The following is a 56,097-nucleotide window of genomic DNA, read 5'->3' on the forward strand; positions in this document are numbered from 1 at the left end:
TCATGCGCCACAAGGAGAAGATCCAGGATCACTCCAAGGACGCGGCCAAGCGCGCCCCCGTTCTTTGACACGACCCACTTCGAGAGATCTCCATGACCGCAACCCCTACACAGTCTTTCAAGGACGCGATGAAGGCGACAGACGACGACGCCATCACGGAAGTTGACATGGGGCAAGTGGTTCTGCGCCCCGACGGTTACTACTGGCAACCCACCGAGGGCAAGCAGGAACTCGGCCCCTTCGCCACCATGGAAGAGGCGCTGGCCGAGTTGGATGCTTCGGACTCTGAAGAGGAGCCCGGGCCTGGAGAGTCGCTGGAAGAGGCCGAAGACGAACTCGGCATAGCCGACTGGATCGACCCCGACACCGGTGAACCGGCAGAGGGGCTTTCAACTCCACGACTGAATGACGAGTAATGCACTTGACCGGTTGAACCGGCGCTCCCTTGCATGACGCCCGAAGGCTCCGCGCCCACCTGGTACACCGCCACGGTGGAGCAGGACGGATTGCAGGTGGACGCGCCGGACAACCAGCCGCTGTTGATCTCCCTGGAGCAAGGCGGTGCCAACTGGATGAGTTCGTGCCGCAATGGCACCTGCCGTACCTGCATCGGCAAGCTTGAATCGGGCACAGTCCGCTACGAGATCGAGTGGCCGGGACTGTCGACCGAAGAAATGGAAGAAGGCTATGTGCTGCCCTGCCAGGCCTACCCGTGCTCTGACATAGTCATCAATCCGGCTTGATTGGCTTGTTGGGCCGACGCGCAGTTGCGCTGCGTCGCAGGAACTGGCCTGCAACAAAGATGTCACGCTCGATGGCACGCCGCACCGCGGCGCTGTCGCGTTTCTCCAGCGCCTGCATCACATCCTCATGGGCGTCGTTCAGACAGGCGGCTGCATCCGGCGTGTCAAACAGCTGATTCGAAATAGGCCCGGCTTTGAGCCACAGGTTGTCGATCAGATGAAACAGCAGGGGCGAACCGGAGGCACGGTACAGCAGCACGTGAAAGTCTTCGTTGGCGGCAAGGTACTCATCCCGGTTCAGTTCGGCCAGGGCTTTTGCCATGCGCTCGCTCAGCGCCTGCATATGGGCAAGCTGTTCGCTTTGCAGACGCAGACTGCCGCGCTCGGCGGCCTCCCCTTCGAGCAGCATGCGCATTTGCAGCAGATCGTCAAACTCGGGCACCGACAGCACCGGCAGGGTCACGCCAGCATTGGGCACGTTGATCAGTGCGCCTTCGGCGGCCAGCCGCTGCAATGCCGCACGCACCGGCATCTGGCCCACGCCCAGATCCGCCGCCACATTGCGAATCTTGAGGCGTTCACCGGGCAAAAAGCGGCCCACCGTGATCCATTGCCGCAGCGTCTGGTACACGGTGTCCTGCTGTGTGGTGGTGGCGACTTCCGAAGGGACCGGGCTGCTTGGCGTTGGGTTCATGTATTGCGTGGGTCGTGTGCCGTCAGGTGCATTCATCCAGAAAATCGCGCATGCCCTGCAGCAGGCGCGCCACATCATCATGCCGGGTATCGGGGCAAATCAGCATCATGTTGTGAAAGGGCGTGATCAACACTTCGCGGTTCAAAAGATACAGGTGGATGGCATGCTCCAGCTCGGCATCCATGGCGTTGGCGGCCTGGGTACCGTTGACAGGAGCCACCGGGCAGAACTGGAACTCTACCCGAGCGCCGACTTGTGTGACGCACCAGGGCATGTGACGGCTTGCCAACAACTCTTGCAACCCCTGGGCCAGCACGCCGGCCAAGGCGTGCAAGGGCACATAGGTGGGAGCCGTCATTAATTCTGACAAGGTAGCCCGCATGGCCGCCATGGCCAACAGATTGGCCGTCAACGTGGTGCCAATGCCCGAATGGCCCGGTGGCGCATTGCGCTTGGCCTGCACCGCACGCTGCGCCAGTTCGGCACTGAAGCCGTAGGCGGCACACGGCATGCCGCCGCCCAGTGGCTTGCCGACCACCACCGCATCAGGCGCCAAACCATGTGCCCGTGCATAGCCGCCTGGGCCGCTGCTGATGGTGTGGGTTTCATCCATCACCAGCATGGCACCATGCTTTTTGATCAGCGCCTGCGCCTGTTCCCAGAAGCCCGGCTGCGGCAACACCATGCCAATGTTGGTCATGACCGGTTCGGCCAGCACGCAGGCCACGTCACCGGGTGCCAGCGCGGCTTCGAGTGCAGCCAGATCGTTGAACTCCACCACCCGGGTGGTCTGCGTCAGGTCGTGCACCTGGCCCAGCAGGCTGTCGCGCTGCACGGGCTGGCCGTCCACCAGATCGACAAATACGTCGCTGACCGTCCCGTGGTAACAACCATTGAAAACCAGCAGAACCTTGCGACCCGTAGCCGCGCGCATCCAGCGCAGCACAAAACGGTTGGCGTCGGTGGCGGTCATGGCGAACTGCCATTGCGGCAACCCAAAGCGTTCTGCCAGCAACTCGGCCACCACGGCACCGTCTTCATTGGGCAGCATGGTGGTCAGGCCCAATGCCGCCTGGCGCTGCAACGCTGCGGTCACTGCCGCAGGCGCGTGACCGAACATGGCACCCGTGTCGCCCAGGCAGAAGTCCGCCAGACGGTGGCCATCCACATCCTGCAGGTGCGCGCCCTGTGCGCTTGCCACCTGCAAGGCAAATGGTGTGCCCCAATCGCTCATCCAGTGCAGCGGTACACCGAACATCAGGTGCGCACCGGCACGCGTGGCCAGTGCCTGGGATTTGGGATTGCGCTGCATGTAGAGCGCACGTTCGCGCGCGACCAGTGCATGCAGCTTGTCTGTGGAAATGCCGCTGGGACGCAGGGCAGAAATCGTAGTGTTCATTGAATTACCCTCAGACCAACAGCAGCAGATGCTCACGCTCCCAGGAGCTGATGACGCGGTTGTACATGGCAAATTCCAGCTCTTTCACGGCGCAGAAGGCATCCACAAAGGCGCTTCCCAACATATCGCGCATGGGTTCGCAGGCGCGCATGGCGTTGATGGCATCTTCCAGATTGCGCGGCAACTCGTGGCTGACGTTCCAGGCGCTGTCGATGGTGGCTTCCGATGCCTGCAGCTTCTCACACATGCCCACGTAACCCGCGGCCAGCGTGGCTGCCATGGCCAGGTACGGATTCACATCCACGCCGGGCACGCGGTTTTCCACACGGCGCGCATCCGGGCCGGACTTGGGCACGCGAATGCCGCAGGTGCGGTTGTCATTGCCCCAGCGCACGTTGATGGGCGCCGACATGAAGGGCGACAAACGCCGGTACGAGTTCACATACGGCGCGAACATGGGCATCAGCTTGGGGATGTAGGCCTGCAGGCCTGCGATGTAGCTGCCAAACAGCGGGCTCTCGGTGCCATCGGGCAGACTGAAGATGTTGTTTCCTTCAGCGTCGGTAATGCTTTGGTGGATGTGCATGGCGCTGCCGGGTTCCTGCTCCATCGGCTTGGCCATGAAGGTGGCAAAGATACCGTGGCGCAGCGCCGTCTCGCGCACCGTGCGCTTGAACAGAAACACGCGGTCGGCCAGATCCATGGGCTCGCCGTGCGAAAAGTTGATCTCCATCTGGCCGGGCCCGGCCTCGTGGATCAGGGTTTCGACGCCCAGCCGGTGCTGTACGCAGAAGGTGGACAGCTCCATGAAGAAGGGATCGAAGTCATTCACCGCATCAATCGAATAGCTCTGGCGCCCCGCTTCGGGTTTGCCGGTGCGGCCCAAGGGTGGCTGCAGTGGTTCGTGCGGGTTGTTCTGGCGTGCCACCAGATAGAACTCCATTTCCGGTGCGACCACCGGCGTCCACCCCTTGGCGCGGTACAGCTCCAGCACCCGGCGCAGCACGCCGCGCGGCGATATCTGGACCGGGCTACCGTCCCATTCCTGGCAATCATGGATGACCACGGCAACCGGCTCGGCCGCCCAGGGCACCAGCCGCACCGTGGCACCGTCCGGGACGCACACCATATCGGGGTCGGTGTCTCCGACAAAGGGGCCGTTGTCAGGCTGCTGCCCGTTGACCGTGTTGAGCAGCACGCTCTTGGGCAGGCGCATCTGCCCTTCAGCCAGGAACAGATCGCGCGGAAGGATCTTTCCGCGCGCAATACCGGTCATGTCGGGAATGACGCATTCAACCTCATGGATGCGATGGGCAATCAGGAATTCTTCCAGGGTTTGTGGCATGGGAATGACAGTTTGTGGGGATCGTTCAATGATACATGCATTGACCTATTTGTGATCACAAATAAACCATTAAATCTACCTATAAGTGAAAAATAGAGTTTTTATGATCTCAATTCATTACACCCAAGCAAAAACACGGATGCACAAGTGCATGCCGCGCAATCCGTACTCGGGAACTCCCGACCAAAGTGGCACTGCAAATCTCCCAGTTGGTTATACAATGCGAATCATTCTCATTAACTGGGTGTACTTCATGAAATCAACCCTCGCCTTGGCCTTGTTGGCGTTCGCCACTGCCACCAGCTTTGCCGCCACCGACGAATTCACGTTGACGATCAAGAACCATGTGTTCGAGCCCAAGGAAATCAAGCTTCCCGCTGGCCAGAAGATCAAACTGCAAGTGATCAATGCAGATCCCACACCGGCCGAGTTTGAAAGCAAGCCCCTAGGCCGCGAGAAGGTGATTCCCGGCAAGACCACCGCCACCATCAATCTGGGGCCGCTCAAGCCGGGCCGCTACGCATTTGTCGAGGAATACCACGAGACCGAAGCGGGCGCCCAGGGCACCATCGTCGTCGAATAAATCCGGGAGCACACCATGTTTGCAGCCGCCATCATCGTCTTCCGTGAATCCATGGAAGCGTCGCTCATCATCAGCATCATGATGGCCGCGACAAGGGGCGTTCCACAACGCAGTCGCTGGGTCGCCGGTGGCGTGTTGCTGGGGCTGATTGGCGCTGCCATCGTGGCTTCCAGCATGGGCGCCATTGCCAATCTGGCGGACGGCATGGGCCAGGAGTTCTTCAACGTGGCCATCCTGATCACGGCAGTCGCCATGCTGGCCTGGCACAACATCTGGATGTCGGCACACGGCAAGGAGTTGGCCCAGCAAATCAGCAGTACGGCGCGCTCGATAACTGATGGCAGTCGCGAGCGCTCGGTGATCCTGATCGTCATCGCATTGGCCGTTTTGCGCGAAGGTTCCGAGACGGTGCTGTTTCTGTACGGCGTTGCCACCAGCGGTGACAGCGGGCTGCGTGACACCGCACTGGGTGGCGGACTGGGCCTGGCTGCAGGCGCTGCCGTCGCCAGCCTGCTTTACCTGGGCCTGCTGAGAATACCGGTGCGCTGGTTCTTTGCCGTCACCGGCGTGCTGGTGCTGTTGCTGGCCGCCAGCATGGCTTCGCAAGCGGCCCGCATGCTGATTCAGGCCGATGTGCTGCCCAGCCTGGGCGCGCCGATCTGGGACACCTCCAGCGTGCTTTCGCAGGACACGGTGGCTGGCACCATACTGCACGGTCTGGTAGGTTACGACGCGCAGCCCGCAGGCATGCAGGTGATTGCCTACGTGCTGGTACTCATCGTCATCACCAGCGGCATGCGCTGGGTATCGGCGCAAACCGCCCAGCGCAAGAGCGCTGCCTAGAGACCGAGTCCGGAGCCCGCGCCCAGCAGCGTGGCGAGTCCGAGCAGCGCAAACACAGCGGCGGCGATGGAGTGCACCAGCTTCATGGGGATCTTGTTGGCCAGCTTGTCGCCAATGAAGACCGCCGGCACGTCAGCGATCAACATGCCCAGCGTGGTGCCGGCCACCACCCACAGCGGACTGGCGTAGTGCGCGGCCAGGGCCACGGTAGCGATCTGGGTCTTGTCGCCCATCTCGGCCAGAAAGAAGGTGATCAAGGTAGCACCGAAAACGCCGAACCGATGCGCCACCTGGGTTTCCTCCTCTTCAATCTTGTCCGGGATCAGTGTCCAGATCGCCATGGCGATGAAGGAGGCGCCCAGCACCCAGCGCAAGATGCCCGGTGTGATGCTGGCGGTGATCCACGCGCCCAGCGCGCCGGCCAGACCGTGATTGACCAGCGTGGCGCACAGAATGCCGAGGATGATGGGCAGCGGCTTCTTGAAGCGCGCCGCGAGGATGAATGCCAGGAGTTGGGTCTTGTCGCCGATTTCCGCAAGGGCAACGACTCCGGTGGAGATGAGAAGGGCTTCCATAAGGGTTCCAGGGCCGGATTCGGACGAATGACCGCATCACTTCCCCGGCCACGGTGGAGGCGATACGGTCAAAGGTCTTGCCAGGCAAAGGAACTGCATACGCCATGGCCTGCGGGCCAAGTATGTTGACGTAAGCCTCTTCCGAAGAAGAGCGGCTACTCCCCAATGACCGCCTGATTGTAACCGTGGCCTTGCGCGAGGTAGGCGTCCAGCCGTCCGAGTGTTTGGCGTCCTCCTTCAATGGCACCGTATTCGGCCACCACGTGGTCGCGATCAGCGGGTGTGGGAAATACCATGCGGATGGTCAGCAAGGTGCCCTCGCCAAGTTCCTCAAAGGTCCAGGTGGAAACGAAGTTGGCGCCTTTTCCACCAACCCTCCCGCCCCCGTGCGCATACACAATGCGCTCGGGTGGCAGCACCTCCTTGAAGATGCTTTTGTTCGGATAGTCGGTGCCATCCGGTCCGTGCATGGTGTGTTTCCACACACCGCCCAGGCGCACGTCCATTTCCACGATGGTGGTGCTAAAACCGGTAGGCCCCCACCATTTGACCACCTGCTGCGGATCGGTCATGGCCGCCCAAACGCGCTCGCGCGGCGCCTTGATCGCGCGCGAGATCACGATGTGCCGGTCGACAATGCCCGTCAAGGCCGCCAGTTGCTCGTTGAGTTTTTCCACACTCTCCGAACAGCCCTGGTTCATACCCAGTTGCACCATGGCGTCGCGGATCTTTACCGAATCAAAGCGGGTGTGAATCGTCAGGCGGGTGCGATCGCCATCGTCCTCAAACTGGACGGTCTGCACCATGATGCCCGGAGCGTTGTTGTCGCCCGGTGCGCGCCCGGGGCGAATCATGTCGTGCCAGGCAGCAGGGTGGTCGGTGCAATCCATGGTCATTACCAGGCGTTGCATGGGCAGCACTTCCAGGTACTCCCCGCGGATGGGATAGCGCGTGCCGTCCGGCATCTGCATGGTGACGCTGTGGCTTCCACCCACACGCACATCCAGAGCGCACTCACAATGCGTCAATGCCCGCGGGCCCCACCATTGCACCAACAGCTTGGGGTCGGTCCAGGCCCGCCACACCAGGGCACGCGGTGCGTGCACCGTGCGCACCATCAAGAACGCATCGGCTGCAATGGGCATGTTCAGGCCTTTTCCACGCAGTTGATCATCCAGTGGATGCCAAACTTATCAGTGAGGCTGCCGAAATAAGCGCCCCAGAACATGTCCTGCAGCGGCATTTCCACCGTGCCGCTGGCGGCCAGCGCGTTGAACAGACGCTCGGCTTCGGCACGGGTGTCGGGCTCCAGGTTGATATGCACGTTGTTGCCCTGCACCACCTTGAAGCCCATGGACTGCGGTGCGTCAGTCCCCATCAACACATGCCCACCCAGCAAGTTCAGCTCGATGTGCATCACCATGTTGGCGGTGTCGGCTGGCATGGTAGGCTGACCAGGTGCGGCGGGTGCGTCGCGGAAGCGGTGCACGGGACCGTTGAATTCGCCACCAAACACCGTGCAATAGAACGCAAAGGCTTGTTTGGTATTGCCATTGAAATTGAGGTAGGTGCTGGTACGTGCCATGAAGTGCTCCTTTTAGGAAAGAAACCGCGCGGGAATGGCGGCATGAAACGGATAGAGGGGAAAGTAGGGTCTGGCCTCTGCCAGCACCCGTTGCACAGAGGGTCGCGCCATCAATCTGTCGAAGTAGGCGCGCAAGTACCCGAGTTGCTCAGGAAAAGGCTCCAGTGTGTGCGCGTAGAACAGGGCGGGGGCTGCGGCACAGTCGGCCAGACTGAAGTTTGCGCCTGCGGCCCAGAGTGAAGACGCCAGCTGCTTGTCAAGCAAGCGGTACGCGGTCTGTATGGTTGACCGGGCGCCGCCCATGTCCGCCTTGGCACCGCGAATATGGTCGATGACGATGTCTTGCATGGGCGCATGCACGTAGTTGTCGAATATGCGATCCCACAGGCGCACCTGCAACGCCGCATCGAAATCAACGGGAAGCAACGGGCTCTTGCCGGGAAAGAAGCGGTCCAGGTATTCAATGATGACGGATGACTCCGGAACATCGCGGCCGCGCGCGCTGTCCTTCAGCACGGGAAACTTGCAGAACGGCCACATTGACGCGAGTTCCGCCCGGTCCTGTTCCGCTCCGAGATCAATGATGCGCGCATCAAACGCAACGCCGTTCTCGTACAAGGCAATCAGGACCTTGTGGCAAAAGGACGCCAAAGGGTGGTAGTAAAGGGTAAGTGACATGGTGGTTTCCTGGTTCCCATTCAAGGTGTTTGCAATAACGCCAGATAGCTTTCCAGCACATCCAGATTGCCGCTCCAGCCCTGGGTCATGCTGGCGTGGCTTGCGTCGAACATCGCCTGCTCTTCTGCGGTGGCTTCGTGAGCTGCCCACTCGATGGTCAGCAGCGTGGAGTCGCCCTGCTCCTGCAAGGTGGTGACCGAATGGGTGTAAAGCGGCCAGGTGGACGTCCAGGGGTTACGGGTGACGTTGCCCTGCGGGTCCGAGAAGCATTGAATCAGAGCAATCTTCTCGGGCTCCACGATTTCACGAATCAGCCATTTACCCCATAACTCCATGCCCTCGGCAGTCTTCATGGAGTAGTGGAAGGTGCCCCCCACGCGGAAGTCCAGATCGCAGAAAGGCATGGTGCTGCCCTTGGGGCCAAACCAATGGGGAAGGTGCTGGGCCTGCGAATACACGTCCCACACCAGTTGGCGTGGCGCCTTGAGCAGGCGCTGGATCTTGAATGGGGTGCTCATGGGATGTTCTCCTTCGTGGGGGTACCGGTGGTTGGGATATCGGTCTGCAAGGTTTGCAAATAGTCCTCCAGCCGGTCCAGGCGCTCTTCCCAGTGCTGGCGGTACTGGGCAACCCAGTCGGCTGCCTCCATCAGCGGCTTGGCCTGCAGCTTGCACGGACGCCATTGAGCCTGCCGGCTCTGGCTGATGAGCCCGGCGCGCTGCAGCACCTTGAGGTGCTTGGTCACAGCCGGCGCGCTCATGGAAAAGGGCTTGGACAGATCGCTCACCGAGGCCTCTCCCTGCGACAGCCGCGCCAGGATGGCGCGCCGCGTCGGGTCCGCAAGGGCGGCGAAGGTGGTGCTCAGGGTGTCGGGTGGTTGCAAAACAAACCTCTTAATTAACCAATTGGTAAATTAAAGGCAATTTCCTGAGACAAGTCAAGAAATTTCGATGATCACCGACATCGTCTAGAGACACCCGCCACCAATCTGCGCACTGGATGGTGCAAAAATGGCAACTCACTACCTCTTGACTGCGGCCATGAACCAACATTTGCAAGACTTTGAATCCGAAACCGTGACGCAATTGCGTGAGGACCTGGCGCTGGCGCTGCGCGCAGCAGCCTTTCATGGCTTGGCCGAGGGTGTCTGCAACCACTTTAGTGTGGAATTGCCCGACGCATCCGGGCGTTTTCTGCTCAATCCACGCGGCCTGCTCTGGCAGGAGATACAGGCCGACGACATCGTGCTGATCGATGTACACGGCAACAAGCTGGCCGGGCGCCACGCAGTGGAGCCGACTGCCATGTTCATCCACGCGGCCATCCACCGCATTGCCGGCAAGGCCTGCGTGCTGCACACCCACATGCCCTATGCCACGGCCCTTACCCTCACGGCCAGGCGCGCACTGGACACCTGCCTGTCGCAAAACGCCATGCGATTTCATGGCCGTGTCGCCGCCGACGCGCACTACAACGGGCTGGCGCTGGACACATCCGAAGGAGAGCGCATTGCCAACGCCATGCAGGGCGCTGATGTGGTCTTTCTTGGCAACCATGGCGTGGTGGTCTGCGCCCAGCGCATGGACTATGCGTACGACGACCTCTATTACCTGGAGCGTGCCTGTCAGGTCCAGGTACTGGCCCAAAGTACCGGTGCGCCCGTGGTTCCCGTGGCGGCCGATATCGCCCACAAGGTCATGGAACAGACCATTGGCGAACGGCTGCAGTCTGAACTGTTCTTTGCCGCCTTGCGAAGGACTCTGTAGGCGCTTGGTACCACTGCATTTTTCCCTACGGTTAAGGCGCGAACAGCCGATAACCAGTTAGATGAAATCAGTGACGCAACCAAGAGGGCCACACAGAATGACCACGTCCACATTGCAAAGGGTCATGCCCACGGAACTCCAGGTATTGGTATGGAGTGGGCAACTTCGAAAGACCACGTTCTACGAATACTCCGCAATCCGACTGCTATCCAACGCGGTGTGCTGTGTGCGCAATGCCAAGAACCGGGATTTCAGTGCCATGGGACGGTTCTTCATGGCCAACGAGGGCATTCACTCGCTCTGTCTGGGTGTCTTGTACCTGCATGGCCTGCTACCCACCGGCCTGGTAGGGCACCGCTCCATGACCATGCAGGTGGGGTGTGAGCAGATGCACCTGCCGCACGCCTTGCGCGACCAGATTCTCTACGCCAACACCCACCGCGAACTCATCAGCTACGGTTCCACCGAGCCAGTGGAAGAAGACGAGGCCAGCCACCTGGCCGTCCTGGGAGACGCGGCCATCACGCAAGCGCGTTACGTCTTTCCCGACTGGTTCATGTAGGGCTGGCTACAGCCCTGCTTTGGTGGGGCTTTACTTGTAGAACGCCTCGACCTTGCCTTTGATCTTGATCAGCAGCGGGCGTCCTTTGCGGTCCAGGGTCTTGCCGGCCGGGACCCGCACCCATCCTTCGCTGACGCAGTACTCTTCCACGTCATGGCGCTCCTTGTCGTTGAAGCGAATGCCGATATCGTGTTCAAAAATGGCAGCGACGTGATGCGGGCTGCGCGGGTCAATGGACAGGTGGTCCGGCAGTTCAGGGCGATTGGTTGACTCAGTCATGCGAATGGGCTCTTTCAGATTCAGTGCAGTTGGCAGGCGCCCGGACCATCCGGATGTCCGCAGGAGCCACAGGGTCCGCTCAGGACGGCTGGGGCCGACTCGGTCACTGCGGTAGTTGCGAAGACAGAGAGCTTCTTTTCCAGGCTGACGGAGTGGCAAGCGGGGCACTCGGGCGTACTGCCGGAGCGCACCAAGGTTTCGAATTCCTTGCCGCAATCGCTGCAGGCGTATTCATAGATGGGCATGTGATCCTCCTACCCCCGCAACGGGGTGCATAGCGGGCGCAACTGTACCACTGCCAGCCCCGGCGTTTGGCCGCAACATCTGTCAGTCGGCATCCTCTCGTACCATGGCAATCTGAGCCGCAAGGCCCGATGCCAGCTCCAGGCGCCGCAGCAACCAGGGTGTAAGGTCTCCCTCAAACGGGTCCGGCAATATGTGCTGCGTGGGCGCGGCCGAGGCATCCCATGGCACAACCCCGGACGAAACGCCGCGCGTCAGTGCCGCCTCAATGCGCTCTGCCGTGTTGACCAGGGGCTGGGCAATACGATCCTGCTCCAGCCTTGCGCGGCGCAGCAGCAACATGGTCTTGATCGAAGTGAGCTGCGCCAGCAGCTGGTAGCTCAGCGCCAGTATGCGACCCAACGGCTCCAATTGCGGACGCACGGCGCGCGGTTCGAACAGGGCGCGCTGAGTGGCCTGCACCAGGGCGGACAGGGTTTCATAGCATTCGCGCCGGGCCAGCCGCCACTCCAGTTCCGGTGCACTCTCCTGCCTTTGTACACGGCCCAGGTTCAGTGAAATGCGCGCATAGCGGGCCTGCGCAGCCCGGGCCCGTGCGACCAAGGCGGATATGCGGTGCCGCTCCCAGGACGGCAGCACGTAGCTGAAACCCCAGGCAATCGACACACCCATCAGGGTATCCGCAATACGCTCCAACTCATCAAACACCGGACTGGCACCCACATTGATCATGTGCGCCTGCACCAGCCCCAGCACCGTGGCTGCGATGGCCGTGAACAGGTAGCGCCGCAATGCCAGCGCATGGGCGATCGCCTGCGCCACCGTGACCACCAGCAGCATGGTGACCGCGGAGACGTGCGCAGCCAGGATCAGCCCCGCCAGCACGCAACCAATCAAGGTGCCCATGACGCGGCTGTTGCGGCGCTCCAGCGTCTGCGCCAGGCTGCCGCGCAGCACCACCACGATGGTGAGCAGGATCCAGTAGTCGTGCGTGCCCCATGGCAACACCAGACCCAGCACATAGGCAAAACCGATGGCCAATGCAGCGCGTATCGCGTGGCGCATGGTGGGCGCGTCCCACTGCCACACGGTCAGAAAGGGACGCAGCGACCATGCGGTGCTGCTGACGAACATCTGCCAGGTCTGCTTGATCAGCTCCGAGTCGGGCATTGCCGCACCACGTGCCAGGGCGCTGGCGCGCATCGCTTCATCGCTGAGATTGCCAACCCGGTTGGCCAGGCCACGGGCCAGGACGGTGATGTGCGAATCTCCGACGCCAGGCGCACTCTCCCAGGACAATGCCGCAAGCAGTGGCCGCCGGTCCACGATGGGAGCCGGCGTGCGCCGGAACAGCAGGGCATCAGCCAGATCCTCCATGTCCTGGGCAATGTCCCGCAGCACATCGCTCAGCCCCTGCATGGCCTGGAAACTGCCCGTCGATGCGCGCAGCAGATCCAGATCCAGTTCACACGCGGTCAAATGGTCGCGCATCTCCAGGATGAGAAGCAGGATGCCGGCAAGCCGCTGCCTGGGCGGCGAATCCGGGGACTCCAGCACGATGTCGCGCGCGCTCTGCAACTGGTCCGTCAGCGCGGCCTGCTGGCGCAGCAGCACGCCAATCAAGGGTGCTGGGTCGCGCCGGTCGGCCTGCGCAATGCGCATGAACTGCTCGGCCTGGCTACGCATCAGTTGGGCCAAAGCCATCAGGGTATCGGCCAGCATCTGGGTGCGGTAGCGGCTGTTGAGCAGGCGATTGGCCAACGGCGAATACACCAGGTACAACGCAGCGCCCAGCCCAAAGTAGAGTGAGCTGGTCAGTGCGCCTGCACCGGAGTGGTCCGGAAAGGCCATGGAGAAAATCATGGCGAACATCAGCGATACCGCGATCGGCAATCCCCGCTTGCCCCAGGCGCCGCCCAGAAACGCCACAAACGTCGCCGGTACCAACACCAGCCCCAGCCACACCGGCGCATTGCGTAGCGCCTGCACCACGAAGAACAGAGGCAATCCCATCACAGCCGCAGGCAGCAAGTGCCAGAACTTGCCCTTGACGGGAGAGGCCTGGTCGGGCGGGATGCAGACGATGACACCTATGGAAGTTGCCGCGGCAGCCGCCGCACCCAGCAGCCAATGCACCACGCCGGTAATCAGCAGCAACCCCAGAGCCGCCGACACGCCATTGGCCACGTAGTAACTCAGCAGCCCGCGCAGCAGGGGCTTGATGTCCGTTGCTTTGCCAGTCACCGTCAAGCTCCTGCAGTCGCTGCCTGCATCTGCCGCCTGACCAGATCAATATGCTCCTTGAGCATGTAGGCGTGCTCGGAAAAGGCCAGCGGCAATACGGCATGGGTGACCTTGTGCTCGATCTGGTCCAACTGGCGCAGCAACTCTTCGCGCGACTCGGATGCATCGGGTGAGCGCACCTGGATTTCCAAGTACTTGAGCTCGCCATACCAGCGATAGATGCGCCGGCGAATACGCCAACCGTACAGCGCCGGTGCGGTACGCAATACCGGCACCAGAATGGCCAACAAGGGGATGATGGCCAGGGCCGCGCGATCTACCAACGTGGCCAGCCAGAAAGGCAGATACCGCTGCAGGAATGGCGGGCCGGACTGGTAGAAGCGGGCCGCATCCTTGCTCAGGGGAAAGTCCGTGTCCTTGACTGCAGGAAAGGCCTTGGGTGCGTTGAGCAGGTCGGCTCCGCCATGGGTCTTCTGCATGGCCTTGAGCAGCAGCGATACCAGAGCGGGATGCAGACTCTGGGTGACCACTACGGTGGTGGTGGTGGCCAGCAAATTCAGGTCGTGTGCGGGCCGATTGGAGCCCAGATCCCATGCGCCGTGCGGCAACACCAGGTGGTGCAAATAGGGGAACTGCCGGGTGTACGCCTCGGCCTGGTCCAGGTTCATGATGCGGATGCCGGGTGTTGCCACCAGCTCGCGCACCATCGCGGATTCAGGCGCTCCAATGAAGATGCCCGCATCGACCTCCCCTTGCTGCAACAGCTTTTGCGCCGCTGCCCGGCCCACGGTGACGAAGCGGCTGTTCTTGGCGTCCACGCCGTTGGCCTGCAGCAGACGCAGGGCGAACACATGGGTGCCGGAGCCCGGTGGGCCGACCGCAATGCGTTGCCCCTTGAGTGCGGACAGGCGCGTCTGTAGGTGGCGGTCACGATAGAAAATCCAGATCGGCTCATACGACACCGAGCCGAGCGACACCAGGTCCACATCGGAATCGCTGGCACGACTTTCCTCGGTATCCGACAAGCCATCCTGCAGGAAGGCAATGCGCGCCGCGTCATCCTCGTCCCGCAGCCGCTTGACGTTGTCCAGCGCACCACCGGACGACTGCACCTCCAGCTCCACACCGTCCTGCGCCAACTCCTTGGCGTAGCGGTTGGCAAAATCCAGGTACTCGCTATCTTCGGCGCCGGTAGCGATCACCACATGGCGCGACGGTGCCGGGTCGATGAAATGCAGTGCAGCCCACACCGCCACGGCGACTGCCGCTGCGACCGGCAGGGCGGAGGCCAACGCATCCCTCCAGGAAAAGCGGCGAAACCAGGCTATTGTTTTTCCCATACGACTCTCAAAGGCACCCGTGTTTGGTTGGCAGCCCCAGCAGGGGCGGGGAAGTGTGCGCAGTCTAACCTGCATCAAACAGGCCTATCGCACGCCCGCGCGCATGGCTTGGACTTCTTTGTTATCTTCCACGGTTCCCTGCGCATCACCATGAACAACAACTTCTTACAAATTGCCATGGTCCTTGGCCTGTTGTCAGCCATCGGACCTTTTGCCATCGACATGTACCTGCCTGCCCTGCCGTCCATCGGCAGCAGCCTGGGCGCTTCGGCTGGTGCCGTCCAGATGAGTCTGATGGCCTTCTTCATCGCCCTGGGACTGGGGCAGATGGTGTATGGCCCGGCATCGGACATGTTTGGGCGCAAGCGTCCCCTGTATTGGGGACTGGTCATCTTCGCCGTGGGCAGTGTGGGCTGCGCGCTGGCGCCTGACATCCAGACCCTGGTTCTGTGGCGCCTGGTGCAGGGCACAGGCGCTTGCGCTGGCATGGTGGTGCCGCGCGCAGTGGTGCGCGACCTGCACACCGGGCCGGAGGCGGCACGCCTGATGGCGCTGCTGACCCTGGTGTTCAGCGTGTCACCCATTCTGGCGCCCCTGTTTGGCAGTTTTCTGATCGAATGGAGCGGCTGGCGTGCAGTGTTCTGGGCCGTTACGGTGGCGGCGGTGCTCGCAATGGTGCTGCTGGCCATGGCGCTGCCAGAAACCCGCTCAAAGGAAAGTCGTATCGGCAGCAGTGTGGGCAGCGCCCTGCGCGGATACGGCGTGCTGCTGCGTGACGGCCATTTCATCGGACTGGTGCTGATTGGCGGCTTTGGCATCTCCAGCTTTTTCGCCTACCTGGCCAACTCGTCCTTTGTTCTCATCAACCACTACGGCCTGACACCGCGCGAGTACAGCTTTGCCTTTGCCGCCAACGCTGCGTCCTTCATCGGCATGTCGCAACTCACCGGCCGCATGGTCAAGCGCTTTGGCATGGTGCCTTTGGTGCGTGGCGGCGTAGCCTGCTACGCGGCAGTGATGACGCTGCTGATGGCGCTGCATTGGGCCGGGTTCGAAGGACTTCCTCTGATCATTGCCCTGCTCTTCATTGGCTATGGTTTTCTGGGTCTGGTGATGCCTTCGGCTGCCGTGCTGGCGCTGGACGAGCATGGAGAGATCGCCGGCACGGCCTCCGCGCTGATGGGCACACTGCAGTTCATGACCGGAGCTGCCGTCATGGCCCTGGTGGGACTGTTCGTGGATGGCACGGCCCGCCCCATGTTGGTCGGTATCGCAGGCTCCGCCCTGGTTACGTTGCTGCTGACTGCAATCACTCTGCGCGGACATCGCGCCGACAAGCCACACCAGCCGATCGCCTGAGCGGCGCGGCCTATGCGCCCGTAGCTGCCTATTCCTGAGGTTCCACCTCCGCTGGGCTTTGCGGCTGTGCGATCAACACCGGGACCGGACAGGCGTGGAGCACTTCGTTGGACACCGAGCCCATCAAGGCCCGACGCAATCCGCTCTGGCCGCGTGCGCCCATGATCACCATCTGGCAGCCAAAGCGCTCCACGATGTCCACAATGGTATGCGCAGGGTCGCCCTGGGCGACTTCGCTTTCGTAGGCAATGCCGGCGGCTTCCAGCAATGCCTGGGCAGATCGCAAGGCATGCATACCGGCATCGGCACTGACCTGCTCAATCACTTCCGGGTTGTGGGCCACGATCAGCTCGTACAGATTGGCTGGTTCCTGCACATTGGCCAGAACCACGTCTGCGCGCAACCCATCTGCCACCAGACGGATGGCAAACCGTACGGCCTCCAATGAAAACTCCGATCCATCCACGGGCAACAACAGCTTCATGGCGCGCTCCTTTGTTTTAGTCATGAACCAGTGTATGCAGTTTCAAGTTCCCGGGGTAACAGAATTCGCAACCTTCGGCACAAAATGCAAAACCGTGGCAGCATGCACGCCGTTGTGGTCTATTTCAAGAGGAGAGAGACATGGGATCTTCAATCAATTTTCAACGCCCCGACGGCAAGACGGTGCAGGGCTACCTCGCTGAACCGGCACAGGCCGCGGGCGCTCCAGGCGTGGTGGTGATCCAGGAATGGTGGGGTCTGAACGCGCAGATCCGCGGCGTGGCAGACCGGTTGGCAACTGCGGGGTACCAGGCGTTGGTGCCAGACCTGTACCGGGGCAATTCCACCGTGGAAGCAGAAGAGGCGCACCACCTGATGTCGGGACTGGATTTTGCCGACGCGGCGTCACAGGACATTCGTGGCGCAGTGCAGTTTCTCAAGGCCCGCACGTCCAAGGTGGGCGTGACCGGCTTCTGCATGGGCGGCGCTTTGACGCTGCTGGCACTTACGCAATCCCCGGAAATTGATGCCGGTGTGGTCTGGTACGGTTGCCCTCCACTGGAGTACATCGACGCCAGCAAGATCCGCGCTCCCATCCTCGGCCATTGGGCCACGCAGGACGAGTTCTTCAAGGCGGAAACGGTGAATCTGCTGGAAGACAAGTTGCGTGCGGCGGATGTCAACCTGGAGTTCCACCGCTATCTGGCGCATCATGCCTTTGCCAACGAAACTGCGGTAGGTCCCGGTCGCATTCCGGCCACGCAGTTCGATCCGGTGTGGGCTCAGCAAGCCTGGGATCGCACGCTGCGCTTCTTCGGTCGAACCTTGGGCTAACGGCCTTCGATCTGGACGCTCGGCACTTCCGTTGCCTCCACGTCCACCACATCGGCTGACGCAGGACGCCGCCCGGCGCCTGCGGACCACGCCCCTTGATGAAAGGGTCGCGCGGCCTGCTTGAACCGCGTGAAGGTCGCGCCCACCTGCGGCCTACGCCCCGTCAACAGCGCGCGCAATACGACAAATGCCAGAACGGCGATGCCGATTGCGACCAGGCACAACACCAGCACAGTCACCAGCGCGACGAAAGTGAGTTTGAGCAATTTGCGCAAGGCAAATGCCAGCGATTCCAGAACACGTTGCATGCGCCGATTTTGCACCCAGCGGCAGATGCCCTCATCTGCGTGGGGCTGCTGCCCACCAACGGCGTGTCAAACGCAAGGCTCAGGGTCTGCCAACTGGCAATGCAACGGTTAAATGGCTGTCGATGTCAGCGGGCATTTCCATGAATTGACGCCACCCTTGCAACACAGCCTTGTATTGCCCCAGCGTGCACGACCAAAGCGGCCAGCTTGCGCTTTCACCATAGACCACATGTTCAAAGGTCGCTTGGGAGCGCGTGAGAAAGTGTGAGAAATATTTCCCACCCCATTCAGCAGCATCGATCTCGCCTCTCTCCAGTTTGCCTATGTCTTGCAGCGCCGCATCGCAGAGTTGCGGCTGCTGTTCAGGAAAGTCAGAGGTGACGGCGGAGAGGAGGTATTTGCTGAATTCATAGACAACGCCTTCAGGTGCATTCATCACAGAGGCGACCTTCTCCAGTCGGGGCGACTGGTCGCTGCGGCTTGCTCCCTTGTGTGACCTGCGGTAGCGGAAATGCACATCCATTGCTTTCTCCTCCAATGAGACTTTGGCAAATTGCCAGGCGTGCAACCGGAAGACGCGGAACCCGTTCAAGCCGGGCCTCATGCCCAATCGCGGCGACCGCATCACCGAGGGTGAAAGTTCGCTTGGAAACATGCGGGGTCGATTGCTGTGCCGATCCGGCAAATTAGAAGACAACAGAAGTCTTCACACTGTAAATCCCACTTAGCAATCACCGTGCCCAAGGCCCGGACAAACACAATGCACGGGCCGCAACTTGCGGTGAATCTGGAAGCGGAGCAAGTTGATGAGTCAGGTACCGACATTGAGATCTTCCGATCGATTCGAAGCATCCTTCTCTTTATTGGCGACAGACAAATCCATGGAGTCGGACGAGGTCCGAAAGCTGTTGCAAGTCGCCACAGACTCCCTGCTTGGTCACATTGCCACCATGTGCGAAGGTGCACTCATTGTGGACAAGGACGCCCGCATAGTGTGGATGAACGAGCGCTACCCCCATCGCCTGGGCATCACCGATCTCGCTGGGACCATCGGTAAACCGGTGGAGCAAATATTGCCCAATAGCCTGATGCGCACCGTGGTGGAAACCGGTCGCCCGATCATGCTGGACATCATGGAGTTTGGATCTGAGAGCTTTGTCGTGGTGCGCCTGCCTCTGCGCGACGGCGACCACAACATCATCGGTGCGATCGGAATTATTCTGCTCGACAATGCTTTGGGACTGGCGCCTCTTGTCGGTCGCTACAACCGACTCCGGCAAGACTATTCGGATGCACAGAACAAGCTTGCACTGGCGCGCCGAGCCAAGTACACACTCGGCAGCATCGTCGGCGGTTCACCCGCCTGCATTCAGCTCAAGCTCCAGGCGCGCCGCGCCGCGCCGCGCGCTCCAACGCTGCCGTGCTGATCCAGGGTGAAACGGGCACGGGCAAAGAGTTGCTCGCCCAGGCCATACACAACGCCAGTGACCGCGCCAGCAAGCCCTTTGTTGCCGTCAATATCGCGGCCATTCCGGAGAACCTGCTGGAATCCGAATTCTTCGGCCACGCTGCCGGTGCATTCACGGGCGCTGACCGCAAGGGGCGCGAAGGCAAATTCAAGATGGCAAATGGTGGCACGCTGTTTCTGGATGAAATTGGCGACATGTCTGCCGCCGTCCAGGCCAAGTTGCTGCGCGTATTGCAGGAAGGGGAATTCGAGGCACTGGGCTCCAATCGACTGGAGACCGTCGACGTGCGCATTGTTGCAGCGACCAGTTGTGACCTGCAGGTCGAGATGGCCGCAGGTCGCTTTCGCCCCGACCTGTTTTACCGCCTCAACGTAGTCAGCCTACACGTGCCACCACTACGGGAGCGGACTTCGGACTTGCCCGCCCTGTGCGAGCATCTGTTGGACAGCCTGACGCAAAAGCTCAGGCTGCCCCCTCGGGAAATCACGCCCGACGCGCTGAATCGGCTGGCACAGCATGCCTGGCCCGGCAACGTTCGGGAGTTGAGCAACATTCTGGAACGGGTGCTTCTGATGAGCGATGCAGACACGATCACCCTGGAAGCGGTGAACGCAGTGCTCCCAGCAGCCGCCCCTAACCCTGCAGAACCAGTAGCTGCCGCAGCGTTCACGTTAACCGATACCTTGCGCAATGCCGAAAAAATTGCCATAGCGCAAGCACTGCTTGCATGTGCTGGCAATCGCACGCGTGCAGCACAGCAGCTGGGCATATCGCGGACCAGCCTGTATGAAAAGGTGACGCTGCACGGGCTTTCCTGAAAAGACATCCGGAGAAGCGGACACGCCGTCCGGTGCGCCAGACACATTGCAGGACAAAACCCTCTAAACGCAGGGTTTACCCGTGACGAATCCCCCGCATTTTGACTGGCAAGACTTTTGCAAAGTCCCAGCACTTCACACGGGTTGTGTGATTGCATAACGAGGAGATATCTATGGCATTTTTGATTGTTCTGGCAGCCCTATGCTTTCTGATGTTTGTTGCCTACCGAGGCTACAGCGTCATATTGTTTGCCCCGGTGGCTGCTCTGGGCGCCGTGCTGCTGACCGACCCCGGCATGGTCGCGCCCATGTTCACCGGTTTGTTCATGGACAAGATGGTGGGGTTTGTCAAAAGCTACTTCCCGGTATTCCTGTTGGGCGCCGTGTTTGGCAAAGTCATTGAGCTCTCGGGCTTTTCCAAGGCCATTGTTTCTTCGGTGATCCAGATGCTGGGCAGTGGACGTGCCATGCTGTCCATCGTGCTGGTCTGCGCCTTGCTCACCTATGGTGGCGTATCGCTGTTCGTGGTGGTCTTTGCCGTGTACCCCTTTGCAGCGGAAATGTTCCGTCAGAGCGATATTCCCAAGCGACTGATTCCGGGCACCATTGCGTTAGGGGCCTTCAGCTTCACCATGGACTCGCTGCCAGGCACGCCCCAGATCCAGAATGTGATCCCCACCACATTCTTCAAGACCAATATCTATGCAGCACCCTGGCTTGGAAGCATAGGCGCACTGTTCATCTTCTTCGCCGGCATGGCCTATCTGGAATGGCGCCGCCGCAGTGCGCTGGCTGCAGGTGAAGGCTATGGCACGGGACACAGCAACGAACCGGAGCCGTTCGACCATTCCGAAAAACTCGCCAACCCCTGGGTGGCCATTCTTCCGCTGGTCCTCGTCGGCGCAACCAACCGCCTGTTCACCGACCTCATTCCCAAGGTCTATGGCAAATCGGTCGAGTTCATTCCGGCCGTCATCGGCAAGGCCACGCCCGTCACGCAGGACGTCACCAAGGTGGCCGCCATCTGGGCAGTGGAGGGCGCGCTGCTGGTGGGCATTCTGTCGGTCATCGTGTTCGCATACAAACGGGTGATTGCCAAGTTTGCGGAGGGCACCAAAAGTGCCATTGCAGGTGCGTTGCTGGCCTCCATGAACACCGCTTCCGAGTACGGATTCGGTGCCATCATCGCCGCCCTGCCCGGATTTCTGGTGGTCGCCAACGCCCTGCAATCCATACCCAACCCGCTGATCAACGAAGCCATCACCGTCACCTCGCTGGCGGGCATCACAGGTTCGGCATCCGGCGGCATGGGCATTGCACTGGCGGCCATGTCCGACTTCTTCATCCAGGCGGCCAACAACACGGGCATTCCGCTGGAGGTGCTGCACCGCGTGGCCTCCATGGCCAGCGGCGGCATGGACACCTTGCCGCACAACGGCGCCGTCATCACCCTGCTGGCCGTCACCGGACTCACACACCGCGTGGCCTATCGCGACATTTTCGCCATCACCGCACTCAAGACGACGGCGGTATTCGTGGTGATTGCCGTCTACTACCTGACCGGACTTGTGTAGGTCCGCATGCAGACACAGGCAATGACCGCCACGCTGCGCGGCAGCCCCACCGGCAAGGTCGTCAGCGCGCGCCAGGCGGCCCAGTTGATACGGGATGGCGACACGGTAGCCACAGGCGGCTTTGTGGGTATCGGCTTCGCAGAAAACCTGGCAGTTGCCATTGAAACGCTGTTTCTTGAAGGGCAGCGTGCCAGCGACTCCTCTGCGGGCCATCCCCGCAACCTGACCCTGGTGTATGCAGCGGGTCAGGGCGATGGGCAGGAGCGCGGTCTCAACCACCTGGGTCACCCGGGTCTGGTGCGTCGCGTGGTGGGTGGGCATTGGGGTTTGGTGCCCAAGCTCCAACATCTGGCCTTGAACAACCTGATCGAGGCCTGGAACTTGCCCCAGGGTGTCATCTGCCATCTGTTCCGTGACATTGCTGCAGGCAAGCCGGGCACACTGACCCACGTGGGACTGGGCACTTTCGTCGACCCGCGCCATGGCGGCGGCAAGCTCAATGAAAAAACCCGGCAATGTGGAACGGAGCTGGTAAGACTCATGGAGCTCGATGGCCAGGAGTACCTGTTCTACAAGGCCTTCCCCATCCATGTCGGCCTGATACGGGGCACCACCGCTGACGCCGATGGCAATATCACCATGGAGCGCGAAGCCCTCACCCTGGAGGCGCAAGCCATTGCCATGGCGGCCCATAACAGCGGAGGCATTGTCATCGCCCAGGTTGAACGCATTGCCGAACGCCATTCGCTCAACCCGCGCCAGGTCAAAGTGCCTGGGGTATTGGTGGACTGCGTTGTCGTTGCCGAGAAGCCCGCGTACCACCAGCAGACTTTTGTGGAGCCCTACAGCGCTGTCTTTGCCTCGGAGATCCGCCAGCCTGACCATGCCCTGCCTGCGATGAAGCTCGATGCGCGCAAGATCATTGCGCGCCGCGCCGCCATGGAGATAAAAGCCAATGACGTAGTCAACCTCGGTATCGGCATGCCCGAAGGGCTGGCCGCGGTGGCAGCAGAAGAAAACATCGCAGACCTCATGACCCTCACCACCGAGCCCGGCGTGATTGGGGGCATTCCCGCTGGGGGATTGAATTTCGGCGCTGCCACCAATGCTCAGGCCATCATCGACCAACCCAGCCAGTTTGACTTCTATGACGGCGGCGGACTGGATGTCGCCTTTCTCGGCCTTGCACAGGCAGACCGAGAGGGCAACATCAATGTGTCCCGGTTCGGCAACAAGTTGGCCGGCGCTGGTGGCTTCATCAACATCAGCCAGAACGCCAGACGGGTGGTCTTTGTCGGCACATTCACCGCGGGGCAACTGGAACTGTCGATTGCGCGAGGACGGGTGCACATCCAGCAGGAAGGAAGCTCCCGCAAGTTCCTGCATGCAGTCGAACACCGTACCTTCAGCGGCGCCATCGCATGGGCACGCGGCAAACCGGTTCTGTACATCACCGAGCGCTGTGTCTTTCAGCTTGGCAGCGAAGGGCTGGAGTTGATTGAAATCGCCCCCGGCATTGACCTGCAGCGTGACATCCTGGACCACATGGACTTTGTTCCCGCCATGCAAGGCTCCCCCCGGCTCATGGAAGCGCGCATCTTCCACGACGAACCCATGGGCCTGCGCCACCAACTCCTGTAAACCGCCTGGGAAAGGCGTTTGCAACGAGGCACCGCCTGTGCCTGTATGAGCGAGATGGCGTAGGATAAAATCCTCCTCCCGAACATGTGTGATTGCCGGTGCACACGGGATGCCAGACATCCTGTCTTTGCCCCAGACACCCCCCTGAATACAGCCCTGCAAGCGTGGAATGCGCGCAGCGATTCCCTTGGGTATCGCGGGCCGGTTCGCCATGGCACAGACGTTTTTGAATGCAGATGACCCCTTCGATATGACGCGGACTTTGGCGCGTACCCACTTGCACAGCACAAGCTTTGTCCGAGTTCTTGCCGATCTGGTGGAACTGGATGCGGAGGAGTCGCGTGCCGCCTTTGCCGAGAAGCTGGCGCAGTGGATTCATATTGCCGACGCCATCAGCTTGCGTGCCGCGCACAATGCCGCCGCACCCACTACAGCAGACACAAGCAGTGTGAAGCCTTCGCAGATCGCAGCGCATGTGCGCGAGGCATTCACCCACGCACGTGCGGCATTGGAAAAGACACTGCACGCGGGCGCAGACAGCAGCGCCAAACCCGGCGCAGCACGCACCAGCCTGCCCCGTCCCAAGCGCGGCATGCCGGCTGAATTGGCCGGTGCCTACGAGCCCTACAAGCGCTACTACGTCGCCCATCAGCGCGAGATGGAACTGAAGATCAAACCTCTGCGCGCCAAGGTGCGCAGCGCATTGGCTGACCTGTCACCCACGCTGCAACAGCTGGCGGCGCTGGACGCGGCGTTCGACGGCATTCTGCAAGAGCGCGAAGCCATGCTGCTGGCCAAGGTGCCCGCCCTGCTGGAGCAGCGCTTCAAGCGATTGCGCAAGGCACACCAGGATGCGCAAGCCGCAACCGGGCTGGAGGACAATCCCGACCTTTGGACGCAAGCCGACGGATGGCTCACGCGCTTTGCGCAGGAAATGCAAAGCGTATTGCTCGCAGAGCTGGATCTGCGCCTGCAACCCACCGTGGGGCTGATGGAAGCCCTCGATAACGAAATACCCACCTTTTCATGAACAGACACTTTTTCACCGGCGCCTTTGCCCTGGGCGCCCTGGCCGTTGCCTGGGTTGCGTTTGGCTTTCTGGGCACCAACACCCTGGCGCTGACCATGACGCTGCTCATAGGCGCCATCTACGCCTACGGCGCACGGGAGCTGCGCGACTTCCGCCACGCAACTGCCAGCCTGACCACTGCACTGGCAGCCATCCCGGAAGGACTATCCGACCTGGGCAGCTGGTTGGCCGGAGTCCATTCCTCATTGCAGAACCCGGTGCGCTTACGCATCGAGGGCGAGCGTGTTGGCCTGCCGGGGCCGGCGCTCACTCCTTATCTGCTGGGCCTGTTGGTGATGCTGGGCATGCTGGGCACCTTCCTCGGCATGGTGGTCACACTCAATGGTGCCGTGTTCGCGCTGGAGGGCACCTCCGACCTGCAAGCCATCCGCAGCGCATTTGCCACGCCCATCAAGGGCCTGGGCCTGGCCTTTGGTACTTCGGTGGCCGGGGTGGCTTCCTCGGCCATGCTGGGTCTGATGTCGGCCATGAGCCGGCGCGAGCGGGCATTTGCGGCACAGCTGCTGGAGACCCGGATTGCGCAGCAGCTGCGCCCCTTCTCGCTGACCCACCAAAAACAGGAAACGCTGAAGGCACTGCAACTGCAGTCCCAGGCCTTGCCCCAGGTGGTGGACAAGCTGCAGGACTTGATGCAGCAGATGCACCATATGAGCCTGCAGCTCAACGAGCGGCTGCTCAGCAACCAGGAAAGCTTTCACAGCAACATCCAGGGCGTCTACAGCGAGTTGGCACATTCCGTGGACCAATCGCTGCGCGAGACCCTGCTGCACAGCGCGCAAGTTGCCGGGCAGAGCCTGCAACCCGTGGTACAGGCCGCCATGGCGGGCATTGCCACCGAAGCCCAGCAAATGCACGAGCGCCTGGTTGCCACCACCCGCGAGCAACTGGAAGCATTTGGTGCGTCGCATGCGCAACGATCTGGAGCCTTGCTGCAGGAGGTCAAGCATGCCTATGCCGCTTTGCAAGCCGACCAGACGCAGAACGAAGCCGAGCGGCTGCAGCAATGGAAGGGATCGCTGGACTCGCTGGCACAGACCACGCAACAGGCTGCCGCAGACGCACAAATCCGCAACGAGAGCACTCTTGCCGAAATCACCCGTTTGCTGGCCAGCTCCGAAGAACTGGTGCAAAGCCGCATCGCCTCCGAAGCCGCATGGACGCAAACGCATGGCGCACAGATGGCGCAGTTGCTGGAACTGTGGCGCACCGAGCTGGGAGCCTTGCGCGACCAGGAAGCAGAGCGCGGCAACGCCGCCGTCGAGCGACTGGACGCGCTGCAAACCGCCGTGCGCACCCATCTGACCACCTTGGGCACCGCGCTGGAAGAACCAATTGCCCGCCTCATAGCGACCGCATCCGAGGCACCTCGCGCAGCAGCAGACGTGATCGGCAAGCTGCGTCAGGAGGTATCCAACAGCGCATCCCGCGACAACGAATTGCTGGAGGAGCGCGGCCGCATTCTGGAAACACTGAACGGGCTGCTGGCATCCATCCACCATGCCTCAGCGGAGCAGCGTGGCGTCATCGATGCGCTGGTTTCCTCGTCGGCCCAGGTGCTGCAAGCGGCCAGCAACCAGTTTGCCGACCAGACGGCCGCCGAGGCCGCCAAGCTGGCAGACATATCAGCCGGCGTCACCAGCAGTGCCGTGGAAGTATCGGCGCTGGGGGAGACCTTTGGCTTTGCAGTGCGCTCCTTCAACGACGCCAACGAGAAGCTCATTGGCAGCCTGCAGCGCATCGAAGACGCGCTGGACAAGTCCATGGCCCGCAGCGACGACCAGCTGGCCTACTACGTGGCCCAGGCGCGCGAGATCATTGACCTGAGCATCATGTCGCAGAAAGAGGTGGTCGAAGAATTGCGCCAGCTCCCGGCCAAGCAGGCAGCCCTGGCGGATGAGGCCGCGTGATGGAAGAGCATGACGCAGGGCTGGAGCAGACCGCGCCGGTCTGGGCGGTCTTCGGCGATCTGATGTCCGGCCTGCTGGGAGCCTTTGTGCTCCTGCTGGTGGGCGTGCTGGTGGTGCAGCTGCAATTGACCACGCATCTGCAGGACGAAGTGAAGAAGCGCCAGCAGGAAGAGCAGCGCCGTATGTCGCTGGAAAAAGCGCTGGCCATTCCACTGGCCTCGGGGCGCATCACCTTGAACAACGGGCGCATCGGCATCAGCGGCCGTGTGCTGTTCTCGCTGAACTCGGACCAGTTGCAGCCCGAGGGACGCCAGTTGCTGGTCAGCCTGGTCACGCCGCTGAAGGCGTATCTGACCGCACGTGATGAGTTGCTGATGGTCAGCGGCTTCACCGATGACAAATCGGTGCGCAGCACCAGCCAGTTCGAAGACAACTGGGAGTTGTCGGCCCAACGCGCGCTCACGGTGACACGCACCCTGATTGATGCGGGCATGCCCTCCTCCATGGTCTTCGCAGCCGCCTTTGGCTCCGAACAACCCGTCACACCCAATGTGAACGAGGCCGCGCGCGCACAGAACCGGCGCGTGGAAATGGCCCCCGTGCCCAAGGCACCGCATGACAGCGCAGCACCCCAGCAATAGCACGCAGTCTGCCGATGCCTTGCCGGAATTGGCGTCACCCGCGCCGGACTGGTGTGCACAGATTGCGGCCTTGCGTCAGCACAGTGGTGCACAACGGGAACAGGTGCGCCTGCACTATCTGGACCTGCTGGCCACCAGGGTGCAGAAACAGCAGGAGCCGGTGAAGCGCATGCTGGAAGCCAAACTGATCCGGGCGCTGCAAGAGTTGCAGTCCCGCCTGGACCAGAACCAACCGCCGTCTGTGCACGATGGCGCACAGGCGACCGGCGCAGCATCCGCAATGTCACCGCTGCGGGCCTTGGTTCACAGTTTGTCACAATATTCTGCCGATTCCCGGGATGCATCTGATGCGCTGGCGCAGCGTGCCGATGCCACGGCACGCCCTGAATTGAAATCGGTACGCAAATTCAGAAAGACCTGGTCCCGTCTCAGTACCGACAAGCAACTGCGGCAAGCGCTGGATCAGGCCCCCAAGAATGCCGGCCCGATCAACTCCCACATGCTGGTATTGCGCTCACTGGCCTTGATGCGGGACATCTCGCCCGACTACATGAACCGCTTCATGTCGTACGCCGATGCCTTGCTGTGTCTGGAGCAAAGCGAAAAGACCACACTCCCTGCCGCCAAACCGCGACGCACGCGGCCTGCGGCGAAGTAGGTAGTTACTGGGCTTTTTCCTTGTCCATTTCGGCAATGATGCGCGGCGTCAGATCGGCGGTTTTGGACGCATAGATCGCATGCTGCAATATCAGGTCATAGTTCTCATCCTTGGCAATGCGAAGCACCACCTTGTTGATGAGATCCAGCACCTTCTGGATTCCGGCACGCTTCTGTGTTTCCAGATCGGCCTGGAAGTCGCGCTGTTCTTTCTGGATATCATGCTCCAGGTCCGCAACTTCCTTCCGGCGCGTAGCGCGTTGCGATTCGGTCAGGGTCGGACCTTCGCGCTCCAGCAGCGCTGCTTTCTGCTTGAAGGCTTCAATCCGCTTGCCGATCGCGGCACTGCGGGGTGCAAATTCGTCATTCAGTTTCTTGCTCGCGCTCTGAGCAAATTTGGAATCACGCAAGATGATGTCCGGTGAAACTGAACCAATCTTGGGAACCTGCGCCATTGCCGGTACGGCAGCGACACACGTTGAAAGCACCAGGGCTGCAAAGAAGTTTTTGATCATCATCAGGATTGTCGTTGGTTTTGAAAGAGTTGGCTGATCATCGTCTGGCTTGAAACCATTGCACTGACTATGATGGAAATCGAACGGAAGTTTGTGAAGGAATACTTATGAGCCCATCCACCACCACGCGCTACAGCGCTTTCACCCAGATGTTGCACTGGACCACTGCCATCCTGGTACTGGTCGCCTTCATCTACGGACCGGGTGGCCCGGAAAACCGCGTCTATCTGAGCAGCCGCGATGGCGAACGCATGATCCATGAGACCCTGGGCATGGCCGTGTTTGCCATTTCGCTGCTGCGCATCCTCTGGCGCATGCTGGACACCGCGCCCGCGCCGGAACCCATGGCGCGCTGGATGCACATCAGCTCCAAGGCCGTGCAGGGCATTCTGTATCTGCTGTTGCTGTTGGTGCCCGCCACCGCCGTCCTGGGTGCCTGGTTCGAGGGCCACGCCGTGGTGCTGGCTACCGGCATCCAGATTGCTCCCCCCATGGCCGAAGCACATGCACTGGGCGCCACACTGGCCGAGGTGCATGGCTGGTTGGGTGACGTGATTCTGTGGGTCGCTGGGCTGCATGCGGCCGCAGCCATCTACCACCACCTGGTGCTCAAGGACGGCGTTCTGCGGTCCATGCTGCCAGCCAGCGTGCTTGCCAATCGCAAGTAGCGCCACGCCTTTCGTTGCGGTTGCGGTTTCCATTCAGGCAGCAATCTGCACAGTGATAGTGTGGTTTGCATGGTCGTCCCGCAGCGCGGCTGTGCCGCCGTCCTGCGGCACGCCGTCCAACAGCACGACCGGCGTTGCGCCAGCCGCCACACGCACCACGTCAATCGCATACACCGTGTCGCCAAAGCAGTACTGCATGCCAAAGCCCGGCCACTGTGCGGGAATGCAGGGTGCGAAGTGCAGCGTCTGCGCCTGCAGCCGCAGGCCCAGCAGGGACTCGGTGATGAGCCGGTACATCCAGCTCGCTGACCCGGTGTACCAGGTCCAGCCACCACGCCCTATATGGGGAGCCACCGCATACACATCCGCTGCCACCACATAGGGCTCCACCTGGTAGAGCGCCGTCGCAGCCGCAGTGCTGCCATGGCGCACCGGGTTGATCAGGTCGAAGCATTCCCAGGCGCGCTCGGCGTCCTGCGCGGCGGCAAACGCCATCACGGCCCAGATGGCGGCATGCGTGTACTGGCCACCGTTTTCGCGCACGCCCGGCAGATAGCCCTTGATGTAGCCGGGGTTGAGTGGTGAGGTGTCAAAAGGCGGTGTGAGCAACTGGATCAGACCGGCCTGCCGGTTCACCAGACGCTGGTCCACCGCATTCATGGCGCTGAGGTTGCGCTGCGCGTCACCCGCACCCGCGAGCACGGCCCAGCTCTGCGTGACCGAGTCGATCTGGCATTCGGTGTTGGTGGCCGAGCCCAGCGCGGTGCCGTCATCAAAGAAGGCGCGCCGGTACCAGCTTCCATCCCAGCCGTGTTCGGCAATGTTTTCGCGCAGCACGCTGGCTGCGGCCAGACACTCGTCGGCAAATGCGTCATCTCCATACGCACGCGCCAGCGGCGCAAAACGTGTGAGCGTGTCAAACAGAAAGAAGGCCAGCCACACGCTTTCTCCGCGCCCTTGCAGGCCCACCAGATTCATGCCGTCGTTCCAGTCACCCGAACCCATCAGGGGCAGACCGTGTGTGCCAAAACGCAGGCCGTGGCGCAGCGCTCGCACGCAATGCTGGTACAGCGTGGCCCGCTCTTCCGACACCGTGGGCAGGTCGTAGTACGAGTCCTCTTCCGGGTTGAGGGCGCGCCCCTGCAAGAAGGGCATGCTCTCGTCCAGCACACCGGTGTCGCCACTGCTTTGCACGTAACGGCAGGCAGCCTGGGCCAGCCACAGGTAGTCATCCGAACAATGCGTGCGCACGCCACGCCCTTGCGGCGGATGCCACCAATGCTGCACGTCGCCTTCGACGAACTGACGCGCTGCGCTGCGCAGCAGATGCTCGCGCAGCAGCGCGGGCTCGCTGTGCACCAGTGCCATGCAGTCCTGCAGCTGATCGCGAAAGCCAAAGGCACCACCCGACTGGTAGAAGCCGGTGCGTGCCCACAGCCGGCAGGCCAGCGTCTGGTATTGCAGCCAGCCATTGGCCAGCAGGTTCAGCGCGGCATCCGGTGTGTGCACCTGCACCGCGCCCAGGGTGCGGGCCCAATAGGTGTGCACCGCCTGCAGGGCATTGTTCTGGCCGTGCGGTTCACGCAGGTTCTGCACCATGACGCGGGCATCGTCCATGCCACGGCGTCCCGCAGCACCCAGACGAAAGATGATTTCGCGCTCCTGCCCTGGCAGCAGCTCGAACGGCACCTGCACCGCAGCACAGGGGTCCATGCCGGCGCCCACGCGATTGGACAGGCTGGTGCGGCGCATGGCGGCCGGGTTTCGCAGCGTGCCGTTGCGACCCAGGAATTCACGCCGGTCCGCACTCACGCTGACACCATGCGCCCGCGTGGCACCGTCGGCATCAAAGAACGCCATGCGGTCACCGAACTCCGGGTTGTAGGGGTTGCGGGCCAGAATGGCGCCGCTGTTCGGGTCGAGTTCTGTGGTGACGTGCATGGCCGAGCGGCGCTGCAGATCCCCCAGCACCCACTCCACGTATCCGGTGGCAGAGAGCCTGCGCGTCTGTGCAGAGAGGTTGCGCACCTTCAGGCACGAGAACTTGATGGCCGCTTCCAGATCCACGAACACCGTCAACTCGGATGCAATGCCATCCTGCTCATGGGTAAAGGTGCTGTAGCCGAAGCCGTGGCGGGTGACGTAGTTGCCGGCGCCGCCACAAGGCAGTGCCGTGGGTGACCAGAAGCTGCCCGAGTCCTCATCACGGATGTAGATAGCCTCGCCGCAGCTGTCGCCAACCGGGTCGTTGCTCCAGGGCGTGTAGCGGAACTCATGCGCGTTCTCGCTCCAGGTGTAGGCACTGCCACTCTCCGATATCACGGTGCCGAAGCGCGCATTGGCAATCACGTTGACCCACGGCAGCGGGGTGAGGACCGACTTGCCGCCACTGGCAGCGTGGGTGGTGATGACGTACTCGCGTCCATCGGCAGAGAAACCTCCCAGCCCGTTGAAGAACTGCAGTGCAGGCTCCACCGGCTCGGGGCCAGCCAATCGCGGCACGACCTGACGTGAGGCATACACCAGTTGCGGCGGCATCTCGCGTGCATCGCGGGCCTGGTGGCGATTGGCCTGGTCCTTGAGGCTGCCCTGCGTGTCGGTGATGATGACGCGCGCCACGGTCTGGAACAGCGTGCGGTCTTCCGGCGACATCTGTTCGGCCGCACGCACGAAGATGCCTCCGGGTCTGTCCGTCAGATTGGCCTCTATGCCTGCGGCAATCAGCCCCAGGATCTGGTCCTGCAAGGCCTGGCGGTAACCGGCATGGTCCTCGTTCCAGATCACCAGATCCACCGCCAGCCCCTTGAGACGCCAGTAGGCATGGGCCTGCACCAGCTGGCGCACCAGCTCGATGTTGTCCAGACTGCTGATCTGCAGCAGCACCATGGGTAGATCGCCCGAGACGCCATAGCCCCATAGACCCGACTGGCCGCGGCGGTTGCGCGCCAGAACCATATTGGGTGCGCGCTGCGCCGGGTTGGCATAGATCACGGAGCTGGCCAGACGTGCGAACACCTGGGCATCGCCCTCGGAGGCGTTGATCTGCTGCAGATTGACCCAGGCATGCGTCATGGCCAACTCGAAGACACGGTCAGCCAGATGCATGTCGCGGTACTTATCCACCAGCGCCAGTGCCGCAGTGCGCTCGGCACAGACGCCTGTCACCATGTCCACGGTCACGGTCTGGCGCGGCTCCAGCGTGATGCGCTGGCGGATGGACACGATGGGGTCCAGCACTGCGCCTTGCGTGTCGGACAGCAGCACGCGCTCGGTCATGGCCAGAGGCGCGTCCAGCGAGCGGGTGCGCCCCACAAACGCCATGCGGTCGGTTTCGTACGAGATGGTTTGTGCATCCGCTCCATGCACCGCCATCAGATGGAACAGCCACAGTGAAGCCTCGGAGTCCGAGCGCGGTCTGCGATGGCACAGGATGGCCTGGCGCTCACGCACAATTTCGGTCTGCACAAACAGATTGCTGAAGGCCGGATGCAGTGCGTCGGATGCCGCCGTTGCCAGCACCACTTCGGCGTAGCTGGTGATCTCTATAGTACGGCGGCTGCGCGAGCGGTTGGTGATGCGGGTGCGGCGCAATTCGATATCGTCTTCGGGCGAAACCACCATTTCGGTGTAGCTCTCGAAGTCGTTGTCCCGCCGGCGGAACTCCACCCGTCCTTCGGAAAAGATGGCCTCGTAGCTGTCGCTGTGGCGCAATACCGGCTGATGCGCCGCTGACCAGAATTCACCGCTGTCCACATCGCGCAGGTAGCAGAAGTTGCCCCAGTTGTCGCGCGTGGCGTCTTCGTGCCAGCGGGTCACGGCAATGTCTTTCCAGCGGCTGTAGCCGGCGCCCGACTGGCTCACCATCACGTGGTAACGCCCGTTGGAGAGCAGCTGCACTTCGGGTGTGGCCAGGTCGGGATTGCGCAGCACCCGCATCGGCGACCCCTGCCCCATGGAGCTGGTCTGTATCTCGGACAGATCCGCCGCCGTCTGGGCATGGAAGATGGCGGCGTTGGGAACACGCTCCTGCAGCAACAGCATGGTGGCCTGGAACAGCGGATCACTGCAAAAGCGCTTTTGCATGGGCTGCTCCAGCAGCACGTGGGCCAGCGACAGCAAGGTCATGCCCTGGTGATGGGCCATGAAGGAGCGCACGATGGCGCCACTCTGACCGCGCGGCAGGCGTGCCGGCGTGTAGTCCATGGCCTCGTACATCCCGTAGGCACCCAGCAGTCCGGTATCGGCCAGGCGTTGCAGATTCTTGCAGGCTTGCTCGGGCATGATCATCAGCGCCAAGGCCGAGGCATAGGGTGCGACCACCAGGTCCGCGGACAGCCCACGCTTCAGCCCCAAGCCCGGCACCCCGAAGGCGTGGTACTGGTAGTTCAGGGCCGCGTCCACGGCGTTGTAGCCCGACTCGGAAATGCCCCACGGCACACCCTGCTGGTCGCCATAGGCAATCTGCCTTTGCACCACGGTGCGGCTGGTCTGGGCCAGCAGCGTGTTGGCATACACCGGCATGACCAGATTGGGCATGAGGTATTCGAACATGGACCCGCTCCAGGACAGCAGCGTGGGCGCATCGCCCGCCGAGGTGAGCAGCCGCCCCAGTGCAAACCAGTTCTCCTGCGGCACCTCACCCAGCGCGATGGCGACAAAGCTGCACAGGCGTGCCTCGCTGGCCAACAGGTCGTAGTAGCCGGTATCGCGACGCTGCTCGTCCACGTTGTAACCCACCGCGATCAGATGGCGCGCGCTGTCGTACAGAAAGCTGTAGTCCGCACGCGCCATGGTGGTGGCCTGCATGGCCAGTGCTGCAATCGTCTGCATGCGCGCCTGCGCCTGGGCATTGCCGGTGGCCGCCAGCGCGCGCAAAGTGGGCACGTTGTCGCCAGCGAACATACCCGCCAGATCCAGCTCAGGCAGCAGCAGATGCAGGTCATCAAGCGCATCACGACATTGCGCCTGCAGCGCCTGCGCCCACACCTGCATGGCAGATGCTGCGTGAACCGTGCTGTCTTCGGCCAGACGCGAAAGCACCGAGGCGGCCAGGGCATCGGTACTGGCCAGGCGCAAGGCGACATCGCGCAGGGTGAGTGCAGGCGCATCGCAGGCCGCCTCCAGTCCCAGGCGCAGGTGTTCGATGGCCTGGGTCAGGGCGACGCCAGCATGGGCATCCACCACGTCCTGCAGATTGGCCAGGGCATCCACCATGCCCTCGAACGTGCGCGCATGAACCACCGGCTGGTCCAGCAAATCCAGCAGCGCCGGGCGCAGCGTGAGCAGATGACCCGACAGATTGCCGCTGTCCACCGCAGAGACGTAGCGTGGCTGCAGGGGCAGACCGGTCAGCGTGTCGTACCAGTTGAAGAAGTGGCCGTTGTGACGCTCCAGCCGCTGCATGGATTGCAGCGCGTCGCTGCTGCGTGCAACCAGTGTCGCGCCGCTGATGTAGCCGAAATCAAAGGCGGCCACGTTTGCCAGCAGCGCCAGCCCCATGTTGGTCGGTGAGGTACGGTGGGCCAGCACGGCAACCGGATGCTCCTGGTAATTGTCAGGCGGCAGCCAACGGTCCTGCGCGGTCACAAATTCCTCGAAGAAGCGCCAGGTCTTGCGCGTGAGTTTGCGCAGGAACAGGATCTGGCCCGCACCCAGATGCACCGCGCGCTCGGACAAGGGGCGGCTGAGCCACCAGGCCAGCGCTGGGGCTAGAAACCACAGAACAAGCACCGGAACCACAGCAGCCAGGCTGCTGCCGTGCGGGGCATCCTGGAACAACCACCATGCGATACCCAGAGCCAGTACAGGCGACACCCCCATACGGCAGGTGGTACGCAGCAAGTCCGCCATGCTGCCCGGCACGGTTGCCGCAAGGCGGGGTGATCCAGGAGGCGGTGGCGCGTCCGATGCCTGCCACTCCAGCAGGCGATGGTGGGTCAGCAGCACACGCACATTGGTACGCACGATGGCCAGCAGGCTGTAACCCGCCTCATGTGGGAAGAAGGCCAAAGTCAGTGCGGCCTGCATCAGCTGTCGGAACCCATTGCCCAGCACCACGCGGGCGTGCTGCGACCAAGGCAATTCACGCGGCTTGCGCAGCAGACCGTAAGCATTGCTCACGACCGGTACAACAGCCATGAGCGCCAGCAAGGCCAGTGTCCAGGCCAGCGACCTGTGCATCTGAGTCCACCCCAGCAGCAGCAGGATCACGACCCCCAAAGCCACCAGGCTGCGCCGCAGGTTGTCCAGAATTTTCCATTGCGAAAGGAAAGACAGCTGGTTGCGCTGGCGCGTCTCGGGCGCCCGCGTCTGTCCGGCCTCGGGTGCCTTGCCCATGGCGCTGCCCGGCACATAGGGAAGCAGCCAGGAAGCGATCTGCCAGTCGCCGCGCATCCAGCGGGTGCGGCGCTTCACATCCGCGTCGTAGCGCGCGGGGTAGTCGTCATAGAGTTGCACGTCGCTGATCAGCCCGGTGCGGGCATAACACCCTTCCAGCAGGTCATGGCTCAGAATGCGATTTTCGGGAAAGCGGCCCTTGAGGGCCAGTTCGAAGGCATCCACGTCATAAATGCCCTTGCCGATGAAAGAGCCTTCGTGAAACAGGTCCTGATACACGTCGGAAACCGCCCTCGTATAAGGGTCCACACCTGCCTCGCTGCCCATGAAGCGGGCGTAGCGTGAGCGATTGCTACTCTGCAGGCTCACGGCCATGCGCGGTTGCAGGATGCCGTAGCCCGAAGTCACACAGTGCCGGGTCGCGTCAATGTGCGGACGGTTGAGCGGGTGCGCCATGGTTGCGGCAAAGCTGCGGGCCGAATCGCGCTGCAGTTGGGTGTCGGTGTCCAGCGTGATGACGTACTGCACCTGCTGCAGCGGCGCTACATTGCCCACGATCAGTGCAAAGTCGGAACCGTCACTGCCGCGCAGCAGCGCATTGAGCGCGGCGAGCTTGCCGCGCTTGCGCTCATAACCCATCCACAGTTGTTCACGTTCATTCCACAGACGTGCGCGATGGAACAAAAAGAATGTGTCCTGCCGGTCGCCGGGATAGCGGGTATTCAGATCGCGAATGCCGTCGCTGGCCAACGCCAGCAGTGCCGCATCGTCATCCTGGGTTTCGGTGCTGGCGTCACCCCAGTCCGTCAGCAATCCGTAGTGCAGATGCGCGTCCTGGTTGGACAGGAAGCGGACCTCCAGTGCCTCCACCAAGGCACGCACACCGTCCGCATTGCTGAGCATGGTGGGCACCACGACCAGCGTGCGCGCCTGCGGCGCAATACCCTTGGAATAGTCCATGCGAGACAAGGCGTGCGGAGACACCACCAGAGTGGCCAGCCAGTTCACCAGCGTGACCGCAAACTGGCTGGCTACGATCAAGGCCGCCACACCGGCAGGCACCAGCGCCCACAGTGGCATGCCTTGCAAGGCGGCCCACCACAGCAGTGCCCCGGCGATGACCAAGGAGAGTAACAAGATGCTTCCCAGATACAGTGGCAACGCCGCATTGCGCACGCCCTGGCGAACGTCCTCGGCAAATGACTTGTGTACCTGGGCTGCACGCTCCAGCACGGCCAGCCCATCGCCCACCAGGTAGTAGCCCACATGGATGTGCGGTGTTGCCACTGCGCCTGCCGCCCCCGTGGCCAGCGCATGGTGGGCCAGCTGCACGGCCTTGCGTGCCACGGCTGGCTCCGTCATATGGCTTTGCCGGGCGATTCTCTCCACCACGTGGCGGTAGCGGTCACGGGTCTGGAAGTCCATGCGGCCATAGACACCGTGCGGGTCCTCGCGCAGTTCGCGTTCCACCTGGCTTTGCGACTCGACAAACTCGCGCCAGTCCATGGCGCTGAGCAGGCGCAGGCTGGCAATGCTGTTGCTGATGCAGACCTGGTTGATGGCCTGGCTCTGGGTTTCCGACTGCACCATCTGCTCGATGGTCGTGGAAGACTCACGCAGCTGCTGTTCGATCCAGGTCAGCGGCAAAGCCAGCGCAGAGCTGTGGCCCTGCAGCCGGCGCGCCAGTTCGGCCACAAAGGAATTGACCAGGGCCGGACTTGCGCGTGCCATGTCCGAGATCACCAGGATCAAACTCTTGGGATCGTGCTCGGCTACGCTGAGCATCTGGTCGGCCCAGACGCTTGCACGGTTGCGCTCCACCATGCTGGCCGCCACGCGTGCACTGATGCGTCGCAGGTTCTCGATCAGCGCAAGCCGCAGCATGATGGGAATGGCCCACAGCTCGCCGAGCTTGAGTTGCGCCCCGGTCTGGTAGGCGGCGACAAAGCGGTTCAGCGTTTCCGGGTCCACCCGGCCATCGCCATGCGCGATGACCTCCAGCGCAATGTCATAGACACGCGCCAGCCCCTTGGAGGGGCCGCTGGAGAGCACCGGCAGCTCGCGGCTGTACCACTTGGAAAAGTGGGAGCGCGCCAGCAGGATCTGCTCTTCAATCAGATAGAAGTTGTCCAGCAGCCACTCGCCTGCCGGAGTGACGCGCCGCCCCTGGCGCACGGCTGCCACCAACAGCTCGCGGGCTGACTGCAACACCACCTCGTTGTCCTGCAGACGTAGCAGCAGCTGGTCGCCACCGCGTCCGCCGCGCACTGCGTGCAGGGCCGACAGCGTCTTGCCATAGCGCTCCATCTGCTCGGCGCCAAACAGCTCGGCACGCAAGGGGACTTCGGTATCGCTATGGGTCTGGGTGTTAGGGTGTTGTCTGAAAAGTTCGATGCGCAGCAGCGCAGCGCGCAGGAATTGAAACGGGTGCATGCGAAATTCCTCGGCGGTTCATACCAGCTTAGGTTTGATGCACTTCTGCGTCCGTGCGGCGGCGCACATAGCGCCGGGTCAAGTAGGCCGCCCCAGTGTCAGCGGCGTATACAAAGCATCTACAGCATGTCTTCAGGTCGAACCCAGGCGTCGAACTCTTGCGCAGTGACATGGCCCAGGGCCAGTGCGGCTTCGCGCAGGCTGGTGCCCTGCTGCTGCGCGTGGCGGGCGATGCGTGCCGCCTTGTCGTAGCCGATGTGCGGCGCCAGGGCCGTCACCAGCATCAGCGAGGACTGCAGATTGCGCTCCAGTTGCACGGCATTCGCGCGTATGCCCATCAGGCAGTGTTGCCGGAAGCTCTGCATGGCGTCTGACAGCAGGCGGATCGAGTCCAGCATGTTCAGGGCGATCAGCGGCTTGTAGACATTCAGCTCAAACTGGCCTTGCGCTGCGGCCATGCCGATGGCCACATCGTGCCCCATGACCTGAGCGCAGACCATGGTCAGCGCCTCGATCTGGGTCGGGTTGACCTTGCCCGGCATGATGGAGCTGCCTGCCTCGTTTTGCGGCAGCAGCAATTCACCCAGACCGGCGCGCGGCCCGCTACCCATCAGGCGGATGTCGTTGGCCATCTTGTTGAGTGCAATGGCCAGCATGCGCAGGCTGCCGTGCAGTGCCACCAGCGCTTCGTGCCCGGCCATGGCGGCAAAGAGGTTGTCCGCCTGCGTCAGGGGCAGCTGCATCTTCTCTGCCAGCAAGGCGGCCACACGTGGCCCGAACTCTGCATGGGTGTTGATGCCGGTCCCCACAGCGGTGCCGCCAATGGCCAGCTTGCCGACTGCGCCCAGCGCATGCCGCACGGCCTCCTCACACAAGGCCAGTTGCGCAGCGTAACCACCAAACTCCTGTCCCAGCGTCACCGGCGTGGCGTCCTGCATATGGGTACGACCGATCTTCACCATGTCCTTGAACTCCACCGCTTTGATCAGCAGTTCCTGGTGCAGCGCGCTCAACGCCGGAAGCAGCCGGATGTGGGCCTGCTCCAACGCTGCCATGTGCATGGCCGTGGGAAACACGTCGTTGGAAGACTGTCCCCGGTTGACGTCGTCATTGGGGTGAACGGTGATGTGAGCGGAGGCAATGCGGGCTATCACCTCGTTCACATTCATGTTGGTCTGGGTGCCCGAGCCGGTCTGCCATACCGACAGGGGAAAGGCATCGTCATGCCGGCCCTCGGCGATCTGCAACGCCGCATCCGCAATGGCCTGGGCCTTGGCCGCATCCATCCGTTGCAGTTGCAGGTTGACCTGCGCCGCGGCCCATTTGATGAGTGCCAGCGCATGCACGATTTCCAGCGGCATGCGCTGACTTCCAATGGCAAAGAAATGCAGGCTGCGCGCGGTCTGCACACCCCACAGCGCATCCACGGGAATCTCCAGAGAGCCAAAGCTGTCGGTTTCGGTGCGCGTGGTGGTCATCGGAGTCTGTGCGCTCAGGCGTCCTGTTGCCGTTCCAGCTCTTCGGCCTGGAGCGGGTCGTCAAGACCTTCCGCAAACTCGCGCTCAGGCGGCGGCGATGCAGGCGCAGGTTCACCGGTTTCCGTGGGCGACGGGTCCGTGTCGGGTGGATGGTGCATGGTCGTATTACGTGATGGAATGTGACAAGCGTCTGTTACTCAGCGCACATGAGCCGCAGACACATATGTACCGTACGCTGCCGCACAGAAGAATGCAAGCCTTTGCTGCAAGGTGACTCTCCTTGACCACCTTCTTCGGGGAATTCCATGACTACATACGAGATTGCCACCATCGTGGGGAGCTTGCGCACCGCCTCCATCAACGGCCAACTGGCCCGCGCCCTGGCCTATCTGGACGTGCCCACGCTGGGTCAGCCGGAGGTCTTTGTTCAGGCCAAGGAAGGTCTGTTCGACACAGAAGGAAACATAGCCGCGTCCAGCCGGGCGTTTCTGCAAGGCTGGATGGACCGCTATGTGGCCTGGGTGAAGAAGCAATGCGGTGGTTGAACCTGTCCTGACCCGCTCCACGCCCAGACTCTGGCTTGGCATCGGCACGGCCCTGGTACTGGCATTGGGTGTAGCGTTTGCGGTTTGCGAATCGCGCGGCTGGCCCTTTCTGATCGCACCCCTGGAGTCGCTGCTGCAGCAAAAGCTGGGACGCACCGTGCTGCTGCAACCAGCCGCCGGTTCCGCCCAGGGACCAGGGCAGCAGGTGGAGCTGCATCTGTGGGGCGGCGTGGCGTTGCAAAGCCCGCTGCTGCACATCGGTGCGCCGGCCTGGAGCCACACACCCTACCTGCTGCTGGCGCAGGATGTGCAGGTACGACTGCGCTATATCGACTTATGGCATGCCTATCTGGGGCAGCAACCCGTGGTGCAGTATCTGCAGGCACGCCACCTGGATGCCTATCTGGAGCGCACCGGCGATGGCCGCGCCTCCTGGCAACTGGCGGCCAGTGGTCAACCCCCTGCCATTCCACGCCTGGAGCATGTGCAAGCCGATACCGGGCAGCTGCACTACGACGACGCCACGCTGGACCTGAGCCTGCTTGCCGAGTTGCGTCTGACAAACGCCGAGCCCACGCTGTCGGTTGCGCAAGTGCAGCCGTCCCAGGTGCTGCATGTGACAGCGTCGGGCCTCTACCGCAAGAAGTCTTTTGCGCTGAGCCTCACTTCCACCGGCGCGCTGCCGTGGGATGCCGACGCTGCAGAAGGCACGCCGGTGGCGGTGAAGCTCGTGGCCAAGTCCGGCACCGCCAGCCTGGACTTTGGCGGTACGGCGCAGGACTTTCTGCATCTGGGCGGGCTCAATGGTCGCTTCGTCGTGGAAGGGCCATCGCTGGCTGCGGTAGGCGCGCCCTTTGGCGTCACGCTGCCCACCACCCGCGCCTTCAAGGCAGCCGGCGCGCTGACGCGCTCCGGCAAGGTGTGGGAAGTGGCATTGCGTTATGCCAATGTGGGTGACAGCAAATTGGCGGGCACTTTTTCCTTTGATACCAGCGCTGCGGTACCGCGTCTGACAGGCACGCTAGAGGGCACCTTGCTCAAGCTGCGGGACCTGGCACCAGCCCTGGGTGCCACCACTTCTGCGGTGGGTGCCGCTCCCGTATCCAAGGTGCTGCCGACGCGGCCCTTTGATTTCGCATCACTGCGCGCCATGAATGCCGATGTGCTGATCCGCCTCCAGCAGGTCGATGCACAGGTGACATGGCTGGAACCCTTGCGCCCTTTCAATGCCAACCTGCAGCTCACCGACGGCATGCTGACGCTCAAGGAAATCGATGCCCGCACCGGCCAGGGCCATTTGGTCGGCACGCTGGCACTGGATGGTCAACAAGACAGCGCGCACTGGGTGGCCGCGCTGAACTGGGACGGCGTCAAGCTGGAACGCTGGATCCATCAGACCCGCAGCGCCGCACTGCCGCCATATCTGTCGGGCGATTTGCAGGGCCATGCCACCTTGCAGGGGGATGGCCGCTCCACCGCAGAGATACTGGGCTCCATGCGCGGTGACGTGGGTGCCACCATCACCAAGGGCACGATCTCGCACCTGCTGATTGAAGAAGGTGGCCTGGATCTGGCCGAGTCGCTGGGGGTCTACGTCAAGGGCGACAACGCGCTGGTACTGGACTGTGCGCTGGCCGACCTGGTGGTCAACACCGGCGTGGTCCGGCCGCGCCTGCTGGTGCTGGACACCAGCGACTCCACGGTATGGATGGACGGCACGCTGTCGCTGGCCAAGGAGACCCTCGACTTGCGTACCGTGGTGGCTCCCAAGGACTTCAGCCCGCTGACGCTACGCTCGCCGCTGCGTATCACCGGCACATTTGCGCACCCGGAAGTGGGTGTGGAAAAGCGCCCGCTGGGCATCAAGGTGGGCACTGCCCTGTTGCTGGGATTGCTCAACCCGCTGGCGGCAATCATCCCGCTGATAGACCCGGGCAGCAATGGTGAAGCCAACAGCAACGCAGCCGCATGTCGCGCACGCGTGCAGCACAAGTTGCTGCGCGTCGCACCGACCGCACTGAGCCACCCATGAGCACACTGCTCGCCGACACCGGTGCAGCCATCCAGGCGGCTCTGCAGCAGACACTGGCGCTGGTGCGCTTTGTCGGCGAGACGGCATGGGTTGCTGCACACGGTGTGCGCCATCCGGCGCGCATCCGCTGGCGCCCGGTGGCATTCAATCTGCGGAGCTCCGGCGTGGACGCACTGCCCATCGTGGGCTTGCTGGCGTTTTTGCTGGGCGTGGTGGTGGCCTATCAGGGGGCTGCCCAGCTACAGACCTATGGCGCCAACATCTTTGTGGCGGATCTGGTGGGCCTGTCCATGTTGCGCGAGTTCGCGCCGCTGATCACCGCCATCATCGTGGCAGGGCGTTCCGGCTCGGCCTATGCGGCGCAGATCGGCACCATGGTGGTCACCGAAGAGATGGATGCGCTGCGCACCATCGGCATTGAGCCACAGGAGTTGCTGGTGCTGCCCAAGATCGTGGCGCTGGTGATTGCGCTGCCGTTGCTCACCGTGTTTGCCGATGTACTGGGTGTTGCCGGTGGCATGGTGATGGCACAAGTACGCCTGGGCGTGGGCTATGGCGAGTTCATGGAGCGCTTCGTCAAGGCCGTGCAGGTCAGCGACTACCTCATCGGCGTGTGCAAGGCGCCGGTGTTTGCCGCCACGATTGTGGTGATCGGCTGCTTCCAGGGTTTTCGCACCCAGGGTGGCGCAGACAGCGTGGGCCAGCAAACCACACGCAGCGTGGTGCAGTCCATCTTTCTGGTGATCGTGGTAGACGCACTCTTTTCCGTAGCCTTCAGCGCACTGGACCTGTGACATGAGCGTCCCCACTCCCGCCGCAGAACCGGTGATTCAACTCAAGCAGGTCAGCACCCGGTTTGGCGAACATATGGTGCACACCAACCTGGATCTGGAGGTGAAGAAGGGCGAGATCTTTGCGCTGGTTGGCGGCAGCGGCTCCGGCAAGTCCACGCTGCTGCGCGAAATGATTTTGCTGCAGCGCCCAGATACTGGTTCCATCCGGGTGCTGGGTACCGATCTGAAGGACATCAACGCTGCCCAGGCACTGGGCTTGCGCAAACGCTGGGGCGTGATGTTCCAGCATGGCGGTCTGTTTGCGTCACTCACCGTGCTGGAGAACGTGGGCCTGCCCATGCGCGAGCACACCCGCATGGACAGCCAGCAGATCGACAAACTGGCTGCAGAAAAAATTGCGCTGAGCGGGCTGCGGGCCGACGTCGGTACGCAGTACCCAGGGCAACTCAGCGGCGGCATGCTCAAGCGTGCGTCGCTGGCACGTGCTCTGGCGCTGGACCCCGAGCTGCTGTTTCTGGACGAACCCACCGCCGGACTGGACCCTGAAAGCGCAGACGGCGTGGATGAACTGATCCACAGCCTGCGCGAGAGCCATGGCCTGACGGTGGTGATGATCACCCACGACCTGGACTTGCTGTGGCACGTGACCGACCGCGTGGCCGTGCTGGCCGAAGGGCGGGTGCAGGGCTTGGGCTCCATGCAAGAGCTGTCAGAGCTGAAAGTGCCTGCGGTCGAGAAATTCTTCAGCGGACCGCGTGCGCGCGCGGCAACCGCACAACACCAACAGAACCAGGCCGACGCATGGAAACCAAAGTGAATCTCACCCTGGTGGGAGCCTTCACGCTGAGCTTGGGGCTGCTGCTGGTGGCCATCGTGCTGTGGCTGGCATCAGGCGGCATGTGGCAAAAGAAATTTGATGTCTACCTGGCCGTGGAAGAGGAGTCGGTCGCCGGGCTCAACCTGAACGCACCGGTGAAATACAACGGGGTGGAAGTGGGCAAGGTGCGTCGCATTGCACTGGACCCGCAGGACCCGCAACGCGTCAATCTGTTCCTAGCCATCGAGCGGGGTTCACCCATACGCCAGGACACGGTCGCCGTGCTCAAGGCACAGGGGCTGACCGGCATTGCCTATGTGGAACTCTCGGGCGGTGCACGTGACGCGCCACCACTGACGGCGCTACCCGGCGCCAGCTATCCGGTCATTGCCACCAAGTCCTCGTTGTCCACCCGGTTGGAAAATGTGCTGACGCGCGTGCTGGCCAAGCTGGACAGCACCTCGGGCAACATCGATGCGTTTCTCAGTCAGAAGAACCAGATCGCCTTCAGCAGCGCCATGGCCGATATGGCCCAGATCACCCACACCGTGGTTGCACGCAAACAGGTGATCGATGGCGCCATCGTGCATGCCGGCCAGACCCTGTCCAACACGGCGCAGGCGTCGGCCCAGTTGCCCGCCACGCTCAACCGCGTCAACCGCAGCGCCGACGCCGTAGGGCGCATGGGCGATGCGGTCACGCAGACCAGCACGGATGCCAGCGCAACCTTCAAGACCCTGGGCACGGAGGTCCAGCGCGTGGGCACTCAGACCGTGCCGGAACTGGACCGCTTGCTGGGTGAACTCAGCGTGCTGAGCGCCTCCTTGCGGCGTCTGACGGAGCAAACCGAGCGCGCGCCCGCAGGCCTGATCTTCGGTCACCCGACCGTGCGCCCCGGGCCGGGCGAAGGCACACCAGAAAAGGCAACACCATGAGCACGCCACACACCCCCAACCCATCCCGACTGGGCATCCTTTGTCTGACGATCCTGCTGCCAGCATGCTCGGTATTGAATCCGCGCCCCGTTGCGCCCACACAAACCTATGCGCTGGACAGCGTAGACATGCCCGGACCAGCCCTGCAGACAGCCAGTGCGTCTGCCCCCAGGCAGGTGCCGCCGCACGTCATCCTGCTGAGCATCCCCACGGCAGCGCCCGGTTATGACAGCTCGCACATGGTGTACACGCGTGAGGCCGGCTCACTGGAAGCATTTACTCACAGTGTGTGGGTCGATACACCGGCGCGCATGCTGGCTCCGGTGATGGCGCGCGTGCTGCAGGATTCGGGCATTTTTCGTGCGGTGCTGATGGCACCCAGTGCCGCGCGTGCCGACCTGCGGCTGGACAGCACCATCGTGCGGTTGCAGCAGGACTATTTACAACGGCCCAGCCAAGCGCACCTCACACTGCGTGTCACCCTGCTGGACAACAACAGCCGTGAGGTACTGGCCTGGCATGCATTCGACATCACCCAACCCGCCAGCACGGAAGACGCCGCCGGTGCAGCGGCCGCAACCCGCACGGCCACGCTCGCTGCCATGCAGGCCCTGCTGGCATGGCTTGCAGATTACTGAGGGAACACAGCATGAAATTACTTGCCCCGACCATGCCGCGGGAACGGCCTAGCGGGTGCGGGTGGACTCAAACAGGAACCAGCAGCGCTGCTCGGTCTCGTCGATCCAGACTTCAATCAGGCTGGCGCTGGCGATGTCCTTCTGGGCGTTGCACAGGTCATGGGCTTCACGCAGATGGGCTACCAGCGAGCGGTTGTCGTCGGCCAGTTCCGACAGCATGTCCTGCGGTGTCACATAGTCGGCATCGTTGTCCAGCACACGCTGGGTGCGCGCGATGTGGCCAATGGAGCGCAGTGTCTGCCCACCCACCTTGCGGATGCGCTCGGCCAGCGGGTCGGTCATGGCAAAGAGTTGCAGCGCCTGATCATCCATCATCAGGTGATAGTCGCGGAAATGGGTGCCGCTCATATGCCAGTGGAAGTTCTTGGTCTTCAGGTACAACGCGTACACGTCGGCCAGCAATGCGTTCAACGAGCCGCTGATTTCCAGCGTGGCGGCGCTGTCCAGATCGGTCGGTGTGGCCAGGGGGGCCTCGCGACGCTTTTTGAGTTTGGTGACTTTTTCGGTTTCTGATGATTTCATGGGTACTCCAGTTAAGTACGCCATGGTGGTTGCTAGCGGTGCCTGGGTCTGTTCGCTTGCATACACTGCTCACGCGCAATGCGGCCTCTCCTGTGCTCGCGGCAGCCTGGGCAGCGCGAAATGGCGAGTCATTGACCTGCATCATCCAATGCCACCGGCAAGGCGGCTTCGGCTCTTGCAGACATAGTTTGATGCGCGCATTATGTAGATGAAGGCCTGTGCGCGGTCGCCCCTGCGCGACCATGACCCAGCAGGCACAACTTGCAACGCAACGGGTTTTCCCCAGGAGGATGTATGTCTCTCGCCAACCAAACATTTGGCTTTTTCACGCCCACCGTCTCCCTCATGGGCGTAGGCTGTGCCGCACAGGCCGGGCCGCAGGCCAGAGCACTGGGCGCGCATCGTGCACTGCTGTGCACCGATGCAGGCATGGTGCAGCTCGGCATTGCCGAGAAAGTGAAGGCGCAGCTTGAATCTGCAGGTATCCAGGTGACGGTATTCGCTGGGGCCGAGCCCAACCCCACCGACCGCAATGTGCACGAAGGTGTCTCCGTCTATAAGGCAGCGGAGTGCGACGCCATCGTCACCCTGGGCGGCGGCAGCGCGCACGACTGCGGCAAGGGCATTGGCATGGTCATTGGCAACGGCGGCAACATCCGCGACTACGAAGGTCTGGACAAGACCACCAAGCCCATGCCACCGTTCCTGGCCATCAACACGACGGCTGGCACGGCGGCCGAAATGACGCGCTTTTGCATCATCACCAATACCGAAACCCATGTGAAGATGGCCTTGGTGGATTGGCGCTGCACACCCAACATCGCCATCAACGATCCCTTGCTGATGGTGGACATGCCCGCCGGCCTGACAGCCGCCACCGGCATGGATGCGCTGACACACGCGGTAGAAGCCTACGTGTCCACCATTGCCACGCCGGTGACCGATGCCTGCGCCCTCAAGGCCATTTCGCTGATTGCCGAATGGCTGCGCCCGGCCGTGGCCAACGGTGCCAACATCGAGGCCCGCGACAAGATGGCCTATGCCGAGTACCTGGCTGGCATGGCATTCAACAACGCCAGCCTGGGCTATGTGCACGCCATGGCGCACCAGCTGGGCGGCTTCTACAACCTGCCGCACGGTGTCTGCAATGCGGTGCTGCTGCCGGAGGTGTGCAGCTTCAACCTGATTGCGTCGGTGTCGCGCTTTGGCGATATCGCACGTGCGCTGGGTGAGAACACCGACGGCTTGTCGCCCATTGCAGCAGGCGAAAAGGCCATTGCCGCTATCCGGCGCTTGGCCAGGGACGTGGGTATTCCAAAGAACCTCACGGCCCTGGGTGTGCAGGAAAAGGATCTGGAAACCATGGCCGTCAACGCCAAGAAGGACGCCTGCCAGTTGACCAATCCGCGCACCGCCACGCTCGAACAGGTGATAGGCATCTACCAAGTGGCTCTGGTCGCCTAGGCGGCCTCCACACACTCCACGGGGCGGCTTATGCATGCGATGGTTTTGAAGCACACGGGCCACCCTCTGGTGTGGACCGAGTTGCCCGACCGGCTACCCGGCCCCGGAGAGATCCGCGTGCGTGTCACAGCCTGCGGCGTGTGCCGCACCGATCTGCATGTGGTGGACGGTGAGCTGCCCAACCCGCATCTGCCCATCATCCCGGGCCATGAGATTGTGGGCCGCATCGATGCATTGGGCGATGGCGTGCAGGGCCTGCAGCTGGGCCAGCGCGTGGGCATTCCCTGGCTGGGCCACACCTGCGGTGTCTGCCCTTACTGCAGGATGCAGCGCGAGAATCTGTGCGATCGACCGCTGTTTACCGGCTTTACCCGCGACGGCGGTTTTGCCACGGCCGCCTTGGCCGATGCGCGTTTTGCTTTTCCGCTGGGGGAACACGGCAGTGACGAGTCGATTGCGCCCTTGCTGTGCGCCGGGCTGATCGGCTGGCGTGCACTGACGCTGGCTGGTGACGGTAAGTGTCTGGGCCTGTACGGGTTTGGCGCCGCGGCGCACATCCTGGCGCAGGTGGCGCAACGCCAGGGCCGCAAGGTCTTTGCCTTCACGCGCGCCGGGGATGTGGCTGCGCAGGGCTTTGCGCGCGAACTGGGAGCCGTCTGGGCTGGAGACTCGGACCAGATGCCACCCGAGGCGCTGGACGCAGCCATCATCTTCGCCGCCGTGGGAGACCTGGTGCCGCAGTCTCTGCGAGCCGTGCGCAAGGGCGGGCGCGTGGTGTGCGCCGGCATCCACATGAGCGACATTCCGGGCTTTGCCTACAGCCTGCTGTGGGAAGAGCGGCAATTGCTGTCGGTGGCCAATCTGACGCGCCAGGATGGGCTGGACTTCCTCAGCCAGGCCCCGCAGATGGGCATTTTCACCAAGACAACAGCCTACCCGTTGCAACAGGCCAATCAGGCACTGGAGGATTTGCGCGCCGGGCGATTTGTGGGTGCCGCCGTACTGATTCCCTGATGCAGTCGCAGGCGGTATTTACATATTGCTGCAAAGATTTACCTTCCCCACTACAGGGTTTACCATTATTTGTCCGCTGGCGAATGCCGCTTAACAGCACACAAGCACCATGGAGGTCCCTTAACTTGGAACCTCCAAATGAAAAAACTGTTTGTCACAACTTTCGTACTGGGTACCCTCGCTGCAGCGTCCAGCTTCGCAGCAGATACGTCGAACCTCTCGGGCTTCAGCGTCGGTGCCAATGCGGAATTTTCCAAAGGCTCGTCCAGCGCTACGGACGGTACTTCTGACAACGGCAACACCTCTGCGTTGGGTCTGCAAGGGCGTTACGACTTTCCCGTGGCACCCAACTTCGGCATTGGACTGGGCGCTTCCTATAGCTCCAGCAACCACAAGGCCGGCACCTACGCCAGCGGCGCTGAGGCCACGATCGGAAACCGCTATTCCCTGGATGTGATGCCCACAGTGGCACTCGCCAACAACTACCAGCTGTTCGGCAAGCTGTCTTCCCTCTACGGCCGGGCCTCATCGGACGATGGCTCGAGCAACTCGGACGTACACGGCGTTGGCTACGGTATCGGTTTGCGCCAGATGCTGGACAAGAACATGTACTGGCAGGTGGCGTATGACCTGAACAAGTTCAACGACGTGACCTTCAATACCGGCACCACGTCCAGCATGCAGGAAAACGTGTTTTCGATCGGCGTGGGCTACAAGTTCTAAAGCCTGACAGGGGCGTGAAGCGCCGCTGCGGCCCGGCCGGCCTCAGCCCAGCTTGACGCCCTTGACCGCATGGGCGTGCGCCGCGACGGTTATCTGCTCACCGGCGCCGCCCATCTGGGCGCGCACGGCCTCTTTCAATGCCTGGCGCTCGTTCTGGCTCAGCTTGTCGGTACGGCTGCGTATGGATGGCCCCTGCAGACCGATGCGCCAATATTCCTCAAAGCTGCCAAAGGTGCGCTCCACCGTCAGCTTGTGGGTCTGCACTTCAACAAACCCCGCTGCATGCCATGACTGGCGCAGCGCGTCCAGGTTGGCCGCGTGCGGGCTGGGCGGCAAGGCAGGCGTGTGCCCTATGGCACGCAGTCCATTCTGGATGCCAGCCCACGGAAAGCCGCCCCCTTCCAGATCCCACGCATAGGCGGACGCCACTCCGCCGGTTTTCAGCACCCGGGACATCTCGGCCACACCGCGCTCCGGCTCCGTCAAAAAGAAGATGACCAGCGCCATGACCGCGTAATCCACGCAAGCGTCGGGTAACGGCAATTCCATGGAGTCGCCCAACATGAAGCGGGCATTGGTACGCGCAAAGCGGTTCTGCGCAAAATGGATTTGCTCCGGAGATGGGTCTATGCCCTGAACGGACTTGGCATTGCACCGCTCCAGTAGCAGCTGGGTGAATGCGCCATTGCCACACCCTACGTCAAGCCAGCTCTGCTGCATTGCGGGATTGAGCCAGTCCAGGAATTGCGATCCGGCCTCCTGGCTCCAGACACCCATGTATTGCTCATAGGCCGCGCCGTCGTCAAATCGTATAGGTTGTTCTGCCATTGCAGTTGTTCTGGAGTTGTGTGACCATCTGATCGTAACGGCTTATTTTGATTCTGATCAAGTGACCCTCTCAATCCTGCGGCCATCCGGATGTGGGAGTGACAGAATAGGTTTTAGGACGGCGTCACATCGCTCAACTCCCTTCATCATGGACGCCAACGCAATGCAGACGAATCGACATCAGATGATCCGTCAGTTGTTTGACGAATACATTGCAATGTATGCGTCACGTGATGAACGGTTGCATGCGCGATTCAGCGAGAACTTCAGTGGCTTTGCAGGCAGCAGCGATGTGCTGGTCAAGAACAAGCCAGCATGGCTCGAAGTGACGCACCAGGATTTTGCGCAGGTGCCCGGACGCATCCGCATCGAGATGCTGGACCTGTCGATCCAGGACCTTTGTGAAGAGGTCGCCGTGGTGACGGCCTTCTTCCATATCCACCTGCCCGGTGACCATGCGCTGTTTGCCAAGGAAGTAGCTCGACTGGTATTGGTGCTGCGCCAGGAGTCGGGTGAATGGAAGATAGCGCACAGCAGCATATCCATCCCGTATCGCCAGGCCTCCGAAGGCGAGGTCTATCCGCTCAAGAGTCTGCAAGATCGCAACAGCGAGCTGGAGGCTCTGGTACGGCAACGCACCCTTGCGTTGCTGGAGAGCCAGTCGCTCTACCAGCTGCTAACCGAAGATGCGCGTGACGTGGTCTGGCGGACTGACAAGGATTTGCGCATCACCTACATCAGCCCGGCCGACGAGCGATTGCGCGGTTTCAAGGCTGACGAAGTGATAGGACACCACGTCTTTGACATGTTCACCGAGGAAGGTGTGGCACTGGTCAAGGAGTTTATGGAACGCAGACGCCTGGCCGAGCAGTCGGGAAACCCCGTCGGATTTCTGACCTTCGAAGTCGAGCATCGTTGCAAGGATGGCCATCTGATATGGGGCGAAGTGCTGTCTAAGCCGGAACACGACGCGCAGGGCAACATCACGGGCTACCACGGCATCACACGCGACGTTACCGAGCGAAGGCTGATGGGCGAGCAGGTCCGGCAGATGGCATTCCATGACCCGCTCACCCGTCTTGCCAACCGGCGCCTGATGGAGGACCGACTGACCCAGGCATTGGCTACGGCCGAACGCGTGGGCAGCCATGGTGCCGTGTTGTTTTTGGACCTGGACAACTTCAAACCACTCAACGACGCGCACGGCCATGGCGTGGGAGACCTGCTGTTGATGGAGGTTGCCAACCGCCTCAGGAGTTGCGTACGCAAGGGAGACACGGTAGCCCGGTTTGGGGGCGATGAGTTTGTGGTTCTGCTCAATAACATGAGTCGTGACCGCAATCTGGCTGCAGCGGAAGCAGCGGCCATCGCGGAGAAGATACGCATCTGCCTGGCAGCTCCCTACTTGCTGCAACCCGAATCCGCTGACGCACCGCCTGCGCGCATAGAACACCATTGCACCGCCAGCATGGGCGTGGCGATATTCAACGGAACAGAGGCCGGCACCCTGGACATCATTGCCCGCGCCGACACTGCGATGTACCGCGCCAAGGACGAAGGGCGCAATCGAGTTTGCTTCGCCACGCCATAGACCACACCAGGAAACCACCATGAACACACCATCCCACAGCTCAGGGCTTCAACTTCGCTCCACCATCACCTCAGGTGGGCAACTGGTACTCGATCTGGTGCCGGTTGAAACACCTGCACCTGCCGCGGACGAAGTGGTGGTCCGTGTGGAGGCAGCACCGCTGAACCCTTCCGACATCGGCCTGCTCTTTGGTGCTGCGGACCTTGCCAGCGTGCAGTGCTCCGGTACGCCGCAATCTCCCATCGTGACCGCCACTGTGCCGCAGGGCGCAATGCGATCCATGGCAGCGCGGCTGGACCAGTCCATGCCGGTTGGCAATGAAGGTGCCGGTGTGGTGATTGCGGCAGGATCGTCGGATGCGGCGCAGGCGCTCCTGGGCAAGAAGGTGGCGGTTCTGGCAGGCGCCATGTATTCCCAATACCGCTGCGTCAAGGTGGAACAATGCCTGCTGCTGCCGCCGGATGCATCCGTGGCTGAAGGAGCCTCGAGCTTTGTCAATCCGCTGACTGCACTGGGCATGGTGCAGACCATGCGGCGCGAAGGCCACAAGGCACTGGTGCACACGGCGGCGGCTTCCAATCTGGGGCAGATGCTCAATCGGATTTGCCTCAAGGACGGCATTGCGCTGGTGAACATTGTGCGCAAACCCGAACAGGTAGAAGTGTTGCGCAAACAGGGCGCAGTACACATCTGCAGCACCGCATCGCCAACCTTCATGGAGGACCTCACCCAGGCACTCGTGGCCACCGGTGCCACCATTGCATTCGATGCCATCGGCGGCGGCAAGCTGGCCGGGCAGATCCTGACCTGCATGGAGCGTGCGATCAGCAGCAGCGCCAAGGAATACAGCCGATACGGATCCACCACGCACAAGCAGGTCTATATCTATGGCGGGCTGGATATGGGCCCCACCGAGATCCAGCGCAACTTCGGCATGGCATGGGGCATGGGTGGCTGGCTGCTGTTTCCGTTTCTGCAAAGCATAGGGCCCGAGGCCGTGCAGACATTGAAGCAGCGCGTTGCACGCGAACTGAAGACCACCTTTGCCAGCAGTTACACCCGGGTCGTGTCGCTGGCCGAAGCCCTGCAACCCGAGGCCATTGCCATCTACGGCCAGCGCTCCACCGGAGCCAAATACCTCATCAATCCCAATCTGTAGCAGACGGCGCCGGATGTATCCGCGTCAGGCTCCTGGTCTCACGTGTCTCATTTTAGTAAACTAGTTTACAATAATCGGATGGCTAAAAGCGATATCAACAACCGCTTCGGTTTTCTGGTCAATGAAGTGGGGCGTCTGTATGGCAGGCGCTTTGATCAGCTGTCGCGCCAACAGCTGGGGCTTTCCCGGGCACAGTGCCGATTGATCAACATCCTGGCACGCCATGCAGGCGATACGCCGCTGACACAGACCGAGCTGGCTGATCGTCTGGACCTCACGACCATGGGTGTGGCGTCCCTGTGCAAGCGCCTGGAGTCGGGCGGCTGGGTGACACGCCGCGTCAGCCCGACCGACAGCCGCGCCAATGAAATCGTGTTGCAACCCAAGGCGCTGGAAGAGCTCAAGGCCGCACATGCCATCAGCGACAAGGTGCAGGTGCAGGCGCTGCAAGGCCTGTCGGCACAGCAGCGCAGCGCGCTGATGGACATGCTGCATCACATACACAACAACCTCACCGCGCCATGAACGCTGTGCCGCACAAGGGCATGATCACACTGTCGATCATGCTGGCCACCATCATGCAGGCGCTGGACACCACCATCGCCAACGTGGCCTTGCCGCATATGCAGGGTGCCCTGCAAAGTTCGCAGGACCAGATCAGCTGGGTGCTGACGTCCTACATCGTTGCCGCGGCCATCGCCACGCCGCTGACCGGCTGGCTGTGCGGCCAATGGGGCCGCAGACAGGTGTTCCTGATTGCCGTGGTTGGCTTCACGATCGCGTCGGCACTGTGCGGCATGGCGCAGAACTTGAGCGAGATCGTGCTGGCGCGTCTGCTGCAAGGCGTGTTTGGTGCGGCTCTGGTTCCGCTGTCCCAAGCAGTGCTGCTGGACATCAACCCCAAGGAGAAGGTCGGTCAAGCCATGGCCATCTGGGGCGCGGGCATCATGATCGGCCCCATCCTCGGCCCCGTGATGGGCGGCTGGCTGACGGAGAACGCCAATTGGCGCTGGGTGTTCTTCATCAACCTTCCAGTGGGTGTGTTTGCCTTCTATGGCATTGCCCGCTATCTGCCGGAGAGCAAGCCCGCAGGAGAACAACTGGACATCTTTGGCCTCACCACCCTGAGTCTGGCCGTCGGTCTGCTGCAACTGTTTTTGGATCGGGGCGAGCAGCTGGACTGGTTCAATTCGCCGGAGATCTGCGCCGAGGCAATTGGCTGCGTCGTGGCGCTTGCCTACTTCATAGCCCATACGCTCACCACCACGAAAGTGTCCTTCCTGAACCGCGCGCTGCTCAAGGACCGCAACTTCATCACCGGCATTGCGTTTGCCTTTGTGGTGGGCATGATTCTGTATGCCACGATGGCCCTGCTACCGGCGTTTCTGCAGGGCTTGTTGGGTTACCCGGTCGTCTTTACCGGCGAGATCATGGCGCCGCGAGGCCTGGGAACCATGCTGGCCATGATGGTGGTGGGCAAGCTGGTGCATCGTTTCGACCTGCGGGCCATCATGGCATTCGGCTTTTGTCTCACGGCCTACTCGCTCTACCAGATGACACACATCACGCTGGACATGGATAGCACCCTGGTGACCGTCTCCGGCTTCATCCAGGGCATGGGTATTGGCTTTACCTTCGTCCCCTTGAGCGCCGTGACTTTTGCCACACTGGCACCCGAGCTGCGCAACGAAGGCACTCCGGTCTACAGCCTGATGCGCAACATTGGTAGCAGCGTGGGCATCTCCATCGTGCAGGCACTGCTCACTGAATCGATGGCACGAGCCCATGCTGAACTGGCAGTGGACATCAACTACACCAACCAAGTGCTGCAGGCTTTGCCACCCGCCATGAGCTCGCTAACTCCCTCGGGGCTGGCGGTCATTGACATGGAAGTCAATCGCCAGGCGGCCATGCTTGCCTACGTAGGCGACTTTCGGGTGATGATGTGGCTGACCCTGTTGACCATGCCGCTGCTGCTGTTGATACGTCCGGCAGAGAAGCAGCCGACCTCAGGCACACCGGCCGAAGCGGAAGCCCTTCACTAGCTGAGCGAAAACCTCTAGCGGGCGCTGTGACGAACTGCAAAAGGCCTCATGCATTCACAATGCTCCGTCAATATACGGGTAGCGCTCCTGGTGGCCGGTCCTTGAACCGTTTGTGGACCCAATAGTACTGGTCGGGCATGCTGCGAATCACCTGTTCCAGCCAGTGATTCATGTAAGTGGTATCGGCCTCAACGTCGGAACTCGGGTAGTCGGCCCAGGCGCGATGCACCTCGATTTCATATCCGGTACGTGTCATCCTGGCAGTCACCGGAACTACCTGAGCCAGACCAAGACGTGCGAAACGAGACAGCGATGGAACGGTCGCCGCCGGTACGCCAAAAAACGGAACAAAGATGGATTCCTTCAGACCGAAATTCATGTCCGGCAACAAATACAGAAGCGATCCAGCGCGCAATGCACTCACCACAGCCTTCACGCCGTGGTCTCGGTAAAACAGTTGCAGTTGTCCAAATCGCCGACGCCCGACGTGCAACCAGTGATCCACGGCCTTGTTTCGCTGTGGCGTGTAGATGCTCACCATGGGGCGATCGAGAATGAGGTTCAATGCGGTGCCTGCTGCATCCAGCCCATAGAAATGCGGTGCAAAGACGACGGTTGGCTCGGTGCCATGCAGTGCTTCCACGGCACCCACCAGACGCAAGCGTCTACGCACAGTCTCCGGCTTGGCATGCCAAAGCCAGGCACGGTCAAGCCACGACTGGGCGAAATAGATGAAACTTTGGCGAGCCCAACGCTCCCGCTGTTGCACCGACACCTCGGGAAAACACAACGCCAGATTGGCCAGCACGACTTTGCGACGCTTGACGACAAGCCCGTAAAGCAAGCCGCCTAACAATGCGCCCAACGCCCGAATCCAGGACAGAGGCAATGGCGCCATCACCCGCATAAGCAGCAAGCCAATATGGCGTGGCGGGCGCGCGCCCGCCATCGGGCTCTTGTGATCGCAGGTCATTGAAAATGCTTAGAGAGGAGAGTGTTCGACAAAAGGACACAGCACGGGCTTGTGACGGATATGGACTGACCATCGGGCATAGCCCTGTAGTTTCGGTGCATTCAAGGCATTCCCGAGCCGACTTTACGCAACTTGTCAATTTGTTACCAAATTGCCAAACAGTTGGTACAAATGCTTCGGGAGCATTTCACGAGTGGTGAGCATGTGTTTTTAGCTACTCCATTCGCCGTATCAATACATATATATATTTCAAACTGACACAGTATTTACGTATTCGTTACCATTTCTAACTATTGGAAACGGCTGATTTCGAATACCCATTTTCCGATTCCGATACTTGACCAGAATCCGAATCTGTGTCGGCTTGCATGGTCCCGTTCTGCAAAATGGGAAGTGCGCCGCAATGTGGCTCGCGTCGCTTGTATCGGCAGCTCAATTCACAGTTTCTGTGGGAGAGTTTTCTATCTACCTGCGCTGCAGGTCTTCAAGACGATTTGTAGCGCAGCTGATTGGGCTGCTTTTCCGGCGTCAGTTCAAACTGGCCGGGAAACTTCTTGAAAAGTTTGGTGGAAGCGGCATTTCTTCCGATGAGCTTGGCGTGGTGCAGTTGCATGACGATATTGATGGGCACGAACTACTGTCAAAGATTGAGCACCACAGATGGAATCACATCTTAAGTGTTGTAAAAAACATAGACGGAATCTTTGACGTGACGATTCCACAATTCGTTGGTATCGTAGGGGAATCAAGGCAGATACTTCTTTGTGATCCAACAGATTTTGATGTGGCTCTCAAATTTCTAGACCGATGCAATTGGCCATTGGATTTTGTTCAGTTTTTCCGTCCAGCCAAATTGGACAAGAAGTT

53 protein-coding genes, 1 pseudogene and 1 riboswitch (2 of these 55 cut by a window edge) are annotated in these 56,097 nt (G+C 61.7%); of the genes and pseudogenes, 31 read left to right on the top strand and 23 right to left on the bottom strand.

Annotation, left to right across the window (positions count from 1 at the left end):
- The 3 genes in view from hpf to AC1RMF_RS17820 are tightly spaced (at most 33 nt apart) and all read left to right on the top strand, a layout consistent with a single transcriptional unit that may run on beyond the window.
- Positions 1-68, top strand: the final stretch of a protein-coding gene (gene hpf / locus AC1RMF_RS17810; RefSeq protein ID WP_342619355.1) for a ribosome hibernation-promoting factor, HPF/YfiA family. Its footprint begins 265 nt before the window's first position; the window shows 68 of its 333 coding nt (coding positions 266-333); the start codon falls outside the window, past its left edge; it ends in the stop codon at positions 66-68.
- 24 nt (positions 69-92) lie between these two features.
- Positions 93-416, top strand: coding sequence for a hypothetical protein (locus AC1RMF_RS17815; RefSeq protein WP_493143216.1), 324 nt, complete (start codon positions 93-95; stop codon positions 414-416).
- Positions 417-449: 33 nt separating this feature from the next.
- The gene (locus AC1RMF_RS17820; RefSeq protein WP_493143218.1) at positions 450-743 is read left to right on the top strand and encodes a 2Fe-2S iron-sulfur cluster-binding protein; all 294 of its coding nucleotides are present in this window, start codon (positions 450-452) and stop codon (positions 741-743) included.
- On the opposite strand, the gene AC1RMF_RS17825 is transcribed toward AC1RMF_RS17820, so the two are convergent.
- Genes AC1RMF_RS17825 through AC1RMF_RS17835 form a run of 3 tightly spaced genes read right to left on the bottom strand, consistent with a single transcriptional unit; the run spans position 730 to position 4,181 of the window.
- Positions 730-1,437, bottom strand: coding sequence for a GntR family transcriptional regulator (locus AC1RMF_RS17825; RefSeq protein WP_493143221.1), 708 nt, complete (start codon positions 1,435-1,437; stop codon positions 730-732). The genes AC1RMF_RS17820 and AC1RMF_RS17825 overlap by 14 nt on opposite strands.
- Positions 1,438-1,459: 22 nt before the next feature.
- Positions 1,460-2,836, bottom strand: a complete 1,377-nt coding sequence (locus tag AC1RMF_RS17830) for an aspartate aminotransferase family protein (RefSeq protein ID WP_493143223.1) — start codon at positions 2,834-2,836, stop codon at positions 1,460-1,462.
- Positions 2,837-2,846: 10 nt separating this feature from the next.
- The gene (locus AC1RMF_RS17835; protein ID WP_493143225.1) at positions 2,847-4,181 is read right to left on the bottom strand and encodes a glutamine synthetase family protein; all 1,335 of its coding nucleotides are present in this window, start codon (positions 4,179-4,181) and stop codon (positions 2,847-2,849) included.
- Positions 4,182-4,434: 253 nt separating this feature from the next.
- Here AC1RMF_RS17835 and AC1RMF_RS17840 point away from each other — a divergent pair, with 253 nt between their 5' ends.
- Positions 4,435-4,764: a cupredoxin domain-containing protein gene (locus AC1RMF_RS17840; protein ID WP_342619361.1), complete on the top strand. Its 330-nt coding sequence runs from the start codon at positions 4,435-4,437 to the stop codon at positions 4,762-4,764.
- 15 nt (positions 4,765-4,779) lie between these two features.
- Positions 4,780-5,607 carry an FTR1 family iron permease gene (locus AC1RMF_RS17845; protein WP_493143227.1) on the top strand — a complete coding sequence of 276 codons (828 nt, stop codon included), beginning with the start codon at positions 4,780-4,782 and terminating at the stop codon, positions 5,605-5,607.
- Here AC1RMF_RS17845 and AC1RMF_RS17850 read toward each other — a convergent pair.
- From AC1RMF_RS17850 to AC1RMF_RS17875, 6 genes are all read right to left on the bottom strand, one after another.
- Positions 5,604-6,182 carry a TMEM165/GDT1 family protein gene (locus AC1RMF_RS17850; protein ID WP_342619363.1) on the bottom strand — a complete coding sequence of 193 codons (579 nt, stop codon included), beginning with the start codon at positions 6,180-6,182 and terminating at the stop codon, positions 5,604-5,606. The two genes, AC1RMF_RS17845 and AC1RMF_RS17850, sit on opposite strands and share 4 nt — an antisense overlap.
- A 2-nt stretch (positions 6,183-6,184) precedes the next feature.
- A riboswitch (yybP-ykoY riboswitch) is annotated at positions 6,185-6,358 on the bottom strand.
- Entirely contained in the window at positions 6,338-7,327 is a 990-nt protein-coding gene (locus AC1RMF_RS17855; protein WP_493143229.1) for an SRPBCC family protein, read from the bottom strand. It overlaps the preceding riboswitch by 21 nt.
- 2 nt (positions 7,328-7,329) lie before the next feature.
- Positions 7,330-7,767, bottom strand: coding sequence for a VOC family protein (locus AC1RMF_RS17860; RefSeq protein WP_493143230.1), 438 nt, complete (start codon positions 7,765-7,767; stop codon positions 7,330-7,332).
- 12 nt (positions 7,768-7,779) lie between these two features.
- Positions 7,780-8,445, bottom strand: a complete 666-nt coding sequence (locus AC1RMF_RS17865) for a glutathione S-transferase family protein (protein WP_493143232.1) — start codon at positions 8,443-8,445, stop codon at positions 7,780-7,782.
- A 20-nt stretch (positions 8,446-8,465) separates the two neighbouring features.
- Positions 8,466-8,963 carry an SRPBCC family protein gene (locus tag AC1RMF_RS17870; protein WP_342619367.1) on the bottom strand — a complete coding sequence of 166 codons (498 nt, stop codon included), beginning with the start codon at positions 8,961-8,963 and terminating at the stop codon, positions 8,466-8,468.
- Positions 8,960-9,328 (bottom strand): ArsR/SmtB family transcription factor, encoded by a 369-nt coding sequence (locus tag AC1RMF_RS17875; RefSeq protein WP_342619368.1) that lies wholly within the window; start codon positions 9,326-9,328, stop codon positions 8,960-8,962. The genes AC1RMF_RS17870 and AC1RMF_RS17875 overlap by 4 nt, the downstream gene beginning before the upstream one ends.
- A 157-nt stretch (positions 9,329-9,485) precedes the next feature.
- Here AC1RMF_RS17875 and AC1RMF_RS17880 point away from each other — a divergent pair, with 157 nt between their 5' ends.
- Both AC1RMF_RS17880 and AC1RMF_RS17885 read left to right on the top strand, forming a co-directional pair.
- Entirely contained in the window at positions 9,486-10,211 is a 726-nt protein-coding gene (locus AC1RMF_RS17880; protein ID WP_342619369.1) for an aldolase, read from the top strand.
- Between the two features lie 97 nt (positions 10,212-10,308).
- Positions 10,309-10,773 carry a hypothetical protein gene (locus AC1RMF_RS17885; RefSeq protein WP_493143235.1) on the top strand — a complete coding sequence of 155 codons (465 nt, stop codon included), beginning with the start codon at positions 10,309-10,311 and terminating at the stop codon, positions 10,771-10,773.
- A 30-nt stretch (positions 10,774-10,803) separates the two neighbouring features.
- Here the strand turns inward: AC1RMF_RS17885 and AC1RMF_RS17890 are convergent, their stop codons facing one another.
- The 4 genes from AC1RMF_RS17890 to AC1RMF_RS17905 form a co-directional block, all read right to left on the bottom strand.
- The gene (locus AC1RMF_RS17890; protein ID WP_342619371.1) at positions 10,804-11,052 is read right to left on the bottom strand and encodes a DUF3297 family protein; all 249 of its coding nucleotides are present in this window, start codon (positions 11,050-11,052) and stop codon (positions 10,804-10,806) included.
- A 20-nt stretch (positions 11,053-11,072) separates the two neighbouring features.
- Entirely contained in the window at positions 11,073-11,297 is a 225-nt protein-coding gene (locus AC1RMF_RS17895; protein WP_342619372.1) for an FmdB family zinc ribbon protein, read from the bottom strand.
- 82 nt (positions 11,298-11,379) lie between these two features.
- Positions 11,380-13,539, bottom strand: a complete 2,160-nt coding sequence (locus AC1RMF_RS17900) for an FUSC family protein (protein WP_493143237.1) — start codon at positions 13,537-13,539, stop codon at positions 11,380-11,382.
- 2 nt (positions 13,540-13,541) lie between these two features.
- The gene (locus AC1RMF_RS17905; RefSeq protein WP_342619374.1) at positions 13,542-14,879 is read right to left on the bottom strand and encodes a TAXI family TRAP transporter solute-binding subunit; all 1,338 of its coding nucleotides are present in this window, start codon (positions 14,877-14,879) and stop codon (positions 13,542-13,544) included.
- A 150-nt stretch (positions 14,880-15,029) separates the two neighbouring features.
- Here AC1RMF_RS17905 and AC1RMF_RS17910 point away from each other — a divergent pair, with 150 nt between their 5' ends.
- Positions 15,030-16,238 carry a multidrug effflux MFS transporter gene (locus AC1RMF_RS17910; protein WP_493143240.1) on the top strand — a complete coding sequence of 403 codons (1,209 nt, stop codon included), beginning with the start codon at positions 15,030-15,032 and terminating at the stop codon, positions 16,236-16,238.
- 28 nt (positions 16,239-16,266) lie between these two features.
- On the opposite strand, the gene AC1RMF_RS17915 is transcribed toward AC1RMF_RS17910, so the two are convergent.
- Positions 16,267-16,722 carry a universal stress protein gene (locus tag AC1RMF_RS17915; protein WP_493143242.1) on the bottom strand — a complete coding sequence of 152 codons (456 nt, stop codon included), beginning with the start codon at positions 16,720-16,722 and terminating at the stop codon, positions 16,267-16,269.
- 140 nt (positions 16,723-16,862) lie between these two features.
- Between AC1RMF_RS17915 and AC1RMF_RS17920 the strand changes: the two genes are divergently transcribed.
- Entirely contained in the window at positions 16,863-17,555 is a 693-nt protein-coding gene (locus AC1RMF_RS17920; protein ID WP_493143244.1) for a dienelactone hydrolase family protein, read from the top strand.
- Here AC1RMF_RS17920 and AC1RMF_RS17925 read toward each other — a convergent pair.
- On the bottom strand, positions 17,552-17,863 hold the full coding sequence (locus AC1RMF_RS17925; protein ID WP_493143246.1) for a hypothetical protein: 312 nt from the start codon (positions 17,861-17,863) through the stop codon (positions 17,552-17,554). The genes AC1RMF_RS17920 and AC1RMF_RS17925 overlap by 4 nt on opposite strands.
- Before the next feature lie 79 nt (positions 17,864-17,942).
- Entirely contained in the window at positions 17,943-18,386 is a 444-nt protein-coding gene (locus tag AC1RMF_RS17930) for a hypothetical protein (RefSeq protein WP_493143247.1), read from the bottom strand.
- Positions 18,387-18,744: 358 nt separating this feature from the next.
- Between AC1RMF_RS17930 and AC1RMF_RS17935 the strand changes: the two are divergent.
- The 7 genes and pseudogenes from AC1RMF_RS17935 to AC1RMF_RS17965 all read left to right on the top strand — a co-directional run bounded on the left by AC1RMF_RS17935 (position 18,745) and on the right by AC1RMF_RS17965 (position 27,661).
- Positions 18,745-20,150 (top strand): annotated as a pseudogene (locus AC1RMF_RS17935) (sigma-54 interaction domain-containing protein).
- A 173-nt stretch (positions 20,151-20,323) separates the two neighbouring features.
- Positions 20,324-21,724: a GntP family permease gene (locus AC1RMF_RS17940; protein ID WP_493143249.1), complete on the top strand. Its 1,401-nt coding sequence runs from the start codon at positions 20,324-20,326 to the stop codon at positions 21,722-21,724.
- A 6-nt stretch (positions 21,725-21,730) separates the two neighbouring features.
- A complete protein-coding gene (locus tag AC1RMF_RS17945; RefSeq protein WP_493143251.1) occupies positions 21,731-23,365 on the top strand; it encodes an acyl CoA:acetate/3-ketoacid CoA transferase in 1,635 nt (544 codons plus the stop codon).
- A gap of 211 nt (positions 23,366-23,576) precedes the next feature.
- The gene (locus tag AC1RMF_RS17950; RefSeq protein WP_493143252.1) at positions 23,577-24,395 is read left to right on the top strand and encodes a DUF3348 domain-containing protein; all 819 of its coding nucleotides are present in this window, start codon (positions 23,577-23,579) and stop codon (positions 24,393-24,395) included.
- Complete coding sequence (locus AC1RMF_RS17955) at positions 24,392-26,362, top strand: hypothetical protein (protein WP_493143254.1); 1,971 nt, start codon at positions 24,392-24,394, stop codon at positions 26,360-26,362. Before AC1RMF_RS17950 ends, AC1RMF_RS17955 begins: the two co-directional genes overlap by 4 nt.
- The gene (locus AC1RMF_RS17960; protein WP_493143255.1) at positions 26,362-27,003 is read left to right on the top strand and encodes an OmpA family protein; all 642 of its coding nucleotides are present in this window, start codon (positions 26,362-26,364) and stop codon (positions 27,001-27,003) included. The genes AC1RMF_RS17955 and AC1RMF_RS17960 overlap by 1 nt, the downstream gene beginning before the upstream one ends.
- Complete coding sequence (locus AC1RMF_RS17965; RefSeq protein ID WP_493143256.1) at positions 26,978-27,661, top strand: DUF2894 domain-containing protein; 684 nt, start codon at positions 26,978-26,980, stop codon at positions 27,659-27,661. Before AC1RMF_RS17960 ends, AC1RMF_RS17965 begins: the two co-directional genes overlap by 26 nt.
- A gap of 4 nt (positions 27,662-27,665) precedes the next feature.
- Here the strand turns inward: AC1RMF_RS17965 and AC1RMF_RS17970 are convergent, their stop codons facing one another.
- Positions 27,666-28,178: an OmpH/Skp family outer membrane protein gene (locus tag AC1RMF_RS17970; protein WP_493143257.1), complete on the bottom strand. Its 513-nt coding sequence runs from the start codon at positions 28,176-28,178 to the stop codon at positions 27,666-27,668.
- Positions 28,179-28,282: 104 nt separating this feature from the next.
- On the opposite strand from AC1RMF_RS17970, the gene AC1RMF_RS17975 reads away from it, so the two are divergent.
- Positions 28,283-28,843: a cytochrome b gene (locus AC1RMF_RS17975; protein WP_342619387.1), complete on the top strand. Its 561-nt coding sequence runs from the start codon at positions 28,283-28,285 to the stop codon at positions 28,841-28,843.
- Between the two features lie 33 nt (positions 28,844-28,876).
- Here the strand turns inward: AC1RMF_RS17975 and AC1RMF_RS17980 are convergent, their stop codons facing one another.
- From AC1RMF_RS17980 to AC1RMF_RS17990, 3 genes are all read right to left on the bottom strand, one after another.
- Positions 28,877-37,612 (bottom strand): glycoside hydrolase family 94 protein, encoded by an 8,736-nt coding sequence (locus AC1RMF_RS17980; protein WP_493143261.1) that lies wholly within the window; start codon positions 37,610-37,612, stop codon positions 28,877-28,879.
- Positions 37,613-37,731: 119 nt separating this feature from the next.
- Entirely contained in the window at positions 37,732-39,090 is a 1,359-nt protein-coding gene (locus tag AC1RMF_RS17985; RefSeq protein WP_493143263.1) for a class II fumarate hydratase, read from the bottom strand.
- A 14-nt stretch (positions 39,091-39,104) separates the two neighbouring features.
- Positions 39,105-39,248 carry a hypothetical protein gene (locus AC1RMF_RS17990; RefSeq protein ID WP_342619389.1) on the bottom strand — a complete coding sequence of 48 codons (144 nt, stop codon included), beginning with the start codon at positions 39,246-39,248 and terminating at the stop codon, positions 39,105-39,107.
- Positions 39,249-39,395: 147 nt separating this feature from the next.
- Here AC1RMF_RS17990 and AC1RMF_RS17995 point away from each other — a divergent pair, with 147 nt between their 5' ends.
- Genes AC1RMF_RS17995 through AC1RMF_RS18020 form a run of 6 tightly spaced genes read left to right on the top strand, consistent with a single transcriptional unit; the run spans position 39,396 to position 44,851 of the window.
- Positions 39,396-39,635: a hypothetical protein gene (locus AC1RMF_RS17995; RefSeq protein WP_493143265.1), complete on the top strand. Its 240-nt coding sequence runs from the start codon at positions 39,396-39,398 to the stop codon at positions 39,633-39,635.
- Positions 39,628-41,667 (top strand): AsmA family protein, encoded by a 2,040-nt coding sequence (locus AC1RMF_RS18000; RefSeq protein ID WP_493143267.1) that lies wholly within the window; start codon positions 39,628-39,630, stop codon positions 41,665-41,667. The genes AC1RMF_RS17995 and AC1RMF_RS18000 overlap by 8 nt, the downstream gene beginning before the upstream one ends.
- Positions 41,664-42,461 carry an MlaE family ABC transporter permease gene (locus AC1RMF_RS18005; RefSeq protein WP_493143268.1) on the top strand — a complete coding sequence of 266 codons (798 nt, stop codon included), beginning with the start codon at positions 41,664-41,666 and terminating at the stop codon, positions 42,459-42,461. The genes AC1RMF_RS18000 and AC1RMF_RS18005 overlap by 4 nt, the downstream gene beginning before the upstream one ends.
- Before the next feature lies 1 nt (position 42,462).
- On the top strand, positions 42,463-43,278 hold the full coding sequence (locus tag AC1RMF_RS18010; protein WP_493143270.1) for an ABC transporter ATP-binding protein: 816 nt from the start codon (positions 42,463-42,465) through the stop codon (positions 43,276-43,278).
- Positions 43,263-44,213, top strand: a complete 951-nt coding sequence (locus AC1RMF_RS18015; RefSeq protein ID WP_493143271.1) for an MlaD family protein — start codon at positions 43,263-43,265, stop codon at positions 44,211-44,213. Before AC1RMF_RS18010 ends, AC1RMF_RS18015 begins: the two co-directional genes overlap by 16 nt.
- Positions 44,210-44,851, top strand: coding sequence for an ABC-type transport auxiliary lipoprotein family protein (locus AC1RMF_RS18020; RefSeq protein WP_493143273.1), 642 nt, complete (start codon positions 44,210-44,212; stop codon positions 44,849-44,851). Before AC1RMF_RS18015 ends, AC1RMF_RS18020 begins: the two co-directional genes overlap by 4 nt.
- Positions 44,852-44,899: 48 nt before the next feature.
- Here AC1RMF_RS18020 and AC1RMF_RS18025 read toward each other — a convergent pair whose 3' ends face one another.
- The gene (locus tag AC1RMF_RS18025; protein ID WP_493143275.1) at positions 44,900-45,433 is read right to left on the bottom strand and encodes a Dps family protein; all 534 of its coding nucleotides are present in this window, start codon (positions 45,431-45,433) and stop codon (positions 44,900-44,902) included.
- 294 nt (positions 45,434-45,727) lie between these two features.
- Between AC1RMF_RS18025 and AC1RMF_RS18030 the strand changes: the two genes are divergently transcribed.
- From AC1RMF_RS18030 to AC1RMF_RS18040, 3 genes are all read left to right on the top strand, one after another.
- Entirely contained in the window at positions 45,728-46,897 is a 1,170-nt protein-coding gene (locus AC1RMF_RS18030; protein ID WP_493143277.1) for an iron-containing alcohol dehydrogenase, read from the top strand.
- A gap of 30 nt (positions 46,898-46,927) precedes the next feature.
- Complete coding sequence (locus AC1RMF_RS18035) at positions 46,928-47,911, top strand: zinc-dependent alcohol dehydrogenase family protein (RefSeq protein WP_493143278.1); 984 nt, start codon at positions 46,928-46,930, stop codon at positions 47,909-47,911.
- A gap of 138 nt (positions 47,912-48,049) precedes the next feature.
- Positions 48,050-48,634 (top strand): outer membrane beta-barrel protein, encoded by a 585-nt coding sequence (locus AC1RMF_RS18040; RefSeq protein ID WP_342619404.1) that lies wholly within the window; start codon positions 48,050-48,052, stop codon positions 48,632-48,634.
- Positions 48,635-48,676: 42 nt separating this feature from the next.
- On the opposite strand, the gene AC1RMF_RS18045 is transcribed toward AC1RMF_RS18040, so the two are convergent.
- On the bottom strand, positions 48,677-49,462 hold the full coding sequence (locus AC1RMF_RS18045; RefSeq protein WP_493143281.1) for a class I SAM-dependent methyltransferase: 786 nt from the start codon (positions 49,460-49,462) through the stop codon (positions 48,677-48,679).
- A gap of 148 nt (positions 49,463-49,610) precedes the next feature.
- Between AC1RMF_RS18045 and AC1RMF_RS18050 the strand changes: the two genes are divergently transcribed.
- The 4 genes from AC1RMF_RS18050 (at position 49,611) to AC1RMF_RS18065 (ending at position 54,257) form a co-directional block, all read left to right on the top strand.
- The gene (locus tag AC1RMF_RS18050; RefSeq protein ID WP_493143282.1) at positions 49,611-51,053 is read left to right on the top strand and encodes a diguanylate cyclase domain-containing protein; all 1,443 of its coding nucleotides are present in this window, start codon (positions 49,611-49,613) and stop codon (positions 51,051-51,053) included.
- Between the two features lie 19 nt (positions 51,054-51,072).
- Entirely contained in the window at positions 51,073-52,212 is a 1,140-nt protein-coding gene (locus AC1RMF_RS18055) for a zinc-binding dehydrogenase (protein WP_493143284.1), read from the top strand.
- 78 nt (positions 52,213-52,290) lie between these two features.
- Complete coding sequence (locus AC1RMF_RS18060) at positions 52,291-52,737, top strand: MarR family winged helix-turn-helix transcriptional regulator (protein WP_342619408.1); 447 nt, start codon at positions 52,291-52,293, stop codon at positions 52,735-52,737.
- On the top strand, positions 52,734-54,257 hold the full coding sequence (locus AC1RMF_RS18065) for a DHA2 family efflux MFS transporter permease subunit (RefSeq protein WP_493143287.1): 1,524 nt from the start codon (positions 52,734-52,736) through the stop codon (positions 54,255-54,257). The genes AC1RMF_RS18060 and AC1RMF_RS18065 overlap by 4 nt, the downstream gene beginning before the upstream one ends.
- A gap of 67 nt (positions 54,258-54,324) precedes the next feature.
- Here AC1RMF_RS18065 and AC1RMF_RS18070 read toward each other — a convergent pair whose 3' ends face one another.
- Positions 54,325-55,230 (bottom strand): lysophospholipid acyltransferase family protein, encoded by a 906-nt coding sequence (locus AC1RMF_RS18070; RefSeq protein ID WP_493143290.1) that lies wholly within the window; start codon positions 55,228-55,230, stop codon positions 54,325-54,327.
- A gap of 403 nt (positions 55,231-55,633) precedes the next feature.
- Between AC1RMF_RS18070 and AC1RMF_RS18075 the strand changes: the two genes are divergently transcribed.
- Positions 55,634-56,097: the 5' portion of a hypothetical protein gene (locus AC1RMF_RS18075; protein ID WP_493143291.1), read on the top strand. The gene runs 217 nt beyond the window's last position; only the first 464 of its 681 coding nucleotides appear in the window; the start codon lies at positions 55,634-55,636; the stop codon falls past the right edge of the window.

The sequence above is a fragment of the Rhodoferax sp. GW822-FHT04A08 genome, from assembly GCF_058801025.1.

Coding starts and splice junctions, on each gene's coding strand:
- AC1RMF_RS17885 (WP_493143235.1), top strand. CDS start 10,309: ATGACCACGTCCACATTGCAAAGGGTCATGCCCACGGAACTCCAGGTA.
- AC1RMF_RS17910 (WP_493143240.1), top strand. CDS start 15,030: ATGAACAACAACTTCTTACAAATTGCCATGGTCCTTGGCCTGTTGTCA.
- AC1RMF_RS18070 (WP_493143290.1), bottom strand. CDS start 55,230: ATGACCTGCGATCACAAGAGCCCGATGGCGGGCGCGCGCCCGCCACGC.
- AC1RMF_RS17990 (WP_342619389.1), bottom strand. CDS start 39,248: ATGCACCATCCACCCGACACGGACCCGTCGCCCACGGAAACCGGTGAA.
- AC1RMF_RS17930 (WP_493143247.1), bottom strand. CDS start 18,386: ATGGATGTGCATTTCCGCTACCGCAGGTCACACAAGGGAGCAAGCCGC.
- AC1RMF_RS17995 (WP_493143265.1), top strand. CDS start 39,396: ATGACTACATACGAGATTGCCACCATCGTGGGGAGCTTGCGCACCGCC.
- AC1RMF_RS18060 (WP_342619408.1), top strand. CDS start 52,291: ATGGCTAAAAGCGATATCAACAACCGCTTCGGTTTTCTGGTCAATGAA.
- AC1RMF_RS18005 (WP_493143268.1), top strand. CDS start 41,664: ATGAGCACACTGCTCGCCGACACCGGTGCAGCCATCCAGGCGGCTCTG.
- AC1RMF_RS17830 (WP_493143223.1), bottom strand. CDS start 2,836: ATGAACACTACGATTTCTGCCCTGCGTCCCAGCGGCATTTCCACAGAC.
- AC1RMF_RS18010 (WP_493143270.1), top strand. CDS start 42,463: ATGAGCGTCCCCACTCCCGCCGCAGAACCGGTGATTCAACTCAAGCAG.
- AC1RMF_RS17870 (WP_342619367.1), bottom strand. CDS start 8,963: ATGAGCACCCCATTCAAGATCCAGCGCCTGCTCAAGGCGCCACGCCAA.
- AC1RMF_RS17945 (WP_493143251.1), top strand. CDS start 21,731: ATGCAGACACAGGCAATGACCGCCACGCTGCGCGGCAGCCCCACCGGC.
- AC1RMF_RS17860 (WP_493143230.1), bottom strand. CDS start 7,767: ATGGCACGTACCAGCACCTACCTCAATTTCAATGGCAATACCAAACAA.
- AC1RMF_RS17970 (WP_493143257.1), bottom strand. CDS start 28,178: ATGATGATCAAAAACTTCTTTGCAGCCCTGGTGCTTTCAACGTGTGTC.
- AC1RMF_RS17825 (WP_493143221.1), bottom strand. CDS start 1,437: ATGAACCCAACGCCAAGCAGCCCGGTCCCTTCGGAAGTCGCCACCACC.
- AC1RMF_RS17835 (WP_493143225.1), bottom strand. CDS start 4,181: ATGCCACAAACCCTGGAAGAATTCCTGATTGCCCATCGCATCCATGAG.
- AC1RMF_RS18050 (WP_493143282.1), top strand. CDS start 49,611: ATGGACGCCAACGCAATGCAGACGAATCGACATCAGATGATCCGTCAG.
- AC1RMF_RS17880 (WP_342619369.1), top strand. CDS start 9,486: ATGAACCAACATTTGCAAGACTTTGAATCCGAAACCGTGACGCAATTG.
- AC1RMF_RS17985 (WP_493143263.1), bottom strand. CDS start 39,090: ATGACCACCACGCGCACCGAAACCGACAGCTTTGGCTCTCTGGAGATT.
- AC1RMF_RS17850 (WP_342619363.1), bottom strand. CDS start 6,182: ATGGAAGCCCTTCTCATCTCCACCGGAGTCGTTGCCCTTGCGGAAATC.
- AC1RMF_RS18035 (WP_493143278.1), top strand. CDS start 46,928: ATGCATGCGATGGTTTTGAAGCACACGGGCCACCCTCTGGTGTGGACC.
- AC1RMF_RS17925 (WP_493143246.1), bottom strand. CDS start 17,863: ATGCAACGTGTTCTGGAATCGCTGGCATTTGCCTTGCGCAAATTGCTC.
- AC1RMF_RS17840 (WP_342619361.1), top strand. CDS start 4,435: ATGAAATCAACCCTCGCCTTGGCCTTGTTGGCGTTCGCCACTGCCACC.
- AC1RMF_RS18065 (WP_493143287.1), top strand. CDS start 52,734: ATGAACGCTGTGCCGCACAAGGGCATGATCACACTGTCGATCATGCTG.
- AC1RMF_RS17855 (WP_493143229.1), bottom strand. CDS start 7,327: ATGCCCATTGCAGCCGATGCGTTCTTGATGGTGCGCACGGTGCACGCA.
- AC1RMF_RS17950 (WP_493143252.1), top strand. CDS start 23,577: ATGGCACAGACGTTTTTGAATGCAGATGACCCCTTCGATATGACGCGG.
- AC1RMF_RS17975 (WP_342619387.1), top strand. CDS start 28,283: ATGAGCCCATCCACCACCACGCGCTACAGCGCTTTCACCCAGATGTTG.
- AC1RMF_RS17915 (WP_493143242.1), bottom strand. CDS start 16,722: ATGAAGCTGTTGTTGCCCGTGGATGGATCGGAGTTTTCATTGGAGGCC.
- AC1RMF_RS18025 (WP_493143275.1), bottom strand. CDS start 45,433: ATGAAATCATCAGAAACCGAAAAAGTCACCAAACTCAAAAAGCGTCGC.
- AC1RMF_RS17820 (WP_493143218.1), top strand. CDS start 450: ATGACGCCCGAAGGCTCCGCGCCCACCTGGTACACCGCCACGGTGGAG.
- AC1RMF_RS17815 (WP_493143216.1), top strand. CDS start 93: ATGACCGCAACCCCTACACAGTCTTTCAAGGACGCGATGAAGGCGACA.
- AC1RMF_RS18030 (WP_493143277.1), top strand. CDS start 45,728: ATGTCTCTCGCCAACCAAACATTTGGCTTTTTCACGCCCACCGTCTCC.
- AC1RMF_RS17895 (WP_342619372.1), bottom strand. CDS start 11,297: ATGCCCATCTATGAATACGCCTGCAGCGATTGCGGCAAGGAATTCGAA.
- AC1RMF_RS17905 (WP_342619374.1), bottom strand. CDS start 14,879: ATGGGAAAAACAATAGCCTGGTTTCGCCGCTTTTCCTGGAGGGATGCG.
- AC1RMF_RS17890 (WP_342619371.1), bottom strand. CDS start 11,052: ATGACTGAGTCAACCAATCGCCCTGAACTGCCGGACCACCTGTCCATT.
- AC1RMF_RS17955 (WP_493143254.1), top strand. CDS start 24,392: ATGAACAGACACTTTTTCACCGGCGCCTTTGCCCTGGGCGCCCTGGCC.
- AC1RMF_RS17980 (WP_493143261.1), bottom strand. CDS start 37,612: ATGCACCCGTTTCAATTCCTGCGCGCTGCGCTGCTGCGCATCGAACTT.
- AC1RMF_RS17960 (WP_493143255.1), top strand. CDS start 26,362: ATGGAAGAGCATGACGCAGGGCTGGAGCAGACCGCGCCGGTCTGGGCG.
- AC1RMF_RS17920 (WP_493143244.1), top strand. CDS start 16,863: ATGGGATCTTCAATCAATTTTCAACGCCCCGACGGCAAGACGGTGCAG.
- AC1RMF_RS17965 (WP_493143256.1), top strand. CDS start 26,978: ATGACAGCGCAGCACCCCAGCAATAGCACGCAGTCTGCCGATGCCTTG.
- AC1RMF_RS18015 (WP_493143271.1), top strand. CDS start 43,263: ATGGAAACCAAAGTGAATCTCACCCTGGTGGGAGCCTTCACGCTGAGC.
- AC1RMF_RS18020 (WP_493143273.1), top strand. CDS start 44,210: ATGAGCACGCCACACACCCCCAACCCATCCCGACTGGGCATCCTTTGT.
- AC1RMF_RS18040 (WP_342619404.1), top strand. CDS start 48,050: ATGAAAAAACTGTTTGTCACAACTTTCGTACTGGGTACCCTCGCTGCA.
- AC1RMF_RS17865 (WP_493143232.1), bottom strand. CDS start 8,445: ATGTCACTTACCCTTTACTACCACCCTTTGGCGTCCTTTTGCCACAAG.
- AC1RMF_RS17845 (WP_493143227.1), top strand. CDS start 4,780: ATGTTTGCAGCCGCCATCATCGTCTTCCGTGAATCCATGGAAGCGTCG.
- AC1RMF_RS18055 (WP_493143284.1), top strand. CDS start 51,073: ATGAACACACCATCCCACAGCTCAGGGCTTCAACTTCGCTCCACCATC.
- AC1RMF_RS17940 (WP_493143249.1), top strand. CDS start 20,324: ATGGCATTTTTGATTGTTCTGGCAGCCCTATGCTTTCTGATGTTTGTT.
- AC1RMF_RS18045 (WP_493143281.1), bottom strand. CDS start 49,462: ATGGCAGAACAACCTATACGATTTGACGACGGCGCGGCCTATGAGCAA.